The following is a 56,466-nucleotide window of genomic DNA, read 5'->3' as shown; positions in this document are numbered from 1 at the left end:
CACGCCGTGCGCGCCGCGCTGGAACAGCGGCGTGCCCACGGCCTCCTCGACGCGCCGGATGATCTTGGAGACCGCGGGCTGCCCCAGTTGCAGCGCGGTCGCGGCCCGGCCGATGTGGCCATGCGCGACCACGGCCTGCAAGCACACGAGGTCGGTGTAGGCAAATCCCATAGGTGGCACCAGCATAGGCCAAAAGGCGCACTTTCATTCCAGCGCGGAATCGATTCGGAGATGCCCGGGAATGGGTTTCGACGGGGTTCTGACTAGAGTTTGTGCATCCACAGACACATCCGCAGGCCCTCGTGAAACAACCCAACATCGTGCTGATCGTGGCCGACAACCTCGGCTGGGGCGAACTCGGCTGCTACGGCGGCGGCAGCCTGCGCGGCGCGCCCACCCCGCGCATCGACGCGCTCGCGCGCCAGGGCCTGCTGTTGCAGAACTTCAACGTCGAAAGCGACTGCGTCCCGACGCGCTCCGCGCTGATGTCCGGGCGGCACCCGACGCGCACCGGGTGCCTCCAGTCGGTGCCCCCAGGCCTGCCGCAGGGGCTGACACGGCGGGAGGTCACCCTGGCGCAGGTGCTGTCGCAGGCGGGTTATGCCACGGCGCACTTCGGCAAATGGCATCTGGGCGACATCGAAGGCCGCTTCCCTTCGGACCGCGGGTTCGACGAGTGGTACGGCATTCCGCGCACCACGGACGAGAGCCAGTTCACGTCGACGATCGGGTTCGACCCCAGCGTCGCCGACATCCCCCACATCATGGAGGGCCGCGCCGGCGAGCCCTCGCGCAACGTCAAGGTCTACGACCTCGAAAGCCGGCGGCGCATCGATGAGGAACTGGTCGAGCGCTCGCTCGAATTCATCCAGTCGAACCATTCGCAGCAGAAGCCGTTCTTCCTTTACCTGCCGATGGTGCACCTGCATTTCCCGACACTGCCGCACCGCGACTTCGAAGGGCGCACGCAGGCCGGCGACTTTGCGGACTCGATGGTAGAGATGGACCATCGCGTCGGCCAGGTGGTCGACGAGATCGACCGGCTTGGCATCGCCGAGGACACGCTGTTCGTCTTCTGCAGCGACAACGGCCCCGAGTTCCGCGTGCCCTACCGCGGCACGGCCGGGCCCTGGAGCGGCACGTACCACACCGCGATGGAAGGCTCGCTGCGCGTGCCGTTCATTGCGCGCTGGCCGGGCAAGATCGAGCCCGGCCGGGTCAGCAACGAGATGGTCCACGTGACCGACCTCTTCACGACGCTGGCAGCCGTGGCCGGCGGCCGCATTCCGGCGGACCGCCCGATCGATGGCGTCGACCAGTCGGGCTTCTTGTTCGGCAGGCAGGCGAAGTCGGCGCGCGAAGGCTTCCTGTTCTACATCAAGGGCGACCTTCGCGCGGTCAAGTGGCGCGACTGGAAGCTTCACTTCTACTGGGAGCCCCAGGTCAACGAAGGCAAGGGCAAGCTCGAGACGCCTTATCTCTTCAACATCACGCGCGATCCCAAGGAAGAGACCGACGTGCTGATCTACAACACCTGGGTCCTCGGCCCGGTAATGCGCATGGTCCAGGCGTTCAACCAGAGCTGTGCGGCGCATCCCAATACGCCGCCGGGCGCGCCCGACTGAAGACGAAGGCCGCTCGCTTTCGCCCGCCCCTTTCGACCCCCTCATCCACCGGACCATCACCATGTCATTCGACACCTCCCTCGCCCGCCGCAGCGTCGTGCGCGCTGCCCTCCTCCTGTGCGCGCTGGCCGGGGTCGCCGCTCACGCGGCCGACGACGAGAAGCCGTGGCCCGCGGCGAAGCCGATCAGCTGGCTCGTCGGCTTCTCGCCTGGCGGGAGCCTGGACGTGCTCACGCGCACTGCCGCACGCAAGCTCAGCGAAAAGACAGGCCTGCCGGTGGTGGTGGAAAACCGCCCCGGCGCGTCGGGTGCGATCGCGCTGCAGGCGTTGGTCAAGGCGGCGCCCGACGGCTACACGCTGATCTCCATCCCTGGCCCGATCCTGTTCAACCAGCGCGTCCCGGAGCTCGGCAACGAGCTCATGGCCGTGGCATCGCTGGCGCAAGGCCCCATGGTGCTGGTCGGGCCCGCGTCGGCCGCACAGGCCACGGTGGCCGACCTCGTCGAGGCGATGCGCAAGGAGCCCGCGCGGTGGAGCTACGCCAGCTCCGGCACCGGCAGTTCGCAGCACCTCGCAGGCGAACTGTTCAACGTGACCTCTGGCACGGCCATGGCGCACGTGCCCTACAAGGGCGGCGGCCAGGCGGTGGCCGACGTGGTGGGCGGGCAGATTCCGCTGGGCATGCTGGGCGTGACGCCCGTGCTGCCGCACATCCAGTCCGGCAAGCTCAAGGCGTATGCCGTGACCACGCGCTACCGCATCGAGAGCCTGCCCGACGTGCCCACGATGCAGGAGGCGGGCCTGAAGAACTACGACGCCACGCAGTGGTACGTGGTCGGCGTGCCGGCCGGCACGCCCGATGACCGCGTGGCGCTTCTGAGCCAGTGGATCAACGAGATCATGGCGTCCGTCGACCTGAAGGCGGTGTTGATGGCGAGCGGTTCGGTGGCCGGCAAGGGTGGCCCGAAGGAGACGCAGGATTTCGTGGCGAACGACACGCGCAGGTGGAAAGAACTGGCGCGCAAATCGAAGCTCGCGCTGAACTGATTCGCGCGCCAGGGGAAAGCCGGCGCGCGGTCAGCCGGCAGGCGTAGCGACCTCGCACCCCAGCCGCGTGAGCGCCGCGTCGATCCAGCTGCGGTCGTCCTTGCCCGCCAGGATCGCGCTCATCTTCTGCTGCTCCTGCTGGTGCTTGGCCGTGGCGGCCTTGAAGACCGCGTCGGCCTGGTCGAAGGGTACGCACAGCACACCGTCGTCGTCGCCGAGCAGCAGGTCGCCCGGCTCGATCACCATGCCGTCGATCGCGATCGGCACGTTGATCTCGCCGGGGCCGTCCTTGTAGGGGCCGCGGTGGCTCACGCCGGCGGCGAAGATCGGCAGCGTCTGGGCGCGAATCCAACCCAGGTCGCGCACCGCGCCCCACAGCACGATGCCGGCCACGCCGCGCACCTTGGCGTGGCTGATCATCAGTTCGCCGATCAGCGAGTTGCTCAGGTCGCCGCCACCGTCCACCACCACCACGTCGCCGGGCTGCGCGAGGTCGAGCGCCTTGTGGATCATGAGGTTGTCGCCGGGCCGCGTCTTCACGGTGAGGGCCGCTCCGGCCATGGCGCCGCCGCCGTGCAGCGGACGCAGGCGCGCGCCGCCGGCGGTCATGCGGTTCATCACGTCGCTCACGTTGGCCACGGGCAGGTCGCCAAAGCGGGCCACGGTGTCGGCGCGCACGGTGCGTTGGCGCTGCAGGATTCGGAATCCGATCATCGAGAAATCTCCAGGAAAGATGGAACAGGAAAGAGGGAGAAAACGGAAGCGACCGCTTCAGGGCGCTGCGGCCGCCTCGACGGCTGCCACGGCACCGCGGCGGCGCCGGCGCGGCAGCAGCGCCGCCAGCAGCAGCAGCGCCGTCACCACCAGGAAGCCAAGGCTGATCGGCCGCGTGAAGAAGACCGAGGCATCGCCCGCCGACAGCAGCAGCGCGCGGCGCAGGTTCTCTTCCATCATTGGACCGAGCACATAGCCCAGCACCAGCGGCGCCGGCGGGCAGTCGAGGCGCGCGAACACGTAGCCGAGCACGCCCACTCCCGCGCACAGGTACACGTCCATCGCGTTGCCGTTGACCGTGTAGTTGCCAAGCGCGCAGAACATCACGATGGCCGGGAACAGCCAGCGGTACGGCACGCTCAGCAACCGCACCCACAGGCCCACCAGCGGCAGGTTGAGTGCCACGAGCAGCGCGTTGCCGATGAACATGCTCGCGATCACGCCCCAGAACAGCTCGGGGTTGCGGGTCATCACCGTGGGGCCGGGCTGCACGCCGTTCATCACCATCGCGCCGAGGATCAGCGCCATGGTGGCGCTGCCCGGGATGCCGAGCGTCAGGGTGGGGATGAAGGCGGTCTGGGCCGCGGCGTTGTTGGCCGCCTCGGGCGCGGCCACGCCCTCGATCGCGCCCTGACCCAGCCGCTCGGGATGGCGCGCGAGCTTCTTCTCGACCATGTAGGCGGCGAAGGTGGAGATGGTCGGGCCGGTGCCGGGCAGCACGCCGAAGAACGCGCCGAGTGCGGTGCCCCGCAGCGACGGCGCGATGATCGCCTTGAACTCCGAGGCGCGCAGCCACATGCCCGACAGCGGCGTGCTGAACACGCTGCGCTCCTCGGGCTCGGCCAGGTTCTTCAGCACCTCGGCAATGGCGAAGAGCCCGACCGCCAGCACGGTGAAGCCGATGCCGTCGGCCAGCTCCGGCACGTCGAAGGTGTAGCGCTCGATGCCCGAGTTGACGTCGGTGCCGACCAGCCCGACGAGCAGGCCCACCACCACCATGGCAATGGCTTTGAGCGCGTCGCCGCTCGACAGCACGGTGGCAGAGACCAGGCCCATCAGCATCAGCGAGAAGTAGTCCTCGGCACCGAACTCGATGGCCCAGCCCGCGAGCGGCACGCCGAGCAGCGCGATCAGCAGCGTGCCGATGCAACCCGCGATGAAGGAGGCCAGCGCCGCGGTGGCGAGCGCGGCGCCGGCACGGCCCTGCCGCGCCATCTGGTAGCCGTCCAGGCAGGTGACCGCCGAAGAGGTCTCGCCCGGCAGGTTGACCAGGATGGCGGCGGTGGAGCCGCCGTACTGCGCGCCGTAGTAGATGCCCGCCAGCATGATCAGCGCCGACACGGGCGGCAGCCCGAAGGTGAGCGGCAGCAGCATCGAGATGGTGACCAGGGGTCCCACGCCGGGCAGCACGCCGATCAGCGTGCCCAGCAGCACACCCATGAAGCAGTAGCCCAGGTTCTGCAGCGTCATCGCGACGCCGAAGCCCAGGCTGAGATGGTCGATGAATTCCATGGCTAGAACCTCCACGCGAAGAGCGCGTAGGGCAGCTGGAGCCCCCAGATGAACACCGCGACCGCGCCGAGGTTGAGCACCACCGTGAGCACCAGCACCTCGAGCAGGCGGAATTCCCGGCCGGCAAACGCAGCGATGCCCACCAGCAGTGCCAGCGCGGGCACCAGCCCGATGCGCTCGATGCCCGCGCCGAAGGCCAGCATGGCCCCCGTGAGCAGCGCGAGCGCGCCCCAGTCCCAGCGCCCCTGCATCGGCTGGAGGCTGCGCAGCCCGCGCAGCAGCACCGTGCCGCCAATCAGCATCAGCAGGCCGCCGAGCGCGCGCGGGAAGTAGCCCGGGCCCATCTCGCCGAGGGTGCCGACCGGGTAGTCGCGTGCCGCGAAGAACGCGAAGGCGCCGATCGAAACGAAGAGCAGCCCCGCGAGCGCGTCGCGGTTGCCGAAGAGTTGCAGCTTCATGCCGTGCTCCGGACCGCCGTTACGGCGCCACCGGCAGCTTGGCGGCCTTGACCACCGCGGTCCACTTGGGCACGTCCGACTTCACGAGCGCGGCAAACTCCTCGGCGGTGCCGCCGAGCGCCTCGGCACCCGCCGCCTTCAGCTGCGCCCGCACACGCTCCTGCTGCAGCAGTGCGTTGATGCGCGCGTTGAGCAGTTCGATCACGGCTGGCGGCGTGCCGGCCGGCGCCGCCACGCCCCACCATGTGACGGCCTCGGAATCCTTCACGCCCAGTTCCTCGAGCGTCGGCACATCGGCCAGGTCTGCGCTGCGCTTTTTGGCGAACACGGCGAGCGGGCGCAGCGTGCCTTCCTGGATGTGGGACATGGCCGAGGGCACCGAAGAGATGTACACGTCGACCCGCCCGCCGAGCAGTTCTGGCAGCGCCTGGCCGGTGCCCTTGTAGGGAACGTGCAGCAGCTTGATGCCCGAGCGCTGCTGGAACAGCTCGCCCGCGAGATGCGAGCTGGTGCCCACGCCCGGCGTGGCGAGCCGCACCTTGCCGGGGCGTTCCTTGGCCTGCGCCAGCAGGTCGGCCACCGAGGCGATCGGCGAATCCTTGCGCACCACCATCACCTGCGGCGCCGATGCAACCAGCGCCACCGGCGCGAAGTCGGCCACGGGGTCGTAGTTGCCCTTGCCGAGGATCGGATTGATGACCATGTTGGCGTTCTGCGCCATCACGATCGAATAGCCGTCGGGCCGGGCCTTGGCCGCGAGGCTCAGGCCCAGGCTGCCGCCGCTGCCGGCCTTGTTCTCGGGCACCACGGTCCAGCCGTTCTGCTTGCTGAGTTCGTTGGCGATCACGCGCGAGACCGTGTCCGTGCCACCGCCCGGGGGGAAGGGCACGATCATGCGGATCGGCTGGTCCGGGTAGGCGTCGGCGTGGGCCGCACCGGCGCCGGCGAAGGCGAGCCCCAGGACGATGGCGCCGAGGGCGCGATGGGTGATGATGTTCTTCATTCTTTTGTCTCCTTGATGTGGTCTTTTTGGATGCGGGCCGGCGTGCGCCCGCGGCTTTGTCATTCAATCGGCGGCGAGCTCGGCCACACGCACCAGGTTGCGCGCATCGGGTTCGCCGCCGTCGAGGATGTCGATCACCTGCTGTGCGGCCATTTGCGCCATGGCGCGGCTTGCGCCCGCCGTCACGCCAGCGATGTGCGGCGTGGCGATCAGGTTCGGCGCCGACCACAGCGGGCTGCCCGCGGGCGGCGGCTCCTCGGCGAAGCTGTCGAGCCCGGCGCCGCCGAGCTGGCCGCTGTGCAGCGCCTCGCACAGCGCCTCTTCGTCGATCAGCGGGCCGCGTGCGGTGTTGATGACGCAGGCGCCGCGCTTCATCAGCGCGATGCGCGTGCGGTCGAGCAGGTGACGCGTCTCGCGCGTCAGCGGGCAGTGCAGGCTGACGATGTCGCTCTCGCGCAGCAGGTCTTCGAGTTCACGCTCACAGGCGGCGTCGAAGCCGCGGATCGCATCGCGGGCATGCGGATCGTGGATGCGCACCTGCAGGCCCAGGCCGCGCGCCATCCGCGCCGCCTGCTGGCCGATCGATCCGAAGCCGACCAGCCCCAGCACGGTGTCGCCGATGTCGCGGCCGATGAAGGTGGGCTTGGGCCACTCGCCGCGCTTGACCGCCGCGTCGAGCCACGGCACCTCCTTGAGCAGCGCCAGCGCCAGCGTGATCGTCAGCTCGGCCACCGCCTGCGAGTTCGAGCCCATGCCGCGCACCACCGGGATGTTGCGCGCTGCGGCGGCATGCAGGTCGATGTTGTCCACGCCCACGCCGTGCTTGGCGATCACGCGCAGCCGCGGCGACGCGTCGATCACCGCCTGCGTCACGCGGCCCTGCCGCACGATCAGCGCGTCGACCTCGAACTCGGCGACCCGCGCCGCCACCTGGTCGGGCGGCGAATAGGCGGGCGAGAAGATCACGTCCACGTCATGGGCCTGCAGCATCTCGACAGCGCAGCCGGCCAGGCGGTCATGAGTCACCAGCACACGGCGGCCGCGGGTGTAGGTGCGCTTGTCTTCTTCGTTCAATCCGTGTCTCCCTGAAATCGGGCCCCCGATATGGCGGCGAGTCCCGATGCTCTGCCCATCGTATTGATTTGGGAACTGCAAGAATCGCAAATGTCTATGATCTTCAGTCATCAATAGAGAGGCAGTGGCATGAAGTACCCCATCGACGGTCTGGAGGCCTTCATCGAGATCGTGGACCTGGGCAGCTTCAACAAGGCCGCGCAGAAGATGCATCTCACCCAGACCGCGCTGACGCGCCGCATCCAGCGGCTCGAGTCGCAGCTGGGCCTGCGGCTCCTGGACCGCACCACGCGCTCGGTCAGCCTGACCACGCTGGGCCGCGATTTTTTGCCCGAGGCGCGGCAGCTGGTCGAGGACGTGCACCGCAGCTTCGAGCGACTGCGCAACATGTCGCGCCTGTCCGATGGCGACGTGGTGATCGCCTCGGTTCCGTCGCTGATGTTCGGCCGCCTGCCGCGCGTGCTGCACCGCTATGCGCTCGCGCATCCCGGCAACCGGGTCGAGGTGCTGGACCGCAACAGCACGCGCGTGCTCGAAGCGGTGCGCCAGCGCCATGCCGAGTTCGGGTTGCATGTGCACCTGCCGAACCAGCCCGAGCTGCACCACGAGGCGGTCTGCCGCGATCCGTTCGTGGCCTACTGCCGCGAAGACCATCCGCTGGCCGGGCGCGCCGAGGTGTCGTGGGCCGAGCTCGCGGCCTTCGACCTGATCACGCTCGGCGGCACCAGCGGCAACCGCCAGCGCATGGAGGCGCAGCTCGCAACGGCGGGCATCGACATCCGTACGCGCTTCGTGGTCGAGTACTACTCCACCGCGCTCGGCCTCGCGAGCGAAGGACTCGGCGTCGCGATCCTCGTGTCCTTCGGCTCGGAGGTGCGGCCGCCCCTGGTGCAGGTGCCGCTGGTGGGCCCGGTGATCGACCGGCCGCTGTCGCTGGTGCGCCGGCGCGGCGAGACGCTCACGCCCGCGGCGCAGGCGCTGTACCGGCAGATCCTTGGCGAGCTGTCGCCGCCCGCCGCGGTTTGATGAAGCACGGCGCCTTCATGCGCTGAATCCAGCGGCGCGACCGGTGCGTACAAGAGGCAAGCGCATTGCGCCTCCGCGCCGTGGCGGTTTGCACGGGTCTCTCTACAAACCAATCTCTCCAGGAGCCTTCCATGAAAAAGATCGTGATCGCAGTCGGCGTGTCGGTACTGCTCGGCGCTTGCGCAGGCGGCATGGGCATGAGCGGCAGCAATGCCAACTCGCCCAACCCGATGGTCGGCGGCGCGGCGATGTTCCCGACCAAGGACATCGTCGACAACGCGGTGAATTCGAAGGACCACACGACGCTGGTCGCGGCAGTGAAAGCAGCCGACCTCGTCGGCACGCTCAAGAGCCCCGGTCCGTTCACCGTCTTCGCGCCCACCAACAGCGCCTTTGCCGCGCTGCCGGCCGGCACGGTCGACACGCTGCTCAAGCCCGAGAACAAGCCCACGCTGACGAAGGTGCTGACCTACCACGTGGTGCCCGGCCGCATGGACGGCGCGGCGCTCGCGAGCGCGATCAAGGCGGGCGGCGGCAAGGCGATGCTGAAGACCGCGAGCGGCGGCACGCTGACCGCCACCATGAGCGGCAGCAAGGTGATCGTGACCGATGCGAAGGGCGGCGCCGCGAGCGTGACCATCGCCAACGTCTACCAGTCGAACGGCGTCATCCACGTCGTCGACAAGGTGCTGCTGCCGGGCTGATCGCCCCATTGCGCGCGTGGCTGCGCGTTCAGCCGCGCTGCGCCGCGTCGGCCTCGTCGCGCAGCCACTGCGCGAAGTCCTGTGCATCGCGGTTGGCCGCGGCGCGGCGCGAGGTCTGCACGAAATAGCCGCGCTGCGAGGCCGTGCCCTCGCCGAGCGGCGTCACGAGCCGGCCTTCGCGCAGCAGTTCGCGCAGCAGCGGCAGCCGGCCGATGACCACGCCCTGCCCCGCCACGGCCGCGGCGACGGCATCGGCGTACTGCGTGAAGCGCAGCGTGCTCTTCATCCGCAGGTCGTCGAGGCCCATCACCTTGAGCCAGGGCTCCCAGTCAGCGGTGGGCGCCTCGCCGTGGTCGGGATAGTCGACCGTGAGCAGCGTGAGCTTCGACAGATCGGGCAGCGCGCGCAGCGACGCCGCGAGTTGGGGCGCGCACATCGGCACCACCGTTTCCTCGAACAGCGCCGGCCCCACGCCGCGCGCAATCGGCATCAGCCGCACCGCGACGTCGATGCGGCTGCGTTCCATGTCGAGCACGTCGAGCGTGGCCGACACCCGCACGTCGACCTGCGGATGCGCGCCGGTGAACCGCGCGAGCCGCGGAATCAGCCAGAGCGACGCAAAGCCGGGCGTGGTGGTGATCGCCACCTGCCGCGGCGCCGACGCCGCGCGCACGCGGGCGGTGGCATCGCGCAGGCGTTCCAGGCTGTCGGTCACTGCGCGCTGCAGCACGCCACCGGCCTCGGTGAGCGCCAGCGCGCGATGCCGGCGCTCGAACAGCAGCACGCCGAGGCTGGCTTCGAGCTGCTGGATCTGCCGGCTCACGGCCGATTGCGTGAGGTGCAGCTCACCCGCCGCGAGCGTGAAGCTCAGCCGGCGGGCCGCGGCCTCGAAGCTGCGCAGCAGCTCGAGCGGGGGCAGCTCGCCGGCAGCACCGGTGGCGACGGCCTTCACATTCTCTGGATGCATGCAATGAGTTCCGAATGACCGCGTGTAAGAAGGAAGCGTTCTCACTATATTCATTCGCATCACGAATGCAATGGAGCTTGCCATGCGCCCCCCGATTTCTTCCTTCGCCCTGAGCCTGCCGGTCCATTCCGTCTTCGCCGTGCCCGACGGCGCGGGTGTCGGCATTGAATGCCGCAGCGGATCGGTATGGGTCACGCTCGACCGCGATCCGCGCGACGTGGTGCTCGCTCCCGGCGAGCGATTCGTCGGCACCGGGCACCGCCGCATGCTGGTGTCGGCGCTCGAGGCGTCGTGCATCGCAGTGCGCGATGCACAGCCCGCAGCGATGCCGCTGGCCGCACCGGCGCCCCGCCCGTCGCGCTGGCGCCTGCCCGCGCTCGGGTTGTCCCCGGCTTGACCTGGCCCGCGGCACTGGCGCCGCCCAAAGGGGTGCGGGACAATGACCGCATGCCCATCCTCAATGCCTTCTACGCCCAGTCCGGCGGTGTCACCTCGGTCATCAACGCGTCGGCCTGCGGCGTGATCGAGACCGCGCGCAAGCACCCCGAGCGCATCGGCGCTGTCTACGCCGGGCGCAACGGCATCATCGGCGCGCTGACCGAAGACCTGATCGACACCGGCGCCGAGCCGGCCGAGGCGATCGCGGCGCTTCGCACCACGCCGGCCGGCGCGTTCGGCTCGTGCCGCTACAAGCTCAAGTCGCTCGAGAAGAACCGGCGCGAGTACGAGCGGCTCATCGAGGTGTTCAAGGCGCACGGCATCGGCTATTTCTTCTACAACGGCGGCGGCGATTCGGCCGACACCTGCTTCAAGGTGAGCCAGCTCTCGCAGTCGCTCGGCTATCCGCTGCAGGCCATCCATGTGCCCAAGACCATCGACAACGACCTGCCGCTGACCGACTGCTGCCCGGGCTTCGGCTCGGTCGCCAAGTACGTGGCCGTGTCCACGCTCGAGGCCTCATTCGACGTGCGCTCGATGGCTGCCACGTCGACCAAGGTGTTCGTGCTCGAGGTGATGGGCCGCCATGCGGGCTGGATCGCGGCGGCAGGCGGCCTGGCCGCGGACCACGGGATTCCGGTGGTGGTGCTGTTCCCCGAAATCGCGTTCGACCAGGCCCGTTTTCTCGCGCGCGTCGGCGAACTGGTGAAGCAGCACGGCTACTGCTCGGTGGTGGTGTCCGAAGGCTGCCACCATCCCGACGGCAGCTTCCTGGCCGAGCGGGGTTCGCGCGACGCTTTCGGCCATGCGCAGCTCGGCGGCGCGGCACCGGTGGTGGCGCAAATGGTGAAGGACGCGCTGGGCCACAAGTTCCACTGGGCCGTGGCCGATTACCTGCAGCGCGCCGCGCGGCACATCGCCTCGGCGACCGACGTGCGGCAGGCCTACGAACTCGGGCAGCGCGCGGTCGAGCTCGCGCTCGAGGGGCAGAACGCGGTGATGCCCACCATCGAGCGCACGTCCGATGTGCCGTATGCCTATCGCATCGGCAGCGCGCCGCTCGAGCAGGTGGCGAACGTCGAAAAACCGATGCCGCGCGACTTCATCACCGACGATGGCTACGGCATCACCGAGAAATGCCGGCGCTACCTGCTGCCGCTGATCGAGGGCGAGGACTACCCGGCCTACCGCAACGGCCTGCCGGTGTACGCCACGCTGCAGAACGCGGCCGTGCCGAAGAAGCTCGCGGCCTTCGAGCTCGCCTGATGCACGCCACGGCCGCCACGATCGACGCCACGCGCTGCCCGCTGTGCGGCACGCGCAACGGCTGCGCCATGGAAGCGGCGCGCGAAACGGGCGAGGCGCAGCCGCCCTGCTGGTGCATGGCGGCCGACTTTTCCCTTGCGCCGCTTTCGCGGCTGCCGCCGGAACTGCGCGGCAAGGCATGCCTCTGCGCGCGCTGCGCCGCGGGCCTGCCGGCCGCAGCGCCGGCTCAGGACTGAACCGGCTCCGGCGGCGGCGCGGGTTCGGGTGCCGGATCGGGCGCGGGCACGCCCTGCGGCGCCACCGGCGCGGCCGCATGCTGGCGCTGTTCGGTGATCACGCAGTGGATGAACTGGAGCTTGCCCACCGCGACGCGCGGCAGCACGAAGGGATAGCCGTCGGGCTGCCCCATGCTGCGCGAAAGCTCGTTCAGCACGTTGGTGAGCAGCACCCATCCGTTCAGGAACTCGAGAAAACGCTCGGCATCGGGATGCTGGGGCTGCCAGAGATCGTCGATGGTGAACAGGTCGCTCGCCAGCTCCACGTTGGTCGCATCGATCCCGAAGCTCATCGCCGTGTCGGTGGTGTCGGCCATGTGCAGGTAATGGGCCCAGGTCTCGGCCCAGTCCTCCCACGGATGCATGCTCGCGTAGCCGCTCACGAAGCGGTCGGGCCAGTCGGGCGGCGGGCCTTGCTCGTAGTGCTGCTGCAGCGCGGCCGCGTAGTCGGCGCGCTCGTCGCCGAAAAGTGCGCGGAACGGCTCGAGCCATGGCGTGGGCTGCACCAGCAGGTCCCAGTAGTAGTGGCCGACCTCGTGGCGAAAGTGGCCCAGCAGCGTGCGGTAGGGCTCGCGCATCTCGGCGCGGATGCGCTCGCGCACCGCGTCCTCGGCCTCCTCGGCGTTCAGCGTGATGACGCCGTGCTCATGGCCGGTCATCACGCGCGGGCCGCCCGGCACGTCGCCGAGAAAGTCGAACACCAGGCCGTGCGCGGGGTCGGCATGGCGGCTCACCACCGGCAGCCCGAGCGCCAGCAACTGCGAGATGAGCCGGCGCTTGGCATGCTCGAGCCGGCGCCAGCGTTCGGCGTTGGCCTCGATGGTCAGGTCGGGGATGGTGCGCGTGACGCTGCACGAGAGGCAGTAGCCCGGCGCGAGGCCGTCGGCATCGGCGCCGGCCTCTTCGCCCTCGCGCAGCAACGGCACCATCCAGTTGCAGCTCGCAGGCGTCAGAAAGTTGGCGCAGCGGCGGTAGGTCCTGCCGTCGGGGTCGCCGAACACGGTGAAGGTGTCGGGCGCCGGCGCTTCGCCGCCCTCGCCCGCCCCATCGGCCGTCGGACCAGGGTCGACCAGCGCCAACGGCATCACGCCGAGCCGGTCGGTCACGTAGCCGAGCGGCGTGTGGCAGGCCAGGCACTGGCTGTTGCGCAGGAACACGGGCCGGCCGCATTGACAGCGGTAGGCGCGGCTGACCGTCGGCGCGGCCAGCTCGGAGGCCAGGCTCGGCGGTGCCGCCGCAGGCGCGGAGGCGTCGGCGGGAATGTCGGCGTGAAGGTCCATGGGGAATCGATCTGAGGGTGCGCGCCACGACGGCCAATGCATTGTGCGGCGCGCAGGCGTCAGGCCGGCCATGCAAAGACCGATATGCTTGTAGGACGACGGACCCGCACCGGCGGCACACGCCGCGCTGCCAGCGCCCATGACCACGCCGCCCACGCCAGAACAACAAACCACCGCCCCACCCTCCCTCGGCACGCTGCGCGAGCGCTACGGCCCGCGCTACCGCTGGTACCTGCTGCTGACGGTGATGGTCGGCGTGATGGCATCGATCATGTCGTCGACCATCGTCAACGTGGCGATCCCCGGCATGAGCCACCATTTCGCGCTGGGCCAGGAGCGCGCGCAATGGGTGAGCTCGGGTTTCATGGTGGCGATGACCGTGTCGATGCTGACCACGCCCTGGCTGCTCGCGCGCTACGGCTACCGGCGCACCTACGCGGGCACGATGGTGCTGCTGCTCGCGGGCGGCATCGCAGGCGGCGTGGCGAACGACTTCTCGCTGGTGCTGCTCGCGCGCGTGGCCGAGGGACTGGCGGCCGGCGTGGTGCAACCGATCCCGGCGATCATCATCCTGCGCGCCTTCGAGCCCCACGAGCAGGGCCGCGCCAGCGGCATCTTCGGCATGGGCGTGGTGCTCGCACCGGCCATCGGCCCGAGCATCGGCGGCGTGCTGGTCGACCTGTTCGGCTGGCGCTCGATCTTCTTCATGGTGGTGCCGTTCTGCCTGGCCTCGCTCTGGCTGGCCTACAAGTTCGTGCCCACCACCGGGCCCGGCGGGGTGGCCGCCACGCGCGGCAGCGGGCTCGACTGGCGCGGGCTGACGCTCGGCACGCTGGGCACGCTGTGCCTGCTCAACGGCCTGGTCGAACTGCGCGGCGACTCGCCGCTGCAGGCCTTGCTGCTGCTCGCGGGCGCGGCTGCTTCGTTCGCGGCCTTCGTCTGGTGGCAGCGCCGGTTCGCCGCCTCGGGCGGCACGCCGCTGATGAACCTCGAACTGTTCCGCTACCGCCAGTTCGCCATGGGCAGCGTGGTCGCCTTCATCTATGGCACCGCGCTGTTCGGCTCGACCTACCTGCTGCCGGTGTACATGCAGGTCGGGCTGCAGCTGTCGGCCTCGCACGTGGGCGCCATCCTGCTGCCCGCGGGCTTCGTGCTGGCGCTGACCATCGCCGGCGTGGGCCGGCTGGCCGACCGGCAACCGACCTGGCTGCTCGTGAGCGTGGGCCTGGCGCTGCTGGCGGCCTCGTTCGCGCTGATGCTGGTGCTGCGGCTCGACAGCGCGCTGTGGCTGCTGGTGATCTTCGCGATCATCGGGCGCATCGGGCTCGGCTTCATCCTGCCGTCGCTCAACCTCGGCTCGATGCGCCCGCTCGCGAAGCCGCTGATCCCGCAAGGCGCGAGCGCGATCAACTTCCTGCGCATGCTGGGCGGCGCGGCCGGCGTGAGTCTGTGCGCCATCGTGCTCGAGTGGCGGCTCGCCGCGCATGGCGATTCGCTCGCCAATACCGCCACCAGCGCGGCGCGGCTCGCGGCCTTCGACGAGGTGTTCGCGATGCTGGCCGGGCTGTGCGCGCTGGCCATTTGCGCGGCCTGGCAACTGCGTGAGGGCGCCGCAAGCGACGCGCGCAAGAGCGGGTAAACCCCGGCCGTCATCAGACCGGATTTCGATTTCAATTGTTATCAGTTGTATCAAATTCGAAGACGGGGTTCCATGCATCGCAGAAGTTTCATTGCCGCCGCGTCGGCCGCAGCGGCCGTGGCCGGGTTCGGCCGCGTCGGCAGCGCGTGGGCAGCCGATGGCGTCACCGACTCAGAGATCGTGCTCGGCCACACCGGCATCCTCAGCGGCCCGCTGGGCGCGCCGATCAAGGTGGTGATGGCCGGTGCAGGCCTGGCCTTCGACGCGGCCAATGCGCAGGGCGGCATCGCAGGGCGCAAGTTGCGACTGGTGTCGCTCGACGACGAGCTCTCGCCCGAGAAGGCGGTCGCCAACTACGAAAAGCTGCTTTCGGAGCACCGCGCCTTCGCCTTCTTCGGCTGCGTCGGCTCGGGCACCACGGCCGCGGCCGCGCGCGTGCTGTCGCAAAGCGGCGCGCCGATGATCGCGGGCTATGCGGTGTCCGATTCGGCGCGCGAGAAGGTGTCCGGTTCGGGCTACTTCGTGCGCGCCACCTTCGCGCGCGAGGCGCAGGCGCTGGTGCAGCACCTGACCACCATCGGCGTGACGCGCATCGCCTCGGCCTGCCTCGACAACCCCGGCGGGGCCGAGGTCGCGCGGCTGGTGGAAGCGGCCTTGGCGACGCATCAGCTCAAGCCGGTGGCGGCGGTGGCCGTCAAGGGCGACGGCTCGACCAACGCGGCCATGGGGAAGGCGCTGGCCGAGAGCAAGGCGCAGGCGGTGATCATGTACCTGGGCGGCGCCATCGGCGGCGAGGTGATGAAGAGCGCCTGGGACGCGGGCGGACGCCTGATGTTCTACGGCATGTCGATCGTTCCGGGCGACCTGACGGCCAGGCTGGTCGGCAACAAGGCCAGCGGGCTCGCGATCTCGCAGGTGGTGCCCTATCCGTGGAGCGAGGTCGACACGGTGGCGCGCGACTACCGCCAGCTCGCCGAGCGCGCCAAGGTCGACGTCGGCTACCTGAGCTACGAAGGCTACGTCAACGCGCTGGTGGCGATCGAGGCGCTGCGGCGCGCCGGCCGCGACCTCACGCGCGCCAGGCTGCATGCCGCGCTGAAAGCGATGAAGCTGCGCATCGCGGGCATGGAGATCGACTTCACGGGGGCGAGCAACACCGGTTCGCGCTTCATCGAAATGGTGCGGGTCACGAAGGAGGGCCGCTTTCTGCGCTGAAGGCCAGCGCCGTAGCCGCGGCGCAACCGGCAAAGCCCTTGAGCTCCGCGAGTTCGTCGAGGATCGGGCAGTCCGGGCGCCGGTCGCCGCCGCAGCAATGGGCCAACCGCTCGAGCAAGCGCTTCATCTGCGCGAGCTCCTCGATGCGCTCGCCCAGGGCCTCTGCGCGCGCGAGGGCAACGCGCTTCACATCGACGCTCGCGCGGCGCTCGTCGCGCCAGAGCGCGAGCAATTCCACGACATCGGGGGTCTCGAAGCCGAGCGCCTGCGCCCTGCGCACGAAACGCAGCAGCGGAACCGCGCGCGCCGCCTCGTCGAGCAGCCCCAGCGCTTCGCAGTCGCGCATCAGGCGGTCCGACGCGCCCGAGCGCGCGGCGAGCTGCGCGCGTGTCAGGCCTGTGGTGGCGGCGCCATGCGCCAATGGGTGGTCCATGCAGAACTCCTTTCAAACGGATGACCGCAGTCTTGGGCTTCACACCATCGGAAGGTCAACAGAAGGGACATTGCTTCGTGCCGGCGCGGCGTCGCCCGGGCGAATCGCGGTCTAATCGCCCCCATGTGCCAATTGCTAGGGATGAACTGCAACACGCCGACCGACGTGACCTTCAGCTTCACGGGTTTCGCGCAGCGCGGCGGGCGCACCGACCACCATGCCGACGGCTGGGGCATCGCCTTCTTCGAGGACCGCGGGCTGCGCCATTTCGTCGACCACCTGCCGGCCTGCGAATCGCCCGTGGCCGAGCTGATACGGCGCTACCCGATCCAGAGCCGCAACGTCATTGCCCACATCCGCAAGGCGACGCAGGGCGCGGTCAACCTGCAGAACTGCCATCCGTTCGTGCGAGAGCTCTGGGGCCGCTACTGGGTGTTCGCGCACAACGGCGATCTGAAGGATTTCCGGCCGCGGCTGCACGGCAACTTCCATCCCGTGGGCAGCACCGACAGCGAGCATGCCTTCTGCTGGCTGATGCAGGAACTGGCCAAGTCGCATGCGGGCGTGCCGAGCGTCGAGGAACTCACGCTCACGCTGCGCGAGCTCGCGCCGCAACTCGCGCGGCACGGCACCTTCAACTTCATGCTCTCGAACGGACAGGCGCTCTGGGCCCATGCCTCGACCCACCTGTGGTACGTGGAGCGGCGCCATCCGTTCGTGACCGCGCAGCTCGCCGACGAAGACCTCGAGATCGACTTCGCGCAGCACACGACGCCGACCGACCGCGTGGCGGTGGTGGTAACCGCGCCGCTCACGAACAACGAAGACTGGACACCGTTCGCGCCGGGCGAGCTGCATGTGTTCGTCGACGGGCAGCGCCTCCGCAATTGAAACGTTTTACTGACACATTTTTGCAACAGCACGAGAAAGTCTCGGCAAACCGGTTCAATGGAATAACAATAATGGTTCTCATTAGCGCTCTCCCGGAACCATTCCATGCCTTCTTCCTCCCGCTTCCTGCGCGCCAACCTGCGCCCGACCGCCTCCGCGACGCTGCTCGTGCTGCATGCCCTCGCGGCTTCGGCCCAGACCGCGGCAACGCCTGAACCCGCTGCCGGTACGCCCGGGACCCTGGCCACCGTCACGGTCGAGGCCAGCGCCGATGCGTCGGCCGAAGGCCTGACCAAGCCCTTTGCCGGCGGCCAGGTGGCGCGCGGCGGCCGCGTGGGCATCCTGGGCAACCAGGACATGATGGCGACGCCGTTCTCGAGCACCAGCTACACCGCGGAGCTGATCCAGGACCAGCAGGCGAAGAGCGTGGCCGACGTGCTGCAGAACGACCCGTCGGTGCGCGTGGCGCGCGGCTTCGGCAACTTCCAGGAGCTCTACGTGGTGCGCGGCTTTCCCGTGTACTCGGACGACGTGGCGTACAACGGCCTCTACGGCATGCTGCCGCGCCAGTACATCGCCTCCGAGTTCTTCGAGCGCGTGGAAGTGTTCCGCGGTGCCAACACCTTCCTGAACGGTGCCGCACCGGGCGGCAGCGGCATCGGCGGCGCCATCAACCTGCTGCCCAAGCGCGCGCCCAACGAGCCGCTCACACGCGTCGGCTTCGGCGTGCAGACCGGCGGCCAGGGTTACGTGAACCTCGACCTGGCGCGCCGCTTCGGCCCCGAAGACAGCCTGGGCGTGCGCGTGAACGCCGTGCGCCGCGAGGGGGGCACCGGCGTGTTCAAGGAAAGCCAGCAACTGAGCGCCTTCGGCGTCGGCCTCGACTGGCGCAACCGCAACGTGCGCTTGTCGGCCGACTTCGGCTTCCAGGACTACACACTGCAGGACGGCCGCCCGAGCCTCACGCCGTCCTCGACGCTGCCGATCCCGCGAGCGCCCGACGCCAAGATCAACTTCGCTCAGCCCTGGAGTCACTCGAAGGAAAAGGACAAGTTCGCCACCTTCCGCGGCGAAGTCGACATTACCGACAGCATCACGGCCTGGGCCGCGGGCGGCGTGCGCCGCAGCGACGAAGACAACATCCTGGCCAACCCGACGCTCGCCGACGCGTTCGGCAACACCAGCGGCACGCGCTTCAGCAATACCCGCAAGGACCGCATCGGCACCGCCGAGATCGGCGTGCGCGGCACCTTCGCCACCGGCCCCGTCAAACACACCGTGGTGGCATCGGCCGCCACGTACAGCAACGACCGCGACAACGCCTACACGATCTCGCGCGACAGGCTCTACAACAACATCTACATGCCGTACGCGTCGCCGTATCCGCTGGCGAACAGCTTTACCGGCAACACGCTCGAAGACCCGCGCCTGACGGACCAGATCGAGACCTCGAGCATTGCGGTCGCCGACACCATGTCCTTCATGGACGACCGCCTGCTGGTCACGCTCGGCGCGCGCCGCCAGACCATCAAGCAGACCAGCTTCGCCTACAACACGATCAAGGAAACGAGCGCCTACGACAAGAGCAAGACCACGCCCGTGGCCGGCGTCGTGTTCAAGATCACGCCGACGGTGTCGGCCTACGCCAACTACATCGAAGGCCTCGTCAAGGGCAACGTGGCGCCCGGCACGGTGAACAGCCGGCCGGTCACCAACGCTGGCGAGGTGTTCGCGCCGTACCAGGCCAAGCAGAAGGAAATCGGCATCAAGTACGACGGCGGCACGCTCGGCGCGAGCGCGGCATTCTTCACCACCGACCAGCCGACCTACCAATACGAGGGCCAGACCTACGGCCTCTACGGCAAGCAGCGCAACCAGGGCCTCGAGTTCTCGGTGTTCGGCCAGCCGGCCAAGGGCCTGCGCCTGCTTGGCGGCCTGACACTGATCGATGCCAAGCAGAAAAACACGCAAGGCGGCGCCACCGACGGCCGCACCGCCATCGGCGTGGCCAAGCAGCAGGCCAACATCGGCGCCGAATGGGACGTGCCGGGCGTGCGCAGCCTGTCGCTGAATGCGCGCCTGCTCTACACCTCCAAGCAGTACGCCAACGCCGCCAACACGCAGCAGATCCCGGGCTGGACCCGCTTCGACGTCGGTGCGCGCTACCTGGTCGATCTCGGCAACGGGCGCCTGCTCACGCTGCGCGCGCGCATCGACAACCTGTTCAACAAGTCGTACTGGGCATCGGTGGGCGGCACGCAAGGCTCCAACTACCTGGTGCTCGGCGCGCCGCGCACCTTCGCCGTCAGCGGCACCATCGACTTCTGATGCGCACGTTCTGGACCGCAGTGCACCGCTTCGCGGGACTCGCGGTCGCGCTCTTCCTCATCGTCTCGGGCCTGACGGGCGCCGTGATCTCGTGGGACCACGAGATCGACGGCTGGCTCAACCGCAAACTCTACGACACCGCCGCGCGCGGCCCGTTCAAGGACCCGTTCGACCTCGCGGCCGCGGTCGAGGCGCACGATCCGCGCGTGCGCGTCGCGTACCTTCCGCTCGGCTTCGAGGAAGGCCACGCGGCCGGCTACTTCGTGCAGCCGCGCACCGACCCGGCCACAGGCAAGCCCTACCCGCTCGACTACAACCGCGTGTACGTCGACCCGGTGACGGCCGAGATCCGCGGCAGGCGCGACTCGACCGCGATCTCGCTCAGTCCCGAGACGCTGATGCCCTTCCTGCGCAAGCTGCACTACACGCTGCATGTGCCGGCCGTCTGGGGCACCGACCGGCTCGGCCACTGGATCATGGGCACGGTGGCGCTGGTGTGGCTGCTCGACAGCTTCGTGGCGCTTTACCTCACGACGCCCCGGCGCCAGCGCCTGCCCGCGCATCCGTCGCACCGCGCGGCAGGCGAATGGTGGCAGCGCTGGAAGCCGGCCTGGGCGGTGCGCTGGGCGGCCGGCGGCTACAAGCTCAACTTCGACCTGCACCGCGCGGGGGGGCTCTGGATGTGGGTGCTGATCATCATCATCGCCTTCACCTCGTTCTCGTTGAATCTCTACAAGGAGATCTTCCACCCGATGCTGTCGCTGGTGTCGAAGACCACGCCCGGACCGTCATCCCTGGTGCCGCTGGCGCCGCTGGGCGCGCGCATCGAGCCCACGATCGGCTTTCGCCAGATCGTCGCCGATGCCGAGGCCGAAGCGCGCCGGCGCGGCTGGACCGCGCCGCTCGGCGGCGTGTTCTACAACCAGCGCGGCGGCTTCTACAACGTGTCTTTCTTCGACCACGCCTCGCACGACGACAGCGACGGCATGGGCCTGTCGAACCTCTACCTCGACGGCCGCGACGGCCACGTGATCAGCCACAACCGGCCCTGGCACGGCACCGCCGCCGACGTGTTCGCGCAACTGCAGCTGCCGCTGCACGGCGGCCGCATCCTTGGCATGCCGGGGCGCATCCTGATGTCGCTGATGGGGCTGGCGGTGGCGGGCCTGTCGGTCACGGGGATCGTGATCTGGTGGCGCAAGCGGCGCGCGAGGCTGGTGCAGGCCAGGCGCCAGCGCGAGACGGACGTGCAGGCCGGGGCCGCCTTCGCGCCGCGCTGAAGGCGGACGCGGAAGAACTCAGCGACTCAGCGTGCGGCGGTCAGGTGCGCCTCAAGCGCATCGATGAACATCTTCGGCACGTCGAAGCCCGTCTGCTCCGTGATCTCCTGGAAGCAGGTCGGGCTGGTCACGTTGATCTCGGTGATCGAATCGCCGATCACGTCAAGCCCGATCAGGAGCAGCCCGCGCGGCGCGAGGGCGCGGCCCACGGCTTCTGCGATCTCGCGGTTGCGCGGCGTGAGCGGCTCGGCCACGCCCTTGCCGCCGGCCGCGAGGTTGCCGCGCACCTCGGTGCCCTGCGGAATGCGCGCCAGCACGAAAGGCGCGGGCTCGCCGGCGATGATGAGGATGCGCTTGTCGCCCTGCGACACCTCGGGCACGAAGCGCTGCACCATGATGGTTTCGGCACCGTCCTTGTTGAGCGTTTCGACGATGGAGCCGAGGTTCAGCGCGTCCTGCTTCACACGGAAGATGCCCATGCCGCCCATGCCGTCGAGCGGCTTCAGGATGATGTCGCCATGTTCGGCATGGAAGTCGCGCACCGCCTGTGCGCTGCGCGTGACCAGCGTGGGTGTGGTGAACTGCGGAAACTCCATGATCGCGAGTTTCTCGGGATGATCGCGCAGCGCCCGCGGCTTGTTGACCACGCGCGCGCCCTCGCGCTCGGCCTGCTCGAGCAAGTGGGTCGCGTAGATGTACTCGGCGTCGAACGGCGGGTCCTTGCGCATCAGCACCGCGTCGAAATCGGCCAGCGCCTTCGATTCGACGATGTCGACCTTCCACCAGTCCCCGGGATCACCGGTCAGCGTGATCTGCTGCACCGTGGCCGTCACCTTGCCGCCCGACACCCACTGCAGGTCCTGCGGCAGGCAGGCCGCGATGCGCCAGCCGCGGCGCTGCGCCTCGCGCATCATCGAGAACGTGGTGTCCTTGTAGATCTTGAAGTGGTCGAGCGGGTCGGCGACGAAGAGGATGTTCTTGTTCATCAGGGAGTCTTTCGGCCGCCCGGTGGCGGCGCCATGTTGCTGCTGTCCGGCGCCATGTTGCCGGAAGCGGCGATGTCCTTGCCGGCGGAGGCCTTTGCGGCCCGGCGGCCCAGCTCCTGCACGGCGAGCGCCAGCGCACCGGCCACCACGCCCCAGAAGGCCGAGCCGATGCCCGCCAGCGTGACGCCCGAGAGCGTGACCAGGAAGGTGATCAGCGCCGCTTCGCGGTGCGATTCGTCGCGCACCGCGGCCGCGAGCCCGCTGCCGATGGTGCCCAGCAGCGCCAGGCCGGCGATGGCCGCGACCAGCTCCTTGGGAAAGGCGGTCAGCAGCCCGGTGACCGCCGCGCCGAACAGCCCGATCACCACGTAGAGGGCGCCGCAGCTCACGGCCGCCGTATAGCGCCGCGCCGGGTCCTCATGCGCCTCGCGGCCCATGCAGATGGCGGCGGTGATCGCGCTCAGGTTCAGCGCGAAGGCGCCGAAGGGCGCGAGCACCAGCGTGGCAACGCCGCCGATGGTGATGAGCTTGCTGACCGGCAGCTCGCCATAGCCGGCGGCGCGGATGGCCGCCACGCCGGGCAGGTTCTGCGAGGCCATGGTGACGACGAACAGCGGCAGCGCCAGGCTGACGATCGCCTGCCAGGTGAAGGCCGGCATCGTGAACACCGGCCAGGTGAGCGAGAACTGCACCGCCGACCAGGCCAGCTCGCCGCGCGCGGCGGCGAAGGCGATCGCCACCAGCAGCGTCAGCGGCACCGCATAGCGCGGCAGCATGCGCCGGGCCAGCAGATAGGTGCCGAGCATCAGCAGCACCAGCGGCAGCGCCGTCTGCGCAGCCGTGAAGGCCGCGAGGCCGAAGCGCGTCAGCACGCCCGCGAGCAGCGCGGAGGCGATGGCCATTGGAATGCGGTTCATCACGCGCTCGAACCAGCCGGTGGCGCCCGCCAGCACCATCAGCACCGCGCAGACGATGAAGGCGCCGACCGCCTCGTTCATGCTGTAGCCCGCGCCTGCCACCGCGAGCACGGCCGCGCCCGGCGTGCTCCAGGCGATCATCACCGGCTTCTTCCACCAGAGCGAGGGCAGCGCCGAGGCCAGGCCCATGCCGATGCCGAGCGCCCACATCCACGAGGCGGCGATCTCCGGCGTGGCACCGAAGGCCTGCGCAGCCTGGAACACGATGGCCACCGAGCTCGTGAAACCCACGAGCACCGCGACGAAGCCCGCGGTGAAGGCCGAGAGGCTCAGATCCTTGAAAAACGACATCGCGCGATTGTGCCGGCTGGCCGGCGCCACCGCTCGCGGCGGCAGACCGTGCCTTCAGCCCGCGCCCAGGTAGGCCCGCGCCAGCGCGCCGTCGGCCGCGATCTCAGCGGCGCTGCCTTCGGCCACGATGCGGCCGCCCTCGATCACATAGGCGCGGTCGCACAGCGCCAGCGCGAGCGCGGCCATCTGGTCGACCAGCACCACCGTCAGGCCCTCGGCGCGCAGCGTGTCGAGCGCCTCGAACAGCTCGGCGATGATCTTCGGCGCGAGGCCGAGCGAGGGCTCGTCGAGCAGCAGCACGCGCGGCTTCGACATCAGCCCGCGCGCGATGGCCAGCATCTGCTGCTCGCCGCCCGAGAGCAGGCCCGCACGCTGGTGCAGCCGCTCACGCAGCCGCGGAAAGCGCCCGAGCATGGCCTCGGCGCGCGCATCGATGTCGCGGCCGTCGAGAAACGCGCCGAGGCGGATGTTGTCGCGCACGCTGAGCTCGGGAAACACCTGCCGGCCCTCGGGCACCAGCACCAGCCCGCGCGCCACGATGCGCTCGGCCGCGAGGCCGGCCAGCTCGGCGCCGTCGAGGTGGATGCCGCCCTGCACCGGCCGGTGCAGGCCCGCGAGCGAGCGCATCAGCGTCGACTTGCCCGCGCCGTTCGCGCCGAGCAGCGCGACCAGCTCGCCGCGCCGCACGCGCAGGTCGATGCCGTGCAGCACCGGTTCGGCGCCGTAGCCCGCGATGAGGCCGCCGACGCCGAGCAGCTCGGGCGCATCGGCCGAAAGCGGCTTGCGCGGCGCACGCGCGGCCGCCGGTGTTGTTTCGTCGCTGTCCACCAGCGCTTCGCCAAGGTAGGCCTTGCGCACCGCGGGATCGGCCTGCACGGCGGCCACGTCGCCGACCGCGAGCCTTTGGCCGGCATCGAGCACCACGATGTGGTCGGAGATGCCCATGACGAGTTCCATGTCGTGCTCGACCAGCAGCACGCCGATGCCCGCCGCCGCGATGCGCTGCAGCAGTTCGGCCAGCCGCGCCTTGTCCTCGCGCGAGAGGCCGGCCGCGGGCTCGTCGAGCAGCAGCACCTGCGGCGCGGTCGCCAGCGCACGCGCGATCTCGACCAGCCGGCGCTCGACGTGCGCGAGATCGGACGCGCGCCGCTGCGCCGTGCCCGCGCAGCCGCAGAAGGCGAGCAGCCGCCGCGCCTCGGCGCGTGCAGAAGCCGAGCGGAAGCGCCGCGCGCCGAGCAACGGCCCGAGCGTGCCGCGGCCGAGCGCGAGCGCCACGTTGTCTTCCACGCTGAGGCTGCCGAAGAGCTGCGAGGTCTGGTAGGTGCGCGCCACCCCGGCGCGCGCGATGCGGAACGCGCGCCGCCCCTGCAGCGGCACGTCGCCGAGGCGGAATCCGCCACCCGTGGGGCGGTAGAAGCCGCTCAGCATGTTGAGCACGGTCGTCTTGCCCGCGCCGTTGGGCCCGATCAGGCTCGTGATGCCGCCGGGCTGCGTGGCAAAGTCCAGGTCGCCCACGGCGCGCACGCCGCCGAACTGCATCGTGAGGCCCTTGGTGCGGATCGGCGCGCCGGCTGCGCGTGGCGGCAGCTGGCCCGCATCGGACTCGGCCGCCACGGGCGCCTCGGCGCGCCGCGCACCGAAGCGCGCTGCAACGCGCCGCCAGAGCCCGGCCGCACCTTCGGGCGCGGCCCACAGCACCAGCAGCAGCAGCAGGCCGAAGATCAGCAGGCGGTACTCCTCGAATTGCGAGAGCAGTTCCGGCAGCAGGCCCACCACCAGCGCGCCGACCAGCGGCCCCGCCACGGAACCGGCGCCGCCGATCATCACCACCAGCACGAACAGGATCGACTGCCCGAAGCCGAAGGTGTGCGGCGTGACGAAGCCCGAGAGCGGCGCGAACAGCCCGCCTGCCGCGCCAGCGCAGAACGCCGAGATCGCGAATGCCACGGTCTTGATGCGCAGCGGATCGAGGCCGATGGACTCGGCCGCGGTGTCGCTGTCGCGCACCGCGCGCATCGCCGCGCCCCAGCCGCCGCGCGAGAGCATCGCAAAGCCCGCGAGCGCCACGCCGGCCGTGAGCACTGCGAGCATTGCCGCCGCGCGCTCGCCCTGCGCAAGGGAGCCGAGCACCGGGGCGGCGATGCCCATGATGCCGTTCTGGCCGCCCGTGAGGTCGCGCGCCTCGACGATCGCATGCTCGACGATGAAGCCGAACGCGATGGTGATCATCGCGAGGTAGGGCCCCCGGGCGCGCAGCGCCGGCAGCGCGAGCAGCGCACCCATGGCGCCGGCGAGCAGCGCGCCCGCAGGCCAGGCGGCCCAGAAGCTCCAGCCGGCCTTGCCCGTGAGGATGGCGACCGCGTAGGCGCCGATGGCATAGAAGCCCACATGGCCGAACGACATCTGCCCCGTGAGCCCCAGCAGCACATTGAGGCCGACACCGACGATCGCGAACAGCGCGACATTGGCGAGCACGAAGACGTAGTAGCCGTTGACGGTGGCCGCGAGCGCCACGCCCACGGCCATCAGCGCCACCAAACCGGCGAGCGAAGGCCAGCGCGTGCGTGAGTCCATGGCGCTCATACCTTCTTCACCGCCGCGCGGCCGAACAGGCCCTGAGGCCGCAGCGCGAGCACCGCGATCACCAGCGCGAAGGTCAGGATCTGCGTGTAGCCCGAGCCGAGCGTGGCGGTGATCAGCGCCTCGGCCAGGCCGAACAGCAGGCCCGCGCCCATCACGCCCCAGGCGCTGGTGATGCCGCCGAGGATCGCCACCGCGAAGGCCTTGAGGCCGAACAGCGTGCCCATGTCGGCCTGCACGTTGTAGAGCGGCGCAATGAGCACGCCCGCCGTGCCCGCGAGCACGGCCGAAAGTGCGAAGGCCGCGGCCACCGCGCGCCGGATCGGAATGCCCATGAGCCGCGCGGCCGCGGGATTCTGCACCACCGCGAGCATGCCGATGCCCCAGCGCGTGCGCCGTGCCACCAGGTGCAGCAGCGCCGCCAGCGCAAGGCCCGCGAGCGGGATCAGCAACTGCAGCGGGTACACGCCCAGCCCCACCTCACCGACCTGCAGCGGCGTGACGGCCAGCGACGAGGGCAGGCTGCGCGGCTCCTTGCCGAAGGTGAACATCACGAGGTTGTCGACCACCATGCCGAGCGCGACCGTGGCCATCAGCCAGGCCTCGGAACCGCGGCTCGCGAAAGGCCGCACGGCCGCGAACTCGACCACCAGGCCGTAGGCGCCGCACAGCACGAGCGCCAGCAGCACCGCGAGCGGCATCGGCCAGCCCAGCGTCTGCGCGAACCAGAAGGTGAAGACGGCGCCGAGCATCATCGCGCTGCCCTGCGCGAAGTTGACGGTGCCCGAGACGGCATAGGTGACGTGGAAGCCGAGGGCGATGAGCCCGTACATGCTCCCGAGCCCCAGCCCGCTGATCCATGCGGACAGCAGCATCATTTGGCCGCGGCCATGGCCACGGGCAGGATGCGGTTGTCGATGAACTGGGCCCAGACGTAGTCGTTCGCGGTCACCGCGTCATGCACGCCGGGCGAGAAGGGCTTGTCGTAGGTCTTGATGAGGCCTTCGTACCTGCCGATCTTGTAGAAGCCCTGGCGCACCGCGTCGCCGTCGGTCGAGCCCGCGGCCGCGATGGCCAGCGCGGCGAGCTGCATGCCGTCGTAGGCATTGGCCACGCCCACGGCCGGCGTGATGTCGTCGGGGCCCTTGATGGCCGGGTATTTGGCCTTGAGCGCCGCGATCACCCGCTCGCCCACCGGCGACTGCTTGCCGAAGAAGCTGTAGGTCTGCACGAAGTGCACGTTCTTGCCGTTCGGGCCGGCCAGTTCGGTGAAACGGCCGCCGGCCGGTCCCCAGTGCGAGACGATCGGCACCTGCCAGCCCATGCGGTCGAGCGACTTGACCACCTGCGCCGACGGGCCGACATTGCCCACCATGAAGAGCGTGTCGGCGCCCGCGGCCTTGAGCCGCGTGAGCTGCGGCACCACGTCGACGTCGTTGCCGTCGAACTTCTCCACACCCACGGCCTTCAGCCCCTTGGCCGCGAGCGCGGCATGCAGGCCCTTCTCGTTCGATTCGCCCCAGGGGTTGTTGACGAGGATCATGCCGAACTTGCCGCTCTTGAAGCTCTTCTGCGCGTAGTCGAGCATGCCCACGTTGACGATCTCGTCGACCGCCGAGACACGGAAGGCGAAGTTGGGATTGGCGCCGTTCTTGGTGATCGGCGTGCCCGCGGCCCACGGCCCCATGAACGGCGTCTTCTCCTGGTTGGCGATCGGCACGATGGCCATCGACACTGGCGTGTCGAGCCCGCCGAACAGCACCGCCACCTTCTCCTTGAAGATCAGCTCGCGCGCAGCCACCACGCCCTTGGCAGGATTGGCCTCGTCGTCGCGGCGCACCAGCTCGAGCTTGCGTCCGCCGAGCAGGCCGCCCTTGGCGTTGATCTCGTCGATGGCGACCGTGAGGCCGCGGCTGATGGCTTCACCGGCCAGCGCCGACTGGCCCGAGAGCGCGGTGACGAGGCCGATCTTGATCGGCTCGGCGGCGAGAACCGAGCCCGCGGCGAGGCAGGCGGCGGCTGCAATGCAGAGCGTGCGGCGGCGAAGAACTGGAAGGCGAACAGCGGTGCGGGTCATGGCGGACTCCTGGGTCGAAGAGGACAACAACAAACGGGGCGGCACCCAACAAGGTGCATCGGGCATCCGCCGAAGCGGCTGGCTCGTTCCGGATGCAAGCGCCATGCCAAGTCGACACTTTCATTTCGAAATTGTCGACAATCTCTTAGAGTTCACGTTGACAATTCGGCACGAGATTTGCTGTGCATGACGCACGCACCTTTGCCATGCACCGCCTTGGCCCCCAACAGATGGAGAACCCATGGACACCCCCACATCGACCGCCCCTTCGCCCACGCATGCCGACCCGGCCGCCGTGGTCGACGAGTTCCTTCGCCTGGTGATGATTCCCGACCCCGCTGCGGCGTCGCACTACACCGCCCCCGGCATCCGCATCCGCTTCACGGGCAACCGCCCGATGCATGCGCCCGGCGACACCTCGGCCTTCAATGCGAAGCGCTACGCCTGGGTCAAGAAGAAGATCGAGCGCACCGAAACGGTGGCCGGCGGTACGCCCGAGGAGACCGTGGTCTACAGCCTCGGCACACTCTACGGCGCCTGGCCCGATGGCACGGCCTTCGAGGGCAACCGCTATGTCGACCGCTACGTGGTGCGCCACGGGCTGATCGTGCAGATGGACGTGTGGAACGACAGCGCCGAATGGCTGCTCGTGCGCGCCGGCCTCGCGGTGCTGTGAGGCCGGGCGCATGACGGCCCGCTGGCCCGAGCTGCTGCCCTCGCACGGCCGCTTCGACTACTGCCCGATCACGCGCCGGCCCGATTACGCCTGGCCCAACGGCGCGCGGCTGGCGGTGTACCTGGGCTTCAACATCGAGCACTTCGCATTCGGCGACGGGCTCGGCGCCTGCATCGGCCCGGCCTCGCCGCAGCCCGACGTGCTGAACCACGGCTGGCGCGAGTACGGCAACCGCGTGGGTGCCTGGCGCTGCCTCGAGCTCTTCGACGCGCTCGGGCTTCCGACGGGCGCGCTGGTCAACACCGCGCTCTACGACCACTGCCCTGAACTGGTGCAGGCAGTGGTGGCGCGCGGCGACGAACTCATCGGCCACGGCCACAGCAATGCCGAGCGCCAGGGCGCGCTCGACGAGGTGCACGAACGCGCGCTGCTGGTGCGCTGCCGCGACCGCATGCTGCGCGAGAGCGGGCAGGCGCCCGCGGGATGGCTGTCGCCGTGGATCTCTGAAAGCGCGGTCACGCCCGACCTGCTCGCGGAGTCCGGCTACGGCTATACGCTCAACTGGTGCCATGACGACCAGCCGGTGCGCATGCGCACGCGCTCGGGCGCCGCGATCTGGTCGGTGCCGTATCCGCAGGAGCTCAACGACATTCCGATGATCGTGGGCCGGCTGATGGACGCGAAGGACTTCGCCGCCATGGTGATCGACAACTTCGACGAGATGCGCGAGCAGTCGCGCGCGCAGCCGCTGGTGATGGGCCTCGCGCTGCATCCGTACATCGTCGGCCAGCCCTACCGGCTGCGCCACCTGCGCACCGCGCTCGCGCACCTCGCGCGGGCGCGCGACCGCGGCGAGGTCTGGTTCACCACGCCGGGCGAGATCGCCGCGCACATGCAGCGGCTGGCGGCCGAGCGGCCCGGCGAGTTCGGTGCCTGACGATGCGCGGCACTCGATAATCGGCGCGTTCTCGTCCACGCCCCGACCGCACCTCCTCCCGCTCATGGCCCGCACCCCCGCCTCGAAGAAGCCCACCGCTGCACGTCCGCCGCCCGACGACGCTGACGTCGAGGAACGCATCTACCGCTCGGTGTTCGAGGGCGTGACGCACCAGCGCCTCGCGCCCGGCACCAAGCTGCCCGAGGCGTCGCTGTGCGCGTTGTTCGGCGTGAGCCGGGCGATGGTGCGCAAGGTGCTGCAACGGCTGGCCCACGACCACATCGTGGAGCTGCGGCCGAACCGCGGCGCGATCGTGGCAATGCCCTCGCCCGAGGAGACGCGGCAGATCTTCGAGGCCCGCCGCGCGCTCGAGGCCGCGCTGGTGCGCATGGCGGTGCGCAACGCCACGCGCACCGAGATCGCCGAGCTGCGGCGACACCTGAAGGAAGAACATGCGGCGATGCACCGCTACACGCAGCCCGAATGGGCGCGTCTCGCGAGCTCGTTCCACCTGCGCGTGGCACGGCTCGCGCGCAACCCGATCCTGGAGCGCTACCTGAGCGAGCTCATGTCGCGCTGCTCGCTGATCGTGGCGCTCTACGAGCCGCCCGGCAATGCCGCCTGCGAGCACGACGAGCATGCGGAACTGGTCGACGCGATCGCGCGCGGCGACGCAGACGAGGCCGTGCGTTTGATGGAAGCGCACCTGCTGGTGCTCGAACGCAACATCGCGCTCGACCGGCCGGCTGCAGCACGCAGCCTGGGACAGATGCTGGGCCTGGGCTGAGGCCTCCGTGACTCAGTCTTCCATGTCGCTGCGCACCACTGGCAGCACTTGAAACGCCACAGGTTCAGCCCAGTGCACCCGCGGAACCGGCTTCGCCGGGCCGCCGGGTGCGCCCCCCAGTGGGGGGAGGCGCCGCAGGCGCTTCGGGGGGCGTCTCAGATCTCGATCTTGGAGCCCAACTCCACCACGGCATTGTTCGGCAGCCCGAGGAAGGCCGCCGCGCCGCTCGCGTTGTGGTGCATCGTCGCGAACAGCTTCTCGCGCCAGGGCGCCATGCCGCTGGCGAGCGTGGGAATGACCACGTCGCGCGAGAGAAAGTAGCTCGTCGACATGGGCTCGAGCTGGCAGCCGCGCAGGCGGGCGTTGTCGAGTGCGCGCGGCAGGTCGACGTCGTTCTTGAAGCCGTAGTGCACGATGACCTGCCAGCAATGGTGGCCGAGCGCCTCGATCTCGATGCGCTTGTCCATCGGTATCCATGGCACCTCGTGGTTGCGCACCGTGACGAACAGGTTCTGCTCGTGCAGCACCTTGTTGTGCTTGAGGTTGTGCAGCAGCGCATTGGGCACCACGCCAGGTTCGGCCGTGAGGAACACCGCGGTGCCCTCCACGCGCGCGGGTGGGCTCACGAACACGGAGTCGAGAAACTCCTTCAGCGCGATCGCATCGGCGCGCTGCACCTCGCCCATGAGGCGGCGGCCCTCCTTCCAGGTGATCATCAGCGTGAACACCGCGCCACCGATGACGAGCGGAAACCAGCCGCCTTCGAACAGCTTGAGCAGGTTCGAGGCAAAGAACATGAAGTCGACCGCGAAGAAGACCGCGGTCGAGGCAATGCACACCGCCAGCGGCAGCTTCCACGCGTAGCGGATCACGAAGAAGGTCAGCACCGTGGTGATCAGCATGTCGGTGGTCACCGCGATGCCGTAGGCCGCGGCCAGGCTGCTCGACGAACGGAACATCAGCACCGCCAGCACGATGGCCGCGAACAGGCCCCAGTTGACGATCGGGATGTAGATCTGGCCCGCGGCGCGCACGCTGGTGTGCTCGATGTTCATGCGCGGGAGATAGCCGAGCTGGATCACCTGGCGCGTGACGCTGAAGGCGCCGGTGATGAGCGCCTGCGATGCGATCACCGTGGCCAGGGTGGCCAGCAGCACCAGCGGGATCAGCGCCCATTCGGGTGCCATCATGAAGAACGGATTCTTCACCGCCTCGGGGTTCTCGAGCAGCAGCGCGCCCTGGCCGAAGTAGTTGAGCGTGAGCGCGGGCATCACCACCGTGAACCACGCCACGCGGATCGGCCGCTTGCCGAAGTGGCCGAGGTCGGCATAGAGCGCCTCGGCGCCGGTCACGCAGAGCACCGTGGCGCCCAGCAGGATGAAGCTCGTGCCCGGGTTGTCCCAGATGAACTTCATCGCATACCAGGGGCTGATCGCCTTGAGGATCTCGGGGTGCTGCACGATCTGCGTGACGCCGAGCACCGCGATGGCCGCGAACCAGGTCAGCGTGATCGGGCCGAAGAACTTGCCGATGCCCGCGGTGCCGCGCTTCTGCACCACGAACAGGCCGAACAGCACCACCAGCGTGATCGGCAGCACGTAGTGCTTGAAGTGCGGCGACACGACCTCGAGGCCCTCGACCGCCGACAGCACCGAGATGGCCGGCGTGATGACGCCGTCGCCATAGAAGAGCGAGGTGCCGAAGATGCCCACCAGCAGCAGCACGTTGCGCAGCCGCGGCTTGTCGGCCACGGCGCGCGAGGCCAGCGCCAGCATCGCCACGAGGCCGCCCTCGCCTTCGTTGTCGGCCCGCAGCACCAGCACCACGTACTTGATCGACACGATGACGGTGAGCGTCCAGAAGAACATCGACAGGATGCCGTAGACGTTCTCGATCGTGAACGGCAGGTGCCCGTGGTTGAACACCTCCTTGACGGCATACAGGACGCTGGTGCCGATGTCGCCGTAGACGACACCGATGGTGCCGATGATCAGGGCAGCGGCGGAAGAGGCTTTGGGTGGGGACACGAAGTCGGTGGAAAAAGGACGAACCGCGCGCGTGCAACCAAGTCACACATGCAAGGATGCGCCCGTCGCGGCCCTGCGGCCGCCGCGCACATCCCCCCGCCCTCTTGTTTCCTTTTGCTGTGAGGCCGCTATTTTGCCGCTGCCCGCCGCCGCCGCAAGCCGCCCCCGAAAATCATTATTCGTAGACTTCGGCGTCCGGGTCGGTGGCTTCCAGCTCGTAGCTCGCGGCCACCATGGCCAGGCGGCCGACCACGCCGTACATGTAGAAGCGGTTCGGCGCGCTCGCGCCGGGCTTGGCGCCGGGCTGCGGCAGGTGCGCGCTGTCGGAGAACGCCAGCGGCACGAAATTGGCGCCCGGCAGCTTGAGGTTCTCGTCGGGGTTGCGCTCGGCATGCACGCGGTAGAAGCCGCCGACCACGTAGCGGTCCATCATGTAGACCACGGGCTCGGCCACGCCGTTGTGTACCCGTTCGTTGGTCAGCACGCCTTCCTGCACGATCACTTCGCCGGGGCCGCGCAGCGCCCGGGCCGCGGCCCCCGCGCGCGTGGTGGCCGCTGCCGCGCGCGGCTTCGTGGCGCCCACCAGGGCTTCGACCTCGCGCGCATCGCGCACCGTGATCACGCCGGGCCCGTCACCGCCGACATGGCCCTTGACGATCACGAAGGGCTTCTCGTTGATGCCGTATTCCTTGTATTTGCGGCGCACCTTGGTGAGCACCGCGTCGACGTGGCTCGTGAGCACGTCGATGCCGCGGCCTTCGGCGAAGTCGACGCCCTCGGCGCGGGCGTAGATCGGGTTGATGAGCCAGGGATCGATGCCGAGCAGCTTGCCGAAGCGCTTCGAGAGCTCTTCGTAGCTGTGCAGGTGGTTGCTCTTGCGGCGCACCGACCAGCCCGCATGCAGCGGCGGCAGCAGGTACTGCTCGTGCAGGTCCTCGAGGATGCCCGGCGTGCCCGCCGAGAGCTCGTTGTTGAGCAGGATGGTGCACGGGTCGAAGTTCTTCAGGCCCAGCCGGCGCTTGGTGCGCACCACGGGCTCGAGGCACACCGTCTCGCCGTTGGGCAGCTCGATCTTCTTGGGCGACTTGATGGCCGGATCGATCGAGCCGACGCGCACGTTGAGTCCCGCCATGTGGAAGATGCGCACCAGCTGCGCCACGTTGGCCAGATAGAAGGTGTTCTTCGAATGGTTCTCGGGAATGACGAGCAGGTTGCGCGCCTCGGGACAGATCTTCTCGATCGCCGCCTGGGCCGCCTGCACCGCGAGCGGGAGCATCTCCTTGGTGAGATTGTTCCAGCCGCCCGGGAACAGGTTAGTGTCGACCGGCGCGAGCTTGAAGCCGGCATTGCGGATGTCGACCGAGCTGTAGAACGGCGGCGTGTGCTCCATCCATTCGAGGCGGAACCAGCGCTCGATCGCGGGCGTCGAGTCGAGCACCCGCTGCTCCAGTTCGTTGATCGGGCCGGTCAGGGCGGTGACGAGATGCGGAACCATGCGGCGGCCTTGTTGGTTTTGTACTTGGAGAGCTAGAGCAGAATTGTAGGATTTGGGGATGGCCGCCCCGATGACAAGACCCGCGAAAGGCCAGGCGGCCGGTGCAGGCCCCCGCCGCCGGCGCCTCAGCCGCGGACTTCGCCCTGCCCGAGCACCACGTACTTGAGCGAAGTCAGCCCCTCGATGCCGACCGGCCCGCGCGCATGGAATTTGTCGGTGCTGATGCCGATCTCGGCGCCGAGGCCGAACTCGAAACCGTCAGCGAAGCGTGTGCTCGCATTGACCATGACGCTCGCCGAATCGACTTCGCGCAGAAAGCGCTGCGCATGCACATGGTCGCGCGTGACGATCGCGTCGGTGTGGTGGCTCGAGTAGCGGTTGATGTGTGCGATCGCCTCGTCGAGGCCCTCGACCACCTTGATGCTGATGACGGCCGCGAGGTATTCCTCCGACCAGTCGGACTCGACCGCATCGACGACCTGCGCGCCGGCGCCGGCCAGCGCCTCGTCCGAGCGCAGGATGCGGGCCGCAGTCGGGTCGCAGCGCATCTCGACGCCCTTGGCCGCGAAGATCGCGGCGATGCGCGGCAGGAAGTCGTCGGCCACCGCGGCCGAGACCAGCAGGCCCTCGGCGGCGTTGCAGGGGCTGTACTTCTGGGTCTTGGCGTTGTCGACGATGCGCAGCGCCATTTCGAACTCGGCCGAATCGTCCACGTAGACATGGCAATTGCCGTCGAGGTGCTTGATGACGGGCACCTTGGCGTCGCGGCTGATGCGCTCGATCAGGCCCTTGCCGCCGCGCGGGATGATCACGTCCACAAACTCGGGCATGGCGATCAACTGGCCCACGGCCTCGCGGTCGGTGGTCTGCACCAATTGCACCGCATCGACCGGCAGGCCGGCCTCCTCGAGCGCGCCGGCCACGAGCAGCGCCAGCGCCTTGTTCGACTCGATCGCCTCCGAGCCGCCGCGCAGGATGGCCGCGTTGCCGCTCTTGATCGCGAGGCTGGCGGCCTCGATGGTCACGTTGGGACGGCTTTCGTAGATCATGCCGAAGACCCCGATCGGCACCCGCATCTGGCCCACGCGAATGCCGCTGGGCTGCTGCTTCATGCCGATGATCTCGCCAATCACGTCGGCCATGCCGGCGAGCTGCTCGCAGCCGAGCGCCACGGTCTCGAGGACCTTGGGCGTGAGCTTGAGCCGGTCGACCATGGGCGCGGGCAAGCCGGCCGCGGTGGCGCGCTCCAGGTCCTTCTGGTTGGCTGCCGCGAGCGCCGGGCCGGCCTCGCGCAGGCGCTTGGCGAGCGCCTTCAGCGCTCTGTTTTTTGTAGCTGCATCCGCACGTGCCATGAGGAATGCGGCAGTTTTGGCCTGCAGCCCGAGGGTCTGCATGTGCTCGCTGACGTTGAAGGCGTTCATGCGCGGCATTTTCCCACGCCAACCCTGCGCGCGGCTGACACGGGCTTTTCCGCGTTGCGGGCTGGCGCCGCTCAGGCCCGCCGCGCTGTGCTGGCGTTGTTGCTGTTGCCGCTGCTGCAGGCGCGGCAGAGCATGAGCGCGAGCCGCTGCAGCGCCTGCCAGCCGCTCGCGGGCCAGTCGGGCTGCTTGAGCCCCTTGCAGATGCCGTCGACCACGTGGGCCGCGCGCAGCAGCCGCGCGAGCATGCGGTCGTCGAGCCGCGGCAGCACGCGCTCGAAGGCCCGTTCCTTCGCGCCCCAGACGCGGTTCTCGCGCAGCGCCATGGGCAGCGGGCGGCCCGCCGCCATCGCATCCTTCACGCGCTTGAGTGCGCGGATGTCCTCGGCCAGCGTGTAGTGCACCAGCACCTCGGCCTCGCCCTCGGCCTGCAGCCCGTCGAGCATGCGCGCCACGCGCTGCGGGTTGCCGGCGAGCACGGCTTCCGAGAGCTTGAAGACGTCGTAGCGCGCCACGTTGTTGACCGCGGCCTCGACCTGCTCCCAGGCCAGCTCGCCCGCGGGGTACAGCAGCGCGAGCTTCTGGATCTCCTGGTGCGCGGCCAGCAGGTTGCCTTCGACGCGATCAGCAAAGAACTGCAGCGTGCGCTGGCCCTCGTCGCCGGGCATTACGCGCTGGCCCTGCAACCCCAGGCGCTGCGCGATCCACTGCGGCAGCGCGGCGCGCTCGACCGGATCGACCTGGATGCTCACGCCGTTGTTCTCGAGCGCCGAGAACCACGCGCCGGTGCGGGTCGCCTTGTCGAGCCGCGGCAGCATCACGAGCGTGAGCGTGCTGTCGTTGCCCTGCGCCGCTTCGGCGAGTTGCTGCAGCGCCGTGCTGCCGTCCTTGCCGGGCTTGCCCGAGGGGATGCGGATCTCGACGATCTGCTTGTCGGCGAACAACGAGAGCGAGCCGCCGGCCGCGAGCACCGCGCTCCAGTCGAAGTGCGCGCCGGCCACGGTGTACGAACTGCGCTCGGTGTAGCCCTGCGTGCGCGCCGCGGCGCGGATCGCGTCGGCCGCCTCCTGGGCCAGCAGCGGCTCGTCGCCGTGGATGGCGTAGAGCGGCTTCAGGCCCTTCTGCAGATGGGCGCCGAGCTGGGCGCTGGCAAGTTGCATGCTGCTGCGGCCGTCTTCAGAGTTGCTTGACCGCCGCGAGCCGGCGCAGCATCTGTTGCGCGATGTCGGACTGCATGTCGCGGTAGAGCAGCTCGGCCTCGCCCTCCTTCGCGAGCGCGTTGGTCTCGTTGAAGCTCAGGTCGCGCGTCTGCGCCACTTCGGTCGGCGGCAGCAGGGCCTTGCCACCTGGCGTGCGCAGCGCGAAGCGCACGCGCAGCTGCAGCTGCAGTTCGCGCAACAGGCCGGCCGAATTGGTCGAGATCACGATCCGGTCGCGGCTCTCGCCGAGCATCTCGAGGATCGCGTCGGCCGTCTGCGCCTCGGCGGGAGGCACCAGCGTCACGGTGCCGGCGGCGCGCAGCTCGCGCCGCAGCCGGTTGATCAGTTCGGAGTTGCCCGAGAGCGACAGGGTCTTGAAGGCGAACACCGGCGCACGGCGCAGCTCGAAGCCGCAGCCGGCCAGGCCGAGGCCCGCGCTGGCGGCGGCCAGGCCGAGAAGGAAGCCGCGGCGCGGCAGCGAGGCAGTGCGATGGTTCATGCTTCTTTCGTTTTACTCAACGTCTCAGAGGACCACGTTGACGAGGCGGCCCGGCACCACGATGACGCGCTTGGCCGGTGCGCCCTCGGCGAACTTGACGAAATCGTCGCAGGCGAGCGCGAGCTTCTCGATCTCGTCCTTCGAGGCCTCGGCGGGCACCAGCAGCTTGCCGCGCAGCTTGCCGTTGACCTGCAGCATGAGCTCGACCTCGTCCTGCGTGAGCGCGCCCACGTCCACCACGGGCCAGGGCGCATCGAGCAGGTCGCCCATGGCCTTGTCGTAGCCCAGGCCCTGCCAGAGCTGGTGCGTGAGGTGCGGCGTGGCCGGGTAGAGGCAGCGCAGCAGGATGCCGAAGCCTTCGCGCACCGCGGCGGCGTCGCCGGGGCTGCCGTCAGTTTTGAAACCTTCGACCGCGTTCAAGAGCTTCATCGCGCCCGACACCACGGTGTTGTATTGCATGCGCTGGTAGTCGTAGTCGATCTGGCGCAGCACCGTATGCACCTCGCGGCGCAGGGCCTGGGCTGCCTTGCCGAACGACTGGCCGGCGATCTCCACGGGCTGCGCGTCGGCCTGCGCCAGGCCGAAGTTCCAGACCCGGCGCAGGAAGCGGAAGCTGCCCTCGACCGCGGCGTCGTTCCATTCGAGCGTGGCCTCGGGCGGCGCGGTGAACATGGTGTAAAGGCGCGCGGTGTCGGCACCGTACTTTTCGATCAGGTCCTGCGGATCGACGCCGTTGCGTTCGCTCTTGCCCATCTTGCCGACACCGCCGTACACCAGCTGCGTGCCGTCGGCCAGCGTGCCGCCGGTGATGCGGCCCTGCGCGTCGAGCACCGGCGTCACGTCGGCCGGCGGGAAGTAGTCCTTGCCGCCCTTGTCGCTGCGCCGGTAGTAGATGTGGTTGAGCACCATGCCCTGCGTGAGCAGCTTGCTGAAGGGCTCGTCGACCTTCACCAGGCCCAGGTCGCGCATCACCTTGGTCCAGAAGCGTGCGTAGAGCAGGTGAAGAATCGCGTGCTCGATGCCGCCGATGTACTGGTCCATCGGCATCCAGTAGTCGGCGCCCCCGGCGACCATGGCCTCGTCGTTCTTCGGGTCGCAGTAGCGCATGAAGTACCACGAGCTGTCCACGAAGGTGTCCATCGTGTCGGTCTCGCGGCGCGCGGACTTGCCGCACACGGGGCAGACGACGCCGGCATGAAAGCCCTCGTGCTTGGCGAGCGGGTTGCCCGAGCCGTCGGGCACGCAGTCGGTCGGCAGCACCACGGGCAGGTCCTTCTCGGGGACCGGCACCGCGCCGTGCTCGTCGCAGTGGATGATCGGGATCGGCGTGCCCCAGTAGCGCTGGCGGCTCACGCCCCAGTCGCGCAGGCGCCAGGTGGTCTGCAGCCCGCCCAGGCCCTTCTGGCCGAGCGCATGCGCCACGGCGGCCACGGCCTCCTTGTGGCGCATGCCGCTGAAGTTGTCGGAGTTGATGGTCACGCTGCGCTGCCCGGATTCGTCCTTCAGGGCGTACCAGTCCTGCCACCGGTGGTAGTCGAAGTGCGGCTCGTCGTCGACCAGCACCACCTGGATGATCTCGAGGCCGTACTTGTTGGCGAACGCGAAGTCGCGCTCATCGTGCGCGGGCACGCCCATCACGGCGCCGTCGCCATAGCTCATGAGCACGTAGTTGCCCACCCACACCGGCACCAGCTCGTCGGTGATCGGATGCCGCACGCTGAGCCCGGTGGGCACGCCCTTCTTCTCCTGCGTGGCGAGTTCGGCCTCGGTGGTGCCGCCGGCCTTGCATTCCTCGATGAAGTCAGCGACCTTGGCGTCGAGCGTGGCGGCATGCATCGCAAGCGGATGCTCGGGCGCGACGGCGCAAAAGGTCACGCCCATGATGGTGTCGGCGCGCGTGGTGAACACGTACATGCGGCCGTCCTGGATCAGGCTGCCGCTCGCGTCCTTGATGTCGTGCGTGAAGGCGAAGCGCACGCCCTCGCTCTTGCCGATCCAGTTCTCCTGCATCAGCTTGACGCGCTCGGGCCAGCCCGGCAGCTTGTGCTGGGTGTGCTCGAGCAGCTCTTCGGCGTAGTCGCTGATCTTGAGGTAGTAGCCCGGGATCTCGCGGCGCTCGACCGTGGCACCGGTGCGCCAGCCCTTGCCGTCGATCACCTGCTCGTTGGCCAGCACGGTCTGGTCGACCGGGTCCCAGTTGACGACCTGGGTCTTGCGGTAGGCAATGCCCTTTTCGAGCATCTTCAGGAACAGCCACTGGTTCCACTTGTAGTAGCTCGGGTCGCAGGTGGCGACCTCGCGGCTCCAGTCGATCGCCAGGCCCATGGCCTGGAGCTGGCCGCGCATGTAGTCGATGTTCTCGTAGGTCCACTTGGCCGGCGGCACCCCGTTCTTGAGCGCCGCGTTCTCGGCCGGCAGGCCGAAGGCGTCCCAGCCCATCGGCATCAGCACGTTGTAGCCGCTCATGCGCAGGTAGCGCGTGAGCATGTCGTTGATCGTGTAGTTGCGCACATGGCCCATGTGCAGCTTGCCGCTCGGGTACGGCAGCATCGAGCAGGCGTAGTACTTCTTGCGGCTCGCGTCCTCGATGACGCGGTAGGCATCGGCGGCGCTCCATTGCGCCTGGGCAGCGGACTCGACGTCGCTGGGTTTGTAGCTGGGGTTCATGACGGTTCGGCAAGAGCCCGGCGCGGGGCGGCCGGGGAAGGCGGATTATCGCCCTGGCGCCGGCCGCTCGGCCGGCGGCGGCGCGGGCACCCATTCGTCGCCGAAGAGCTCGGGTTCGGCAAAGGCCTGGAGCCTGGCGAAGTGGTGCTCGAAGTCCTCGCGGTAGAAGAGGCCCGCGATGCCGCCCGCCAGGCGCCGCGCACCGTCACTGATCGCGGGAATGTCGCCCGAGACCGTGCCGTGCGACAGCGCCGCGGGGTAGCAGAAGCAGTGGACCCGGTCCAGCCCCGGGCAGGCGCCCGGGGCGCGCTCCTGCAACTCGAACACCGGCCCGAGGTCGGGCGAATCGGCCAGTTCCTGGTCCTCGTCGCCGGGCGCGGGCACGAAGCGCTCCTTCCAGGTGCGCACGTGCGCCGCGATGGCCGCGAACTCGGGGCGGTGCGCCCAGTCGACCTTGAAGCCGGTCGAGACGATGAGGAAGTCGACGACGAAGTCGCCCCGCGGCGTGACGACGCGCATCGCTTCGCCCTGCGGCTCGACCGCCTGCACCGGGCAGCCGAAATTGAAGAAGGCGTTGGGATGGCGCGACACGCGCAGCGTGCTGCCATGCGGCGGCGGCACGTTGAGCACATTGATGTAGTGGCGCAGGCGCCATTTGGCTTCGTCGGGCAGGTCGTAGTGCCCCTGCGTCAGGCCGGGCACGCCGGCGCCCTTGGCCTTGTTGACGCGCGGCAGGTCGGGGCGGCGGATCAGCAGCTCGACGCTGTGCGCACCGGCCTCGAGCGCCGTGGCCGCGCTGTCCATCGCCGACGAGCCGGCGCCGACGATGCCGACCCGCAGTCCTGCGAGGCGGCCGTAGTCCATCTCGTCGGACGAGTGCGCCCAGCGCTCGCGCGACAGCGCCGCCACGAAGGCCGGCACCGCGGGGCCGCCGAGCCCGTCACGCCCGGTGGCGAGCACCACGCGGCGCGCGAGCACATGCTGCGGCATGCCCGCGGGCGCGCGCAGGTCGAGCCGCACTGGCCCGGCCGCCGCCAGCGGCGCGATGCGGGTGACGGCCGTGTCGTTGCGCACCTCCACCGCCATCACGCGCCGGTACCAGCGCAGGTAGTCCATCCATTGCAGGCGTGGGATCTTGTCCAGCCCGCCCCAGGCCTCGGCGCCGAATTGGGCCTCGAACCAGGCCCGGAAAGTCAGCGCCGGCAGGCCGAGCGCGGGGCCGGTCAGCTCCTTGGGCGAGCGCAGGGTTTCCATGCGCGCCGTGGTGGCCCACGGCCCCTCGAACCCGGCCGGCGCGCGGTCGAACACCACCGCGCGGATGCCCTGCTGCGCCAGCGCCGCCGCCGCGGCGAGCCCGGCCTGGCCGCCGCCGACGATCGCCACCTCGAGCACCGCCTCGCCCTCGTGCGCGCAGGCTGGCATCCAGGCGCGCGCGGGCCAGCCGAGACACTCCAGGTCTTTGGCTAGCCGGCGCTCGAGCGCGGCAAGGCCTTCCGGCCGGTCGGGGATGGAGGGAGCAGAAAAAGAAGCAGCGTCGGTGGTCATCTGACAGGCAAACGGGATCGGCGGGGACGCCATCGCGTGGCGGGCCCGTGCAGTGTAGAAAGCTTCGTCGTCGTCATGCGGCCGGGCCCGGATCTCGCATGGCACGATGATTCTCTTCAGACCAAGGACAGCATGCATCTCCCCGAACGCGAGGTCCGCGCCCTGATGCGCGCCGAACACGGTGATCCGTTTGCCGTGCTGGGGCCGCACCAGACGCGCGACGGCCTGCAGGTGCGTGCGCTGCTGCCCGGCGCCAAGAGCGTGGCCGTGGTGCACACGCGCACCGGCTGGCCGCTCGCGATGCTGGCCCGGCACGAGGAGTCCGACCTCTTCACCGGGCTGGTGCCCGCGGCCGAGGCGCTGCTGGGCTATTCGTTCGAGGTCGACTGGGGCGCGCACAGCGCGCGGCTCGAAGACCCCTACCGCTTTCCGTTCGTGCTCGGCGATACCGACGTGTGGCTGCTCGCCGAGGGCACGCACCTGCGGCCCTGGGAGCGGCTCGGTGCGCACCTGCGCGAGATCGACGGCGTGAAGGGCGTGGCTTTCGCGGTCTGGGCGCCGAATGCGCGGCGCGTCTCGGTGGTCGGCGACTTCAACAACTGGGACGGCCGGCGGCACATGATGCGGCTGCGCCGCGAGTGCGGCGTGTGGGAAATCTTCGCGCCGCAAGTGGCCACCGGCGACGCCTACGAATTCGAGATCCTGTCGGCCGAGGGCGAGCTGCTGCGCAAGGCCGACCCCTACGCCTTCTCGGCGCGCCTTCGGCCCGAGACCGCCTGCGTCGTGGCGCCGCTGCCCGCGCCGGTGCCGCTGCCGCCCGGCCGCGCCGCCGCCAACGACCGCCATGCGCCGATCAGCATCTACGAAGTGCACCTCGGCTCGTGGCGGCGCAAGAACGACGGCCGCGACTGGCTCGACTACCGCGAGCTGGCCGACACGCTGGTGCCCTATGTGCGCGACATGGGCTTCACGCACATCGAGCTGCTGCCGGTCAGCGAGCATCCGTTCGACGGATCGTGGGGCTACCAGCCCATCGGCCTGCATGCCCCGAGCTCGCGCTTCGGCACGCCCGGCGATTTCCGCCATCTGGTCGAGGCCGCACATGCCGCCGGCCTCGGCGTGATCCTCGACTGGGTGCCCGCGCACTTCCCGACCGACGCGCACGGCCTCGGCCGCTTCGACGGCACCGCGCTGTACGAATACGCCGACCCGCGCGAGGGCTTCCACAACGACTGGCAGACGCTGATCTTCAACTACGCGCGCACGGAGGTTCGCAACTACCTCGTCGGCAATGCGCTCTACTGGCTCGAGCGCTATGGCGTCGATGGCCTGCGCGTGGATGCGGTGGCCTCCATGCTCTACCGCGACTACAGCCGCCAGGCCGGCGAATGGGTACCCAACATCGACGGCGGGCGCGAGAACCTCGAGGCCATCGACTTCCTGCGGCGCATGAACCATGTCGTGGGCACCGAGCGCCCCGGTGCCTTCACCGTCGCCGAGGAATCGACGAGCTTTCCCGGCGTCACGCGGCCGCCCGAGGCGGGTGGGCTGGGCTTTCACTTCAAGTGGAACATGGGCTGGATGAACGACACGCTGGCCTATGCCGGCACCGACCCGGTTCACCGCAGCCACCACCACGAACAGATCACCTTCGGCCTCATGTATGCGCACAGCGAGAACTTCGTGCTGCCGCTGTCGCACGACGAGGTGGTGCACGGCAAGGGTTCGATGATCACGCGCATGCCCGGCGACGCCTGGCAGAAGTTCGCGGGCCTGCGCAACCTGTACGGCTACCTCTGGGCCTACCCGGGCAAGAAGCTGCTCTTCATGGGTGGCGAGTTCGCGCAGGAAGCCGAGTGGAATGCCGACCGCAGCCTCGACTGGCATCTGCTCGCGCACGCGGCGCACCAGGGCGTGCGGCGGCTGGTGCGCGACCTGAACAACGTGTACCGGCACTTTCCGGCCCTGCACGAGCTCGACGCCGAGCGCGCCGGCTTCGAGTGGACGGTGCATGACGACCGGGCGCAGTCGGTGTTCGGCTTCGTGCGGCGCGGGCGCGACGGATCGTTCGTGGTCGTGGCGTGCAACTTCACGCCGATGGTGCGTGAGGGATACCGGCTGGGCGTGCCTGCGGCGGGGGACTATCGCGAGGTGATCAATACGGATGCCGTTGTGTATGGGGGCAGCGGGGTTCACAACGACGTGGTTCGGGGCGAGGCTGTTGCGTGGCATGGAAAATCGCACTCGATGGAAGTGAACTTGCCGCCGCTGGCGACTGTGATGTGGGTGTTGGTTTGATGCTTTTGTTTTTGTGTTTCGAAGGCCGGGTCTCGCCCCGGCGGGACCCGGCCCCGGAAAACACCACGCCAAAGACCACATGCTGACCCCAGGCTCGTCATACCCCCTGGGCGCAACCCCCACGCCACACGGCGTGAACTTCGCCCTCGTCGCCCCGAACGCCGAGGCCGTCGACCTCTGCCTCTTCGACAGCACCGGCCAGCACGAACAGCAGCGCCTGAGATTGCCCGCCTTCACCGACGGCGTCTGGCACGGTCAGCTCCCCAGCGCGCGCCCTGGGCTGGTCTATGGTTACCGGGTGCACGGCCCCTGGATTCCGCATGAAGGCCATCGCTTCAATCCCGCGAAGTTGCTGCTCGACCCCTACGCCCGCGAGATCGTCGGCCGCTACGACGGCAGCGACGTCTTCCTCGGACACGACCCCGCCAACCCGCTGCGGCGCGACACGCGCGACAACGCCGCCGTCGCGCTCAAGGCCCGCGTCGCCGCGCCGGATCTTGCGTTGCCCTCGCTCGGCCATGCCCGCATTGCGCCCGGCGACCGGGTGCTCTGCGAAATTCACGTGCGCGGCCAGACGCGGCTGCACCCGGCCGTTCCCGAACCATTGCGCGGCACCTACGCCGGCCTCGCCGAACCCGCGGTGCTCGACCACCTGCAGCGCCTCGGCGTCACCACGCTGAGCCTGATGCCGGTGCAGCACCGTGCCGACGAAGAGCGCCTTCTCAAGATGGGGCTCAGCAACTACTGGGGCTACAACACCATCGGATGGTTCGCGCCCGAGGCGCGCTACTGGAGCGGCAGCGCCGGCAGCACACCCGCAAGCGAATTCCGCGCGCTCGCCGATGCCGTGCATGCGCGCGGCATGGAGCTCGTGATCGACGTGGTCTACAACCACAGCGCCGAGACCGACGAGTTCGGTCCCACGCTGTCGCTGCGCGGCATCGACAACGCGCTGTACTACCACCTGCTTGCCGACGACCACGCGCGCTATGCCAACTGGACCGGCTGCGGCAACTGCCTGAAGCTCGCAGAGCCGCGCGTGCTGCAGCTCGTGATGGACAGCCTGCGCCACTGGGCCTGCACGCTCGGTGTCGACGGCTTCCGCTTCGATCTTGCGCCGGCGCTCGGGCGCGGAGCCGACGGCGAGTTCGACCCCCGTGCACCCTTCCTTGCCGCCATCGCGCAGGACCCGGTGCTTTCGCGCACGCTGCTGATCGCCGAACCCTGGGACATCGGGCCGGGCGGCTACCGGCTCGGCGAGTTCCCGCCGGGCTGGCTCGAATGGAACGACCGCTACCGCGACACGCAGCGCGGCTTCTGGCTGCGACAGGGCCGCGACGGCGCCACGGGGCTCGGCGATTTCGCGCACCGGCTCACCGCGTCGAGCGCAGAGTTCGCGCACGACGGGCGCGCGCCCACGGCAAGCGTCAACTTCATCACCGCGCACGACGGCTTCACGCTGCGTGACCTGGTGAGCTACGACGAGCGACACAACCTCGCGAACGGCGAGGGCAACCGAGACGGCCATGCGCACAACCTCAGCAACAACTGCGGCGTCGAGGGACCGAGCGACGACCCTGCCGTGGAGGCCGAGCGCGGCCGCTTGCAGCGCGCGTTGCTCGCGACGCTGCTGCTGTCGCAGGGCACGCCGATGCTGCTGGCCGGTGACGAACTCGGCCACAGCCAGCAAGGCAACAACAACGCCTACTGCCAGGACAACGAAACCACCTGGCTGCGATGGGACGACACGGCGCGGTTGAGCACTTTCGTGGCAAGGGTTGCGGCCCTGCGGCGCGAGGCGTCCGTGCTGCGTCACGCCAGCTGGTGGCCGGCCCAGGCGCCGCCCGGCGCGCCAGCGATCCGCTGGCTGCGGCCCGACGGTGAGCCCATGGCAGAGGCCGATTGGCGCGCCGGCACGGCGCTTGCAATCCGGTTCGAGGCGCCCACGGCGTCGGAGGCCGGCTGGCTCGTGCTCGTCAACGTGGGGGCGCAGGCCACATCGTTCGTGCTGCCGCCGGGCAACTGGCACCTGCGTCTCGCGACCGATGCGCCCGACGGCATCGGCGCCGCGACCGGCATCGGGTCCGGCATGGTGGAAGTGCCCCGCGGCAGCCTGTGGGTTGCGGCAACGCATGCGGCGGCAGCGCAGCACGGTGCTAGGCTGGATGCCGGCGACGGCGACAAAGCCAAACAGCATCCGATGAACCCAGACGAACAGACGCACGGAGACCCGACATGAACAACTACAACAACAGCAGCAACAACAACGCTTCGCAGGCGGCACCGCTCCAGGCCCACCAGCTGGTTCGCCGCACCATCGCGCTGGTACTGGCCGGCGGCCGGGGCTCGCGCCTCAAGCAGCTGACCGACCGCCGCGCGAAGCCGGCGGTGTACTTCGGCGGCAAGTTCCGCATCATCGATTTCGCGCTGTCGAACTGCCTCAACTCGGGCATCCGGCGCATGGCGGTGGTCACGCAGTACAAGTCGCACTCGCTGATGCGCCACCTGCAGCGCGGCTGGAGCTTCCTGCGCGCCGAGCTCAACGAGATGGTCGACGTGCTGCCCGCGCAGCAGCGCACCGGCGACGAGCACTGGTACCGCGGCACCGCCGACGCGGTGTTCCAGAACCTCGACATCCTTCAGACCCGCTCGACCAAGCACGACTACGTGGTGGTGCTGGCTGGCGACCACATCTACAAGATGGACTACTCGATCATGGTCAAGGACCATGCCGAGCACGGCCTGGGCTGCACGGTCGGCTGCATCGAGGTGCCGCGCATGGAGGCCACGGCGTTCGGCGTGATGGCCGTCGACGGCGAGCGCCGGATCACGGACTTTCTCGAAAAGCCGGCCGACCCGCCCGCGATGCCGGGCCATCCCGACACGGCGCTCGCCAGCATGGGCATCTACGTGTTCGACTCCGCCTACCTCTACCAGCTGCTCGAGGAGGACGCCGCCAATCCCGATTCGAGCCACGACTTCGGCAAGGACATCATCCCGCGCGCCGTGGCCGAGGGCCGCGCGGTGGCGCACCCTTTCGGGATGTCGTGCGTCACGCGGGCCTCGCGCGGACCCGACGCCAAGGCCTACTGGCGCGACGTGGGCACGATCGATGCATTCTGGGCTGCCAACCTCGACCTGGCCTCGATCACACCCGAACTCGACATCTATGACACGGACTGGCCCATCTGGACCTACCAGCGGCAATTGCCGCCGGCCAAGTTCGTGCTCGACCGCGACGGCCACCACGGCATGACGGTCAACACCATCGTCTCGGGCGGCTGCATCGTCTCGGGCTCCAAGGTCAGCAGCTCGGTGCTGTTCTCGGGCGTGCGCATCCATTCGTTCTGCGAGATCCACGAGGCGGTGCTGCTGCCCGACGTGGAGGTGGGCCGCGGCTGCCGCCTCACGCGCGTGGTGATCGACCGCGGCTGCGTCGTTCCCGACGACATGGTGATCGGCGAGGACGCCGCTGCCGACGCCGCGCGCTTCGAGCGCACCGAGGCCGGCGTGGTGCTGGTCACGCGCGAGATGCTCCAGCGCCTTGCGACTTCTGCCGCCTGAACATCCGCAGAATGCGTATTCTCCAGGTCAGCGCCGAGTTCTATCCCCTGCTCAAGACCGGTGGCCTCGCCGACGTGGCGGGCGCGCTGCCGGTCGCGCTGAGGGCCGCGGCACAGGACGCGCGCGTGCTGCTGCCGGGCTTTCCGGCGATCCGCGCCGGCGTGCGCGGCCTCGCGCCCGTGGCCGAGTTCGCGGCGCCCTGGGGCGAGCGCTGCATGCTGCTCGCCGGCGAGATCGCCGCAGCCGATGCGGGGGCGTCGATCCCGGCCTACGTGGTCGATGCGCCCGCGCTGTACGACCGGCCCGGCAATCCCTACGAAGACCCGTCGCGCCGGCCGTATGCCGACAACCACCGGCGCTTTGCGCTGCTGGGCTGGGCGGCGGCCCGGCTCGCGCACGGTCTCGATGCTGCATGGCGGCCCGAAGTGGTGCATGCGCACGACTGGCACGCCGGCCTGGCGCCCGCCTACATGGCCTTTGCGCGCAGTGACGGCGGGCCGCGCGTGGGCAGCGTGTTCACGGTGCACAACCTCGCCTACCAGGGGCTCTTTCCGGCCGCGGATTTCGGCGAGCTCGGCCTGCCCGCGGCCGCCTTCCATTTCGACGGGCTCGAATACCACGGCCAGCTCTCGTTCATGAAGGGCGGGCTTCATTTCGCCGACCGCCTCACGACCGTGAGCCCCACCTATGCGCGCGAGATCCAGACGCCCGAACAGGGCTGCGGCCTCGACGGCCTGCTGCGCCGGCGCAGCAACGTGCTCGACGGCATCCTCAATGCAGTCGACGAGAAGGTCTGGAATCCCGCGCACGATGCCGCGCTGGTGCAGGGTTTCCACACGCCCGAAGGCCGGCACATGGCCGGCAAGGCGCGCTGCAAGGCGGTGCTGCAGCATCAGTTGGGGCTCGCGCAGCGCAGCGATGCGCCGCTCTTCATCCTGGTGAGCCGGCTCACAGAGCAGAAGGGCCTGCACCTCGTGCTCGAGGGCCTCGACGCGCTCTTGGCCGAGGGCGGCCAGCTCGCGCTGCTCGGCAGCGGCGAGGCCTGGCTCGAAGAGGCTTTCCGCGCACGCGCGGCGGCGGCTCCGCAGGCCGTGAGTGTCACGATCGGCTACGACGAGACGCTCGCGCACCAGCTCTTCGGCGCCGGCGACGTGACGTTGGTGCCCTCGCTCTACGAGCCCTGCGGCCTGACCCAGATGTACGGCCTGCGCTACGGCAGCCTGCCGCTGGTGCACCGCGTCGGCGGCCTGGCCGATACGGTCGTCGATTGCACGCTCGAGGACCTGGCCAGCGGCGACGCCACGGGCTTCGTTTTCGAGCGCTTCGAGGCGGGCGACTACCATCGTGCGCTTCGCCGCGCGTTCGCCCTCTACCGGCGCGCACCCGACTGGCGGCGCGTGCGCGGCAATGCGATGCGCAGGCCCGCCGACTGGGCCGCCGCGGCGGCCCGCTACATCGATGTCTACCAGAAGGCAATGGAATAGCGCTCCAACCACATGCCTCGACTCAGGGAGAACAACACGAAACCACGGACACCCAAGACGCCCATGACGATCAAAGACTTCGCCTACGACCATCCCGACCGCGACGTTGCCGCGTTCAAACGTGCGCTCGCGAACAAGCTGATCTATGCCGTCGGCAAGGACCCCGTCGCGGCGAGCCAGGACGACTGGCTGCACGCCACCGCACTCGCCGTGCGCGACCAGCTGGTCGAACGCTGGATGGCCACCACGCGCGCGAACTACGCGCAGGACCTCAAACGCGTGTACTACCTCTCGATGGAGTTCCTCATCGGGCGGACCTTCACCAACGCACTGCTGGCGGTCGACCTTCACGACACGGTGCGCGATGCACTGGCCGACTTCGGCGTCGACATGGCGCAGCTCGCCGAGCGCGAGCCCGACGCGGCCCTCGGCAACGGCGGCCTGGGCCGGCTCGCGGCCTGCTTCCTCGATTCGATGGCGACCCTCGGCGTGCCCGGCATGGGCTACGGCATCCGCTACGAATACGGCATGTTCCGCCAGCGCATCGTCGACGGCAAGCAGGTCGAGACGCCCGACTACTGGCTCACGCGCGGCAACCCCTGGGAGTTCCAGCGGCCCGAGGTGAACTACCGCGTGCGCTTCGGTGGCCATGTGCAGAAGCGCGACGGTGCCGGCGGTGCCGAATGGGTCGACACCCACGACGTGCTCGCGGTCGCCTACGACACCATCATTCCGGGCTACGGCACGCAGGCGACCAACACGCTGCGCCTGTGGTCGGCGCGCGCCACCGAGGAGATCGACCTTTCGGCCTTCAACCGCGGCAACTACATGCAAGCGGTCGAGAGCAAGAACCATTCCGAGAACGTCTCGCGCGTTCTGTACCCCGATGACTCCACGCCCTCGGGCCGCGAGCTTCGGCTGCACCAGGAGTACTTCTTCTGCAGCGCGAGCGTGCAAGACCTGCTGCGGCGCTACCTGCGCACCCACGACAACTTCGACGCGCTTGGTGAAAAGGTCAGCATCCACCTCAACGACACGCACCCGGTGCTCGCGGTGCCCGAGCTCATGCGGCTGCTGCTCGACGAGCACGGCCTGTCGTGGGACGAGGCCTGGACCCAGACCCAGAAGGTCTTCAGCTACACCAACCACACGCTGATGCACGAGGCGCTCGAGACCTGGCCGGTCGAGATGCTCGGGCGCATCCTGCCGCGCCACCTGCAGATCATCTACGACATGAACGCGCGGTTCCTCGCCACGGTGACGCAGAAGGCCGGCGATGACGTCGAGCTGCTGCGCCGGCTCTCGCTCGTCGACGAGACCGGCGAGCGCCGCGTGCGCATGGCCTACGTGGCGGTGCTCGCGAGCCATTCGATCAACGGCGTCTCGGGGCTGCACTCCGAGCTGATGAAGCAGTCGATCTTCGCGGACTTCGCGCGGATCTTTCCCGAGCGCTTCAACAACAAGACCAACGGCGTCACGCCGCGGCGCTGGCTCGCGCAGGCCAATCCGCCGCTCGCGAGCCTGCTCGACCAGCGCCTGGGCAAGGGCTGGCGGCGCGACCTGTCGCAGCTCGAGGCGCTCCGGCCGATGGCCACGCAACCCGCGTTCGCACGCGCGTTCCGGCACGCCAAGCGCGAGAACAAGCTGCGCCTGGCCAACTGGGTCGAGCAGAACATGGGCATCGTGCTCGACACCGATGCGATGTTCGACGTGCAGGTCAAGCGCATCCACGAGTACAAGCGGCAGCTGCTCAACGTGCTGCACGTGATCACGCGCTATCACCGCATCCTCGATGCGCACGAGGCCGGCCGCCCGCTCGACATCGTGCCGCGCGTGGTGGTGTTCGCCGGCAAGGCGGCCTCGGCCTATCAGGTGGCCAAGCTCGTGATCCGGCTGATCAACGACGTGGCGCACACGGTCAACAACGATGCGCGCGTCGGCAAGCTGCTGAAGGTGGTGTTCCTGCCCAACTACAGCGTGAGCCTGGCCGAGATCATCATGCCCGCGGCCGACCTGTCGGAGCAGATCTCGACCGCCGGCACCGAGGCCTCGGGCACCGGCAACATGAAGTTCGCGCTCAACGGCGCGCTCACCATCGGCACGCTCGACGGCGCCAACGTGGAGATGCGCGACAACGTGGGTGCGGAGAACATCTTCATCTTCGGCAACACCACGCCCGAAGTGGCCGACATCCGCGCGCACGGCTACCAGCCGCGCGAGATCTACGAGAACGACCCCGAGCTCCTGCGCGTGCTCGATGCGATCCGCGACGGCGCGTTCTCCCCCGGCGAGCCCTCGCGCTACCAGGGCATCTACGACGCGCTGGTGAATTGGGGCGACCACTACCTGCTGCTGGCCGACTATGCGAGCTACGTCGCCAAGCAGGCCGAGGTCGACGCGCTCTACCTCGACGCCGAGGCCTGGACGCGCATGACGATCCTCAACGTCGCCGGCATGGGCGCGTTCTCGTCGGACCGCACGATCGCGCAGTACGCGCATGAGATCTGGCGGACGAAGCCAGTGGTGCTCGACTGAGTGTTGCCGCGGGCGGGGTCAGCGCGGCTGCGCGGCCGCGTCGGCCTCGGTCACGAAGCCGATGCGGCTCAGGCCCGCCTTGTTGGCGATGCCCATCAGCGCTACCACCCGGCCGTAGGGCACGGTCTGGTCGGCGCGCAGCTGGACCTCGGTGTCCTTGCTGTCGGCCGCGGCCTGCTGCAGCCGCTCGGCCAGTTGTTCGTCGGTGACCGGCCGGTCGTTGAAGAAGACCTTGCCCGCGGCATCGACCGAGACGCCGACGAACTTCGGCGTGTCGTTCGGCTGGCCGGCATCGGTCTGCGGCAGGTCGAGCTTGATCGAGCTTGCCATCAGCGGCGCGGTGATGATGAAGATCACCAGCAGCACCAGCATCACGTCGACCAGCGGCGTCACGTTGATGTCGGACAGCGGGCGCTGCCCGCCGGCGCCCGTGGCACGCCCGCCGCCGGCGGCGCTGCTGCCGAGCGAAGTGCGACCGAAGGCCATGCTGCGAACGCTCCTAGACCGGCATCGGCCGGGCGGGCGGCGGCGCGGCGGATGCCGGCGGGCTGCCGAAGCTGCCGAGCAGGTCGTGCGCGAAGCCCTCGAGCTCGGCTTCGATGCGGCCGATGACGCGGCCGAACACGTTGTAGGCCAGCACGGCCGGTATCGCCACCGCGAGGCCGAAGGCCGTCATGACCAGCGCCTCACCGACCGGTCCGGCCACCTTGTCGATGGTGAAGCCGCCCGCCTGGCCCGCGATGCCCGAGAGCGCGCCGTAGATGCCCCAGACCGTGCCGAGCAGGCCGACGAACGGCGCCGTGGCGCCGACGGTGGCAAGCAGGATCTGGCCCGACTGCAGGCGCCGGAGAGCGCCGTGCAGCGCGCCGCGCAAAGCGCGCGTGAGCCGCTGGTTGCGGTCGCCCACGGTCGCGCCGAGCGTGCCGCCGGCCGCATCGGCCGCCATGGTGCGCAAGGCCTCGACGGCCGGCCCCACGAGCGCGGCACGATCGAAGGCGCGCAGCTTCTGCTCGGCGTCCGCCAGCGTGGTGGACTGCCAGAAGGCCGCGATGCCGCGCAACACGTCGCGCGTGCCACCGCGCAGCAGCCAGGCCTTCCAGAGGATCACCACCCAGCTCGCGATCGACATCGCGAGCAGCAGCGCCGCCACCGAGCGGCTGACGCCGTCACCCTGGGTCAGCAGCTCGAGGACGCTCATCGGACGGCCTTTTATTGGTTTTTTTCAGCGAAGCCCGAGCACGTCGAACATGTCGAACAGCCCCGCCTTCTGCCCCGCGAGGAAGCGCACCGCGCGCAGCGCACCCTGCGCATAGGTCGAACGGCTCGCCGACTTGTGGGTGATCTCGATGCGCTCGCCGGTGCCCGCGAAGAGCACCGTGTGGTCGCCCACGATGTCGCCGCCGCGGATGGCCGAGAAGCCGATCGTCGACGGGTCGCGCTCGCCCGTGATGCCTTCGCGGGCATAGACGGCGCATTCCTTCAGGTCGCGGCCGAGCGCGTCGGCGATGACCTCGCCCATCTTGAGCGCGGTGCCCGACGGCGCATCGACCTTGTGGCGGTGGTGGGCCTCGATGATCTCGATGTCGTAGCCGGTCGCGAGCGCCTTGGCCGCCATCTCGAGCAGCTTGAACGTGACGTTGACGCCCACGCTCATGTTGGGGGCCAGCATGATCGCGACGTCCTTCGCGATCTCGGCGATCTCGGCCTTCTGCGCGTCGCTGAAGCCGGTGGTGCCGATCACGGCCTGCACGCCCAGCTCGCGGCAGATCTCGAGGTGCGCGAGCGTGCCTTCGGGACGCGTGAAGTCGATCAGCACCTGCGCATCCTGCAGGCCGGTGCGCAGGTCGGACACGATGGGCACGCCGCTCGTGAAGCCGAGGAAGGCCGCCGCATCGGCGCCGATCGCCTCGCTGCCGGCCATGTCGAGCGCGCCGGCCAGCCGGCAGTCGTGCGCCTCGCGCACGGCTTCGACGAGCATGCGGCCCATGCGGCCCGAGGCGCCGGCGATCGCGACGCGGCGCAGGGCCGGGGAAGAGGAGGTGGAAATGGATTCAGTCACGCGGATTCAGCCTTTTGAACTTGGCATGGGAACGGCAGGCCCGCCCGGAAGGTGTGAGGGAAACCGTCGCGGGCGCCTGTCGCGCAGCAGCAGCTTCCGTCGCACCTTCTTTGTCAGCGCGACGCTTCGAGCGGAGGATAGGCGGCGGGCAGCGGCGGCAGGTTCGCGGCCGCGGCGCCGGCATCGGCCTTTTTCTCGTCGGGCTTCGGTGCGAATTTCTTCAGTTCTTCTTCCGTGGCCTCGAGCTGCGGAACCTTGCTGCTCTTCTTGCGCGTGTCGAGCGTGGCGACGAATTCTTCCTCGCTGGGCATCGGATCGCCCTCGAAGCGGTCGAGCACCTCGCCGTTGAAGAACACGGTCAGCCGGCGTTCCTGCGGATCGACGCCCTGGCGGCGGATCGTGAAGACGTAGTCCCAGCGGTTGGTGTGGAAGACGTCCGTCAGCAGCGGCGTGCCGAGGATTTCACGCACCTGCTGGCGCGACATGCCGGGCTTGAGGGCCTCGACTTGCTGCTTCGAAACGAAATTGCCCTGGACCACCTCGACCTTGTAGGGCGTGATGGATGCGAGCGCACCCCGCGTGCGCTCGCTGAAGCCGCTGCAGGCGCTGAGGCTGAACGTCGCTGCGACGGCCGCGGCCAGCAGCCAGAAACGGCGTGGAAGGATGGCAGGCATGGGAGAGAAAAGAGGGGTAGCGATATGATCGGCCATTGTAGCGGCAGCCCCCTCGGGGCCGTCCCGCCGCCCAGGCGCAGGAATCCATCATGGCCAACATCGACGAACTCAAGAATACCGGCCTCAAGGCCACACTGCCGCGACTGAAGATCCTCGAGATCTTCCAGACCGGGAGCCAGCGCCACATGACGGCCGAAGACGTGTTTCGGGTGCTCCTGAACGAGCACTCCGACATCGGCCTGGCCACCGTCTACCGCGTGCTGACGCAGTTCGAGCAGGCCGGCATCCTCGAGCGCAGCCACTTCGAAAGCGGCAAGGCCGTGTACGAGCTCAACGAGGGCACGCACCACGACCACCTGATCTGCACCTCCTGCGGCAAGGTCGAGGAGTTCTACGACGCCGAGATCGAGCGCCGCCAGCAGATGATCTCCAAGGACAAGGGCTGGATCCTGCAGGACCACGCCATGTCGCTCTACGGCCTGTGCGCAGATTGCGCCAGTAGAAGGTAAAGCCCCCCCGACGCGGTCTCTTCCGCGAAGCAGCTCAGTCCTGGCCGGCTTCCATGGCCTTGTGGTGGCGGGCGACGAAATCGGCGTACGTGTCGATGCCGCGCAGCTGCAGGATCGAATTGCGTACCGCGGCCTCCACCAGCACCGCGATGTTGCGCCCGGCCACCACCTGGATGATGACCTTGCGCACCGGAATGCCGAGCACGTCCTGCGTGAGCGGGGCCGAGGGCATGCGTTCGTAGTCGCGCTCGAAGCTGTCGCGCCGTACCAGGTGCACGATGAGCTTGAGCCGCATCTTCCGCCGCACCGCGGTCTCGCCGAAGATCGCGCGGATGTCGAGCAGGCCGATGCCGCGCACCTCGAGCAGGTTCTGCAGCAGGTCGGGGCAGCGCCCCTCGATGGTGTTCTGGTTGATGCGGTAGAGGTCGACGGCGTCGTCGGCCACGAGGCCGTTGCCGCGCGAGATCAGTTCGAGCCCGAGTTCGCTTTTGCCGAGCCCCGATTCGCCGGTGATCATGACACCCATGCCGAGAATGTCCATGAACACACCGTGCATCGAGGTGCGTTCGGCGAAGTGCTTCGAGAGGTAGGCGCGCAGCAGGTCGATCACGAAGGCCGAGGACTCGCGCGTGGCGAACAGCGGCAGCTGTGCGCGCTCGCAGATCGACAGCAGCTCGTCGGGCGCGGCCTGGCCGTCGGCCAGCACCAGCATCGGCGGCTCCAGCGTGACGATGCGGGCGATGCGCCGGGCGCAGTCTTCCTGGCTGCCGCGCGTGAGATAGGCGACCTCGCGCGCACCGAGGATCTGCACGCGGTAGGGATGGATGTAGTTGAGGTAGCCGACCAGGTCTGCCGCCGACTGGGCGCGGCTGATGACGTCGGGGTCGAACTGGCGCTCCGAGGCGCCGAGGCCGGCGAGCCATTCCCAGCGGAGCGAGCCGCGGAACTCCTCGAACATGGCGTCGGCGCTGATGACGGTGGGCTTCATGCGTTCAGGGCAAGGCGCTCATCGGCGCTGCGGTGGGGGGCCGGCCAGAATACCAAGGAACCGACCGGGCGGGCCGGCGCGGCTCACGCGACTTGCGTCGACTGCCAGCTGGCAATGAGCCCGTGCAGCTCGGCTGCGTCGGTGCTCGACTTGATCCGCTCGCGCAGCGACGCGTCGCTGAGCAGTTCGGCAATCTCGGAGAGGATCTCGAGGTGCTTCTGGGTCGCGGCCTCGGGCACCAGCAGGAAGATCAGCAGCCCGACGGGTTGCTCGTCGGGTGCGTCGAAACCGATCGGATTCGCCAGCTGGAACACCGCGGCCATGGGCGCCTTGAGGCCCTTGATGCGCCCGTGCGGGATCGCGACGCCATGCCCCAGGCCCGTGGAACCGAGGCGTTCACGCGCGAAGAGGCTGTCGGTGATGAGCGCGCGGCCCAGGCCATGAAGGCCCTCGAACAGCAAGCCGGCTTCCTCGAAAGCACGTTTCTTGCTGGTGGCGTCGACGCTCACGAGCACTTGAGCGGGCGGCAGGATGGACGCGAGTCGGTTCATAGTGGGAGCGGGGGCGATTATGCACCCGCTCGGTGAAAACCCCCAGTCCCCCTGGTTACTTTCTTCCTACAAATCGTCGAAAGTGGGCGCGGATTGTGTAAAGAATCCCTTCAAGCCGACAGCAAAAAGCCGCCCGGAGGCGGCTCGGCGACACGGGCCGCGGCCCGTTTGCGCAGGACTACATCAGGCGCTTGGGCGCAGCGTGATGGTGGTCCTGCAACCGGTCCTTGTGGCGCACGACCTGGCGGTCGAGCTTGTCGACCAGATCATCGACGGCCGCATAGAGATCAGCATGGCTCGACTCCGCGAACATGTCACTGCCCTTGACGTGAATGTTGCACTCCGCCCGCTGGCGGCGTTCCTTTTCCTTCTGCTTTTCCACCGTGAGGATCACCTTCACGTCGACC

The 56,466-nt window shown here is 69.2% G+C and carries 49 protein-coding genes (2 of these 49 cut by a window edge); 21 read left to right on the top strand and 28 right to left on the bottom strand.

The window, feature by feature from the left end; genetic code table 11:
• Window positions 1-171, bottom strand: partial view of a LysR family transcriptional regulator gene (locus AC3A6J_RS17760; RefSeq protein WP_487861291.1) — the beginning only. It extends 738 nt beyond the left edge of the window; only the first 171 of its 909 coding nucleotides appear in the window; it begins with the start codon at window positions 169-171; its stop codon lies beyond the left edge, outside the window.
• Between the two features lie 131 nt (window positions 172-302).
• On the opposite strand from AC3A6J_RS17760, the gene AC3A6J_RS17755 reads away from it, so the two are divergent.
• Window positions 303-1,625, top strand: a complete 1,323-nt coding sequence (locus AC3A6J_RS17755; protein WP_487861290.1) for an arylsulfatase — start codon at window positions 303-305, stop codon at window positions 1,623-1,625.
• Between the two features lie 61 nt (window positions 1,626-1,686).
• Entirely contained in the window at window positions 1,687-2,673 is a 987-nt protein-coding gene (locus AC3A6J_RS17750; RefSeq protein WP_487861289.1) for a tripartite tricarboxylate transporter substrate binding protein, read from the top strand.
• Window positions 2,674-2,703: 30 nt separating this feature from the next.
• Here AC3A6J_RS17750 and AC3A6J_RS17745 read toward each other — a convergent pair whose 3' ends face one another.
• The 5 genes from AC3A6J_RS17745 to AC3A6J_RS17725 form a co-directional block, all read right to left on the bottom strand.
• On the bottom strand, window positions 2,704-3,387 hold the full coding sequence (locus AC3A6J_RS17745) for an RraA family protein (protein ID WP_487861288.1): 684 nt from the start codon (window positions 3,385-3,387) through the stop codon (window positions 2,704-2,706).
• A gap of 57 nt (window positions 3,388-3,444) precedes the next feature.
• Window positions 3,445-4,959 carry a tripartite tricarboxylate transporter permease gene (locus tag AC3A6J_RS17740; protein ID WP_487861287.1) on the bottom strand — a complete coding sequence of 505 codons (1,515 nt, stop codon included), beginning with the start codon at window positions 4,957-4,959 and terminating at the stop codon, window positions 3,445-3,447.
• A 2-nt stretch (window positions 4,960-4,961) separates the two neighbouring features.
• A complete protein-coding gene (locus AC3A6J_RS17735) occupies window positions 4,962-5,417 on the bottom strand; it encodes a tripartite tricarboxylate transporter TctB family protein (RefSeq protein ID WP_487861286.1) in 456 nt (151 codons plus the stop codon).
• A gap of 19 nt (window positions 5,418-5,436) precedes the next feature.
• Window positions 5,437-6,420 (bottom strand): Bug family tripartite tricarboxylate transporter substrate binding protein, encoded by a 984-nt coding sequence (locus AC3A6J_RS17730; RefSeq protein ID WP_487861285.1) that lies wholly within the window; start codon window positions 6,418-6,420, stop codon window positions 5,437-5,439.
• Between the two features lie 63 nt (window positions 6,421-6,483).
• The gene (locus tag AC3A6J_RS17725) at window positions 6,484-7,494 is read right to left on the bottom strand and encodes a hydroxyacid dehydrogenase (protein ID WP_487861284.1); all 1,011 of its coding nucleotides are present in this window, start codon (window positions 7,492-7,494) and stop codon (window positions 6,484-6,486) included.
• Window positions 7,495-7,623: 129 nt separating this feature from the next.
• Between AC3A6J_RS17725 and AC3A6J_RS17720 the strand changes: the two genes are divergently transcribed.
• Window positions 7,624-8,520 (top strand): LysR family transcriptional regulator, encoded by an 897-nt coding sequence (locus AC3A6J_RS17720; RefSeq protein ID WP_487861283.1) that lies wholly within the window; start codon window positions 7,624-7,626, stop codon window positions 8,518-8,520.
• Between the two features lie 191 nt (window positions 8,521-8,711).
• The gene (locus AC3A6J_RS17715; RefSeq protein WP_487861386.1) at window positions 8,712-9,224 is read left to right on the top strand and encodes a fasciclin domain-containing protein; all 513 of its coding nucleotides are present in this window, start codon (window positions 8,712-8,714) and stop codon (window positions 9,222-9,224) included.
• Between the two features lie 28 nt (window positions 9,225-9,252).
• Here AC3A6J_RS17715 and AC3A6J_RS17710 read toward each other — a convergent pair whose 3' ends face one another.
• Window positions 9,253-10,191 carry a LysR substrate-binding domain-containing protein gene (locus AC3A6J_RS17710; protein WP_487861282.1) on the bottom strand — a complete coding sequence of 313 codons (939 nt, stop codon included), beginning with the start codon at window positions 10,189-10,191 and terminating at the stop codon, window positions 9,253-9,255.
• Between the two features lie 82 nt (window positions 10,192-10,273).
• Between AC3A6J_RS17710 and AC3A6J_RS17705 the strand changes: the two genes are divergently transcribed.
• Genes AC3A6J_RS17705 through AC3A6J_RS17695 form a run of 3 tightly spaced genes read left to right on the top strand, consistent with a single transcriptional unit; the run spans window position 10,274 to window position 12,131 of the window.
• Window positions 10,274-10,588 carry a DUF2917 domain-containing protein gene (locus AC3A6J_RS17705; RefSeq protein ID WP_487861281.1) on the top strand — a complete coding sequence of 105 codons (315 nt, stop codon included), beginning with the start codon at window positions 10,274-10,276 and terminating at the stop codon, window positions 10,586-10,588.
• 50 nt (window positions 10,589-10,638) lie between these two features.
• The gene (locus AC3A6J_RS17700; RefSeq protein ID WP_487861280.1) at window positions 10,639-11,895 is read left to right on the top strand and encodes a 6-phosphofructokinase; all 1,257 of its coding nucleotides are present in this window, start codon (window positions 10,639-10,641) and stop codon (window positions 11,893-11,895) included.
• Window positions 11,895-12,131, top strand: coding sequence for a cysteine-rich CWC family protein (locus tag AC3A6J_RS17695; RefSeq protein ID WP_487861279.1), 237 nt, complete (start codon window positions 11,895-11,897; stop codon window positions 12,129-12,131). The genes AC3A6J_RS17700 and AC3A6J_RS17695 overlap by 1 nt, the downstream gene beginning before the upstream one ends.
• Here AC3A6J_RS17695 and AC3A6J_RS17690 read toward each other — a convergent pair.
• Window positions 12,122-13,450, bottom strand: a complete 1,329-nt coding sequence (locus AC3A6J_RS17690) for a zinc-binding metallopeptidase family protein (protein WP_487861278.1) — start codon at window positions 13,448-13,450, stop codon at window positions 12,122-12,124. The genes AC3A6J_RS17695 and AC3A6J_RS17690 overlap by 10 nt on opposite strands.
• Before the next feature lie 139 nt (window positions 13,451-13,589).
• On the opposite strand from AC3A6J_RS17690, the gene AC3A6J_RS17685 reads away from it, so the two are divergent.
• Window positions 13,590-15,089, top strand: coding sequence for an MFS transporter (locus AC3A6J_RS17685; protein WP_487861277.1), 1,500 nt, complete (start codon window positions 13,590-13,592; stop codon window positions 15,087-15,089).
• 72 nt (window positions 15,090-15,161) lie between these two features.
• Window positions 15,162-16,304, top strand: a complete 1,143-nt coding sequence (locus tag AC3A6J_RS17680; protein ID WP_487861276.1) for an ABC transporter substrate-binding protein — start codon at window positions 15,162-15,164, stop codon at window positions 16,302-16,304.
• Here AC3A6J_RS17680 and AC3A6J_RS17675 read toward each other — a convergent pair.
• Window positions 16,276-16,737, bottom strand: a complete 462-nt coding sequence (locus tag AC3A6J_RS17675) for a MerR family DNA-binding protein (RefSeq protein ID WP_487861275.1) — start codon at window positions 16,735-16,737, stop codon at window positions 16,276-16,278. The two genes, AC3A6J_RS17680 and AC3A6J_RS17675, sit on opposite strands and share 29 nt — an antisense overlap.
• Window positions 16,738-16,860: 123 nt before the next feature.
• Here AC3A6J_RS17675 and AC3A6J_RS17670 point away from each other — a divergent pair, with 123 nt between their 5' ends.
• From AC3A6J_RS17670 to AC3A6J_RS17660, 3 genes are all read left to right on the top strand, one after another.
• Entirely contained in the window at window positions 16,861-17,628 is a 768-nt protein-coding gene (locus AC3A6J_RS17670; protein WP_487861274.1) for a class II glutamine amidotransferase, read from the top strand.
• Window positions 17,629-17,733: 105 nt separating this feature from the next.
• Window positions 17,734-19,956 (top strand): TonB-dependent receptor, encoded by a 2,223-nt coding sequence (locus AC3A6J_RS17665; RefSeq protein WP_487861273.1) that lies wholly within the window; start codon window positions 17,734-17,736, stop codon window positions 19,954-19,956.
• Complete coding sequence (locus tag AC3A6J_RS17660; RefSeq protein ID WP_487861272.1) at window positions 19,956-21,236, top strand: PepSY-associated TM helix domain-containing protein; 1,281 nt, start codon at window positions 19,956-19,958, stop codon at window positions 21,234-21,236. Before AC3A6J_RS17665 ends, AC3A6J_RS17660 begins: the two co-directional genes overlap by 1 nt.
• Window positions 21,237-21,262: 26 nt before the next feature.
• On the opposite strand, the gene gshB is transcribed toward AC3A6J_RS17660, so the two are convergent.
• Genes gshB through AC3A6J_RS17635 form a run of 5 tightly spaced genes read right to left on the bottom strand, consistent with a single transcriptional unit; the run spans window position 21,263 to window position 28,147 of the window.
• Window positions 21,263-22,222 (bottom strand): glutathione synthase, encoded by a 960-nt coding sequence (gene gshB / locus AC3A6J_RS17655; protein ID WP_487861271.1) that lies wholly within the window; start codon window positions 22,220-22,222, stop codon window positions 21,263-21,265.
• The gene (locus AC3A6J_RS17650; RefSeq protein ID WP_487861270.1) at window positions 22,222-23,490 is read right to left on the bottom strand and encodes a benzoate/H(+) symporter BenE family transporter; all 1,269 of its coding nucleotides are present in this window, start codon (window positions 23,488-23,490) and stop codon (window positions 22,222-22,224) included. The genes gshB and AC3A6J_RS17650 overlap by 1 nt, the downstream gene beginning before the upstream one ends.
• A gap of 54 nt (window positions 23,491-23,544) precedes the next feature.
• On the bottom strand, window positions 23,545-26,064 hold the full coding sequence (locus tag AC3A6J_RS17645) for a branched-chain amino acid ABC transporter ATP-binding protein/permease (protein WP_487861269.1): 2,520 nt from the start codon (window positions 26,062-26,064) through the stop codon (window positions 23,545-23,547).
• A 5-nt stretch (window positions 26,065-26,069) separates the two neighbouring features.
• A complete protein-coding gene (locus AC3A6J_RS17640; RefSeq protein ID WP_487861268.1) occupies window positions 26,070-26,948 on the bottom strand; it encodes a branched-chain amino acid ABC transporter permease in 879 nt (292 codons plus the stop codon).
• On the bottom strand, window positions 26,945-28,147 hold the full coding sequence (locus AC3A6J_RS17635; protein WP_487861267.1) for an ABC transporter substrate-binding protein: 1,203 nt from the start codon (window positions 28,145-28,147) through the stop codon (window positions 26,945-26,947). The genes AC3A6J_RS17640 and AC3A6J_RS17635 overlap by 4 nt, the downstream gene beginning before the upstream one ends.
• 241 nt (window positions 28,148-28,388) lie before the next feature.
• Here AC3A6J_RS17635 and AC3A6J_RS17630 point away from each other — a divergent pair, with 241 nt between their 5' ends.
• The 3 genes from AC3A6J_RS17630 (at window position 28,389) to AC3A6J_RS17620 (ending at window position 30,547) form a co-directional block, all read left to right on the top strand.
• Window positions 28,389-28,823 carry a nuclear transport factor 2 family protein gene (locus AC3A6J_RS17630; RefSeq protein WP_487861266.1) on the top strand — a complete coding sequence of 145 codons (435 nt, stop codon included), beginning with the start codon at window positions 28,389-28,391 and terminating at the stop codon, window positions 28,821-28,823.
• 10 nt (window positions 28,824-28,833) lie between these two features.
• Window positions 28,834-29,760: a polysaccharide deacetylase family protein gene (locus AC3A6J_RS17625; protein WP_487861265.1), complete on the top strand. Its 927-nt coding sequence runs from the start codon at window positions 28,834-28,836 to the stop codon at window positions 29,758-29,760.
• A gap of 64 nt (window positions 29,761-29,824) precedes the next feature.
• Window positions 29,825-30,547, top strand: a complete 723-nt coding sequence (locus tag AC3A6J_RS17620; protein ID WP_487861264.1) for a GntR family transcriptional regulator — start codon at window positions 29,825-29,827, stop codon at window positions 30,545-30,547.
• A gap of 155 nt (window positions 30,548-30,702) precedes the next feature.
• Here AC3A6J_RS17620 and AC3A6J_RS17615 read toward each other — a convergent pair whose 3' ends face one another.
• From AC3A6J_RS17615 to AC3A6J_RS17585, 7 genes are all read right to left on the bottom strand, one after another.
• Window positions 30,703-32,574 (bottom strand): potassium transporter Kup, encoded by a 1,872-nt coding sequence (locus tag AC3A6J_RS17615; protein WP_487861263.1) that lies wholly within the window; start codon window positions 32,572-32,574, stop codon window positions 30,703-30,705.
• Between the two features lie 175 nt (window positions 32,575-32,749).
• Window positions 32,750-34,069 carry a glutamate--cysteine ligase gene (gene gshA, locus AC3A6J_RS17610; protein WP_487861262.1) on the bottom strand — a complete coding sequence of 440 codons (1,320 nt, stop codon included), beginning with the start codon at window positions 34,067-34,069 and terminating at the stop codon, window positions 32,750-32,752.
• A gap of 125 nt (window positions 34,070-34,194) precedes the next feature.
• Window positions 34,195-35,490, bottom strand: a complete 1,296-nt coding sequence (locus AC3A6J_RS17605; RefSeq protein WP_487861261.1) for a glutamate-5-semialdehyde dehydrogenase — start codon at window positions 35,488-35,490, stop codon at window positions 34,195-34,197.
• A 71-nt stretch (window positions 35,491-35,561) separates the two neighbouring features.
• On the bottom strand, window positions 35,562-36,647 hold the full coding sequence (gene holA, locus AC3A6J_RS17600; protein WP_487861260.1) for a DNA polymerase III subunit delta: 1,086 nt from the start codon (window positions 36,645-36,647) through the stop codon (window positions 35,562-35,564).
• Between the two features lie 16 nt (window positions 36,648-36,663).
• Entirely contained in the window at window positions 36,664-37,185 is a 522-nt protein-coding gene (locus tag AC3A6J_RS17595; RefSeq protein ID WP_487861259.1) for an LPS-assembly lipoprotein LptE, read from the bottom strand.
• A 24-nt stretch (window positions 37,186-37,209) separates the two neighbouring features.
• On the bottom strand, window positions 37,210-39,852 hold the full coding sequence (gene leuS, locus AC3A6J_RS17590) for a leucine--tRNA ligase (protein WP_487861258.1): 2,643 nt from the start codon (window positions 39,850-39,852) through the stop codon (window positions 37,210-37,212).
• A gap of 45 nt (window positions 39,853-39,897) precedes the next feature.
• Window positions 39,898-41,397 (bottom strand): SidA/IucD/PvdA family monooxygenase, encoded by a 1,500-nt coding sequence (locus tag AC3A6J_RS17585; protein ID WP_487861257.1) that lies wholly within the window; start codon window positions 41,395-41,397, stop codon window positions 39,898-39,900.
• 132 nt (window positions 41,398-41,529) lie between these two features.
• On the opposite strand from AC3A6J_RS17585, the gene glgB reads away from it, so the two are divergent.
• The 5 genes from glgB (at window position 41,530) to AC3A6J_RS17560 (ending at window position 51,278) form a co-directional block, all read left to right on the top strand.
• Window positions 41,530-43,695: a 1,4-alpha-glucan branching protein GlgB gene (glgB, locus tag AC3A6J_RS17580; RefSeq protein ID WP_487861256.1), complete on the top strand. Its 2,166-nt coding sequence runs from the start codon at window positions 41,530-41,532 to the stop codon at window positions 43,693-43,695.
• Between the two features lie 79 nt (window positions 43,696-43,774).
• Window positions 43,775-45,934: a glycogen debranching protein GlgX gene (gene glgX, locus AC3A6J_RS17575; RefSeq protein WP_487861255.1), complete on the top strand. Its 2,160-nt coding sequence runs from the start codon at window positions 43,775-43,777 to the stop codon at window positions 45,932-45,934.
• A complete protein-coding gene (gene glgC, locus AC3A6J_RS17570) occupies window positions 45,931-47,259 on the top strand; it encodes a glucose-1-phosphate adenylyltransferase (RefSeq protein ID WP_487861254.1) in 1,329 nt (442 codons plus the stop codon). Before glgX ends, glgC begins: the two co-directional genes overlap by 4 nt.
• 11 nt (window positions 47,260-47,270) lie before the next feature.
• Window positions 47,271-48,743, top strand: a complete 1,473-nt coding sequence (gene glgA / locus AC3A6J_RS17565) for a glycogen synthase GlgA (protein WP_487861253.1) — start codon at window positions 47,271-47,273, stop codon at window positions 48,741-48,743.
• Window positions 48,744-48,806: 63 nt separating this feature from the next.
• Window positions 48,807-51,278, top strand: coding sequence for a glycogen/starch/alpha-glucan phosphorylase (locus tag AC3A6J_RS17560; RefSeq protein ID WP_487861252.1), 2,472 nt, complete (start codon window positions 48,807-48,809; stop codon window positions 51,276-51,278).
• An 18-nt stretch (window positions 51,279-51,296) separates the two neighbouring features.
• Here AC3A6J_RS17560 and AC3A6J_RS17555 read toward each other — a convergent pair whose 3' ends face one another.
• From AC3A6J_RS17555 to AC3A6J_RS17540, 4 genes are all read right to left on the bottom strand, one after another.
• Window positions 51,297-51,764 carry an ExbD/TolR family protein gene (locus AC3A6J_RS17555; protein WP_487861251.1) on the bottom strand — a complete coding sequence of 156 codons (468 nt, stop codon included), beginning with the start codon at window positions 51,762-51,764 and terminating at the stop codon, window positions 51,297-51,299.
• A gap of 13 nt (window positions 51,765-51,777) precedes the next feature.
• Entirely contained in the window at window positions 51,778-52,476 is a 699-nt protein-coding gene (locus AC3A6J_RS17550; protein ID WP_487861250.1) for a MotA/TolQ/ExbB proton channel family protein, read from the bottom strand.
• Window positions 52,477-52,500: 24 nt separating this feature from the next.
• The gene (gene dapB, locus AC3A6J_RS17545) at window positions 52,501-53,337 is read right to left on the bottom strand and encodes a 4-hydroxy-tetrahydrodipicolinate reductase (RefSeq protein WP_487861249.1); all 837 of its coding nucleotides are present in this window, start codon (window positions 53,335-53,337) and stop codon (window positions 52,501-52,503) included.
• 113 nt (window positions 53,338-53,450) lie between these two features.
• Window positions 53,451-54,011, bottom strand: coding sequence for an outer membrane protein assembly factor BamE (locus AC3A6J_RS17540; protein WP_487861248.1), 561 nt, complete (start codon window positions 54,009-54,011; stop codon window positions 53,451-53,453).
• Between the two features lie 89 nt (window positions 54,012-54,100).
• Here AC3A6J_RS17540 and fur point away from each other — a divergent pair, with 89 nt between their 5' ends.
• Window positions 54,101-54,520 (top strand): ferric iron uptake transcriptional regulator, encoded by a 420-nt coding sequence (gene fur / locus AC3A6J_RS17535; protein ID WP_487861247.1) that lies wholly within the window; start codon window positions 54,101-54,103, stop codon window positions 54,518-54,520.
• 34 nt (window positions 54,521-54,554) lie between these two features.
• On the opposite strand, the gene hprK is transcribed toward fur, so the two are convergent.
• The 3 genes from hprK to hpf form a co-directional block, all read right to left on the bottom strand.
• Window positions 54,555-55,508 carry an HPr(Ser) kinase/phosphatase gene (gene hprK, locus AC3A6J_RS17530; protein ID WP_487861246.1) on the bottom strand — a complete coding sequence of 318 codons (954 nt, stop codon included), beginning with the start codon at window positions 55,506-55,508 and terminating at the stop codon, window positions 54,555-54,557.
• Window positions 55,509-55,591: 83 nt separating this feature from the next.
• A complete protein-coding gene (locus tag AC3A6J_RS17525; RefSeq protein ID WP_487861245.1) occupies window positions 55,592-56,059 on the bottom strand; it encodes a PTS sugar transporter subunit IIA in 468 nt (155 codons plus the stop codon).
• A gap of 178 nt (window positions 56,060-56,237) precedes the next feature.
• Window positions 56,238-56,466 carry the 3' portion of a ribosome hibernation-promoting factor, HPF/YfiA family gene (gene hpf, locus AC3A6J_RS17520; RefSeq protein ID WP_435438958.1) on the bottom strand. 101 nt of this gene lie beyond the right edge of the window, so the window shows 229 of its 330 coding nt (coding positions 102-330); its start codon lies off the right edge, out of view; its stop codon occupies window positions 56,238-56,240.

Source organism: Variovorax sp. Soil_C_39 (genome assembly GCF_057656815.1).
This window is presented reverse-complemented; position numbering and strand designations above follow the sequence as displayed.

Excerpts from the sequence above, each read along its gene's own strand:
- AC3A6J_RS17750 (WP_487861289.1), top strand. The coding sequence starts at position 1,687 with ATGTCATTCGACACCTCCCTCGCCCGCCGCAGCGTCGTGCGCGCTGCC.
- AC3A6J_RS17745 (WP_487861288.1), bottom strand. The coding sequence starts at position 3,387 with ATGATCGGATTCCGAATCCTGCAGCGCCAACGCACCGTGCGCGCCGAC.
- AC3A6J_RS17740 (WP_487861287.1), bottom strand. The coding sequence starts at position 4,959 with ATGGAATTCATCGACCATCTCAGCCTGGGCTTCGGCGTCGCGATGACG.
- AC3A6J_RS17735 (WP_487861286.1), bottom strand. The coding sequence starts at position 5,417 with ATGAAGCTGCAACTCTTCGGCAACCGCGACGCGCTCGCGGGGCTGCTC.
- AC3A6J_RS17730 (WP_487861285.1), bottom strand. The coding sequence starts at position 6,420 with ATGAAGAACATCATCACCCATCGCGCCCTCGGCGCCATCGTCCTGGGG.
- AC3A6J_RS17720 (WP_487861283.1), top strand. The coding sequence starts at position 7,624 with ATGAAGTACCCCATCGACGGTCTGGAGGCCTTCATCGAGATCGTGGAC.
- AC3A6J_RS17715 (WP_487861386.1), top strand. The coding sequence starts at position 8,712 with ATGGGCATGAGCGGCAGCAATGCCAACTCGCCCAACCCGATGGTCGGC.
- AC3A6J_RS17710 (WP_487861282.1), bottom strand. The coding sequence starts at position 10,191 with ATGCATCCAGAGAATGTGAAGGCCGTCGCCACCGGTGCTGCCGGCGAG.
- AC3A6J_RS17705 (WP_487861281.1), top strand. The coding sequence starts at position 10,274 with ATGCGCCCCCCGATTTCTTCCTTCGCCCTGAGCCTGCCGGTCCATTCC.
- AC3A6J_RS17700 (WP_487861280.1), top strand. The coding sequence starts at position 10,639 with ATGCCCATCCTCAATGCCTTCTACGCCCAGTCCGGCGGTGTCACCTCG.
- AC3A6J_RS17695 (WP_487861279.1), top strand. The coding sequence starts at position 11,895 with ATGCACGCCACGGCCGCCACGATCGACGCCACGCGCTGCCCGCTGTGC.
- AC3A6J_RS17690 (WP_487861278.1), bottom strand. The coding sequence starts at position 13,450 with ATGGACCTTCACGCCGACATTCCCGCCGACGCCTCCGCGCCTGCGGCG.
- AC3A6J_RS17685 (WP_487861277.1), top strand. The coding sequence starts at position 13,590 with ATGACCACGCCGCCCACGCCAGAACAACAAACCACCGCCCCACCCTCC.
- AC3A6J_RS17680 (WP_487861276.1), top strand. The coding sequence starts at position 15,162 with ATGCATCGCAGAAGTTTCATTGCCGCCGCGTCGGCCGCAGCGGCCGTG.
- AC3A6J_RS17675 (WP_487861275.1), bottom strand. The coding sequence starts at position 16,737 with ATGGACCACCCATTGGCGCATGGCGCCGCCACCACAGGCCTGACACGC.
- AC3A6J_RS17670 (WP_487861274.1), top strand. The coding sequence starts at position 16,861 with ATGTGCCAATTGCTAGGGATGAACTGCAACACGCCGACCGACGTGACC.
- AC3A6J_RS17665 (WP_487861273.1), top strand. The coding sequence starts at position 17,734 with ATGCCTTCTTCCTCCCGCTTCCTGCGCGCCAACCTGCGCCCGACCGCC.
- AC3A6J_RS17660 (WP_487861272.1), top strand. The coding sequence starts at position 19,956 with ATGCGCACGTTCTGGACCGCAGTGCACCGCTTCGCGGGACTCGCGGTC.
- gshB (WP_487861271.1), bottom strand. The coding sequence starts at position 22,222 with ATGAACAAGAACATCCTCTTCGTCGCCGACCCGCTCGACCACTTCAAG.
- AC3A6J_RS17650 (WP_487861270.1), bottom strand. The coding sequence starts at position 23,490 with ATGTCGTTTTTCAAGGATCTGAGCCTCTCGGCCTTCACCGCGGGCTTC.
- AC3A6J_RS17645 (WP_487861269.1), bottom strand. The coding sequence starts at position 26,064 with ATGGACTCACGCACGCGCTGGCCTTCGCTCGCCGGTTTGGTGGCGCTG.
- AC3A6J_RS17640 (WP_487861268.1), bottom strand. The coding sequence starts at position 26,948 with ATGATGCTGCTGTCCGCATGGATCAGCGGGCTGGGGCTCGGGAGCATG.
- AC3A6J_RS17635 (WP_487861267.1), bottom strand. The coding sequence starts at position 28,147 with ATGACCCGCACCGCTGTTCGCCTTCCAGTTCTTCGCCGCCGCACGCTC.
- AC3A6J_RS17630 (WP_487861266.1), top strand. The coding sequence starts at position 28,389 with ATGGACACCCCCACATCGACCGCCCCTTCGCCCACGCATGCCGACCCG.
- AC3A6J_RS17625 (WP_487861265.1), top strand. The coding sequence starts at position 28,834 with ATGACGGCCCGCTGGCCCGAGCTGCTGCCCTCGCACGGCCGCTTCGAC.
- AC3A6J_RS17620 (WP_487861264.1), top strand. The coding sequence starts at position 29,825 with ATGGCCCGCACCCCCGCCTCGAAGAAGCCCACCGCTGCACGTCCGCCG.
- gshA (WP_487861262.1), bottom strand. The coding sequence starts at position 34,069 with ATGGTTCCGCATCTCGTCACCGCCCTGACCGGCCCGATCAACGAACTG.
- AC3A6J_RS17605 (WP_487861261.1), bottom strand. The coding sequence starts at position 35,490 with ATGAACGCCTTCAACGTCAGCGAGCACATGCAGACCCTCGGGCTGCAG.
- holA (WP_487861260.1), bottom strand. The coding sequence starts at position 36,647 with ATGCAACTTGCCAGCGCCCAGCTCGGCGCCCATCTGCAGAAGGGCCTG.
- AC3A6J_RS17595 (WP_487861259.1), bottom strand. The coding sequence starts at position 37,185 with ATGAACCATCGCACTGCCTCGCTGCCGCGCCGCGGCTTCCTTCTCGGC.
- leuS (WP_487861258.1), bottom strand. The coding sequence starts at position 39,852 with ATGAACCCCAGCTACAAACCCAGCGACGTCGAGTCCGCTGCCCAGGCG.
- AC3A6J_RS17585 (WP_487861257.1), bottom strand. The coding sequence starts at position 41,397 with ATGACCACCGACGCTGCTTCTTTTTCTGCTCCCTCCATCCCCGACCGG.
- glgB (WP_487861256.1), top strand. The coding sequence starts at position 41,530 with ATGCATCTCCCCGAACGCGAGGTCCGCGCCCTGATGCGCGCCGAACAC.
- glgX (WP_487861255.1), top strand. The coding sequence starts at position 43,775 with ATGCTGACCCCAGGCTCGTCATACCCCCTGGGCGCAACCCCCACGCCA.
- glgC (WP_487861254.1), top strand. The coding sequence starts at position 45,931 with ATGAACAACTACAACAACAGCAGCAACAACAACGCTTCGCAGGCGGCA.
- glgA (WP_487861253.1), top strand. The coding sequence starts at position 47,271 with ATGCGTATTCTCCAGGTCAGCGCCGAGTTCTATCCCCTGCTCAAGACC.
- AC3A6J_RS17560 (WP_487861252.1), top strand. The coding sequence starts at position 48,807 with ATGACGATCAAAGACTTCGCCTACGACCATCCCGACCGCGACGTTGCC.
- AC3A6J_RS17555 (WP_487861251.1), bottom strand. The coding sequence starts at position 51,764 with ATGGCCTTCGGTCGCACTTCGCTCGGCAGCAGCGCCGCCGGCGGCGGG.
- AC3A6J_RS17550 (WP_487861250.1), bottom strand. The coding sequence starts at position 52,476 with ATGAGCGTCCTCGAGCTGCTGACCCAGGGTGACGGCGTCAGCCGCTCG.
- AC3A6J_RS17540 (WP_487861248.1), bottom strand. The coding sequence starts at position 54,011 with ATGCCTGCCATCCTTCCACGCCGTTTCTGGCTGCTGGCCGCGGCCGTC.
- fur (WP_487861247.1), top strand. The coding sequence starts at position 54,101 with ATGGCCAACATCGACGAACTCAAGAATACCGGCCTCAAGGCCACACTG.
- hprK (WP_487861246.1), bottom strand. The coding sequence starts at position 55,508 with ATGAAGCCCACCGTCATCAGCGCCGACGCCATGTTCGAGGAGTTCCGC.
- AC3A6J_RS17525 (WP_487861245.1), bottom strand. The coding sequence starts at position 56,059 with ATGAACCGACTCGCGTCCATCCTGCCGCCCGCTCAAGTGCTCGTGAGC.